This is a genomic window from uncultured Treponema sp. (genome assembly GCF_945873775.1).
GTDB lineage: Bacteria > Spirochaetota > Spirochaetia > Treponematales > Treponemataceae > Treponema_D.
Map to the genome: position 1 here is coordinate 1 of NZ_CAMCEC010000004.1, position 57,671 is coordinate 57,671.

50 protein-coding genes and 2 tRNA genes (1 of these 52 running past the window's edge) are annotated in these 57,671 nt (G+C 40.0%); 45 read left to right on the forward strand and 7 right to left on the reverse strand.

Annotated elements, in window-relative coordinates; translation table 11 throughout:
• Nucleotides 1–123: 123 nt before the first annotated feature.
• The 14 genes from Q0N70_RS03055 to Q0N70_RS03120 all read left to right on the forward strand — a co-directional run bounded on the left by Q0N70_RS03055 (nt 124) and on the right by Q0N70_RS03120 (nt 13,291).
• Complete coding sequence (locus Q0N70_RS03055; RefSeq protein WP_294013723.1) at nt 124–876, forward strand: hypothetical protein; 753 nt, start codon at nt 124–126, stop codon at nt 874–876.
• Entirely contained in the window at nt 877–1,482 is a 606-nt protein-coding gene (locus tag Q0N70_RS03060; RefSeq protein WP_294013725.1) for a penicillin-binding protein activator LpoB, read from the forward strand.
• Nucleotides 1,483–1,547: 65 nt separating this feature from the next.
• A complete protein-coding gene (locus Q0N70_RS03065) occupies nt 1,548–2,954 on the forward strand; it encodes a hypothetical protein (RefSeq protein WP_294013728.1) in 1,407 nt (468 codons plus the stop codon).
• Nucleotides 2,942–3,976, forward strand: a complete 1,035-nt coding sequence (locus Q0N70_RS03070; protein ID WP_294013731.1) for an LPP20 family lipoprotein — start codon at nt 2,942–2,944, stop codon at nt 3,974–3,976. Before Q0N70_RS03065 ends, Q0N70_RS03070 begins: the two co-directional genes overlap by 13 nt.
• A gap of 47 nt (nt 3,977–4,023) precedes the next feature.
• Nucleotides 4,024–4,096: transfer RNA gene (locus Q0N70_RS03075), tRNA-Asn, on the forward strand.
• Nucleotides 4,097–4,335: 239 nt separating this feature from the next.
• Complete coding sequence (gene htpG, locus Q0N70_RS03080) at nt 4,336–6,306, forward strand: molecular chaperone HtpG (protein WP_294013735.1); 1,971 nt, start codon at nt 4,336–4,338, stop codon at nt 6,304–6,306.
• Between the two features lie 99 nt (nt 6,307–6,405).
• On the forward strand, nt 6,406–7,137 hold the full coding sequence (locus tag Q0N70_RS03085; protein ID WP_277299806.1) for a GTP pyrophosphokinase family protein: 732 nt from the start codon (nt 6,406–6,408) through the stop codon (nt 7,135–7,137).
• 196 nt (nt 7,138–7,333) lie between these two features.
• The gene (locus Q0N70_RS03090; protein ID WP_013700694.1) at nt 7,334–7,708 is read left to right on the forward strand and encodes a metal-dependent transcriptional regulator; all 375 of its coding nucleotides are present in this window, start codon (nt 7,334–7,336) and stop codon (nt 7,706–7,708) included.
• A gap of 1 nt (nt 7,709) precedes the next feature.
• Nucleotides 7,710–9,149, forward strand: coding sequence for an argininosuccinate lyase (gene argH / locus Q0N70_RS03095; protein WP_294013746.1), 1,440 nt, complete (start codon nt 7,710–7,712; stop codon nt 9,147–9,149).
• Between the two features lie 22 nt (nt 9,150–9,171).
• Nucleotides 9,172–9,942, forward strand: a complete 771-nt coding sequence (locus Q0N70_RS03100; protein WP_277299804.1) for an amino acid ABC transporter substrate-binding protein — start codon at nt 9,172–9,174, stop codon at nt 9,940–9,942.
• Nucleotides 9,943–10,010: 68 nt separating this feature from the next.
• The gene (locus tag Q0N70_RS03105) at nt 10,011–10,685 is read left to right on the forward strand and encodes an amino acid ABC transporter permease (RefSeq protein WP_277299803.1); all 675 of its coding nucleotides are present in this window, start codon (nt 10,011–10,013) and stop codon (nt 10,683–10,685) included.
• On the forward strand, nt 10,669–11,427 hold the full coding sequence (locus Q0N70_RS03110; protein ID WP_277299802.1) for an amino acid ABC transporter ATP-binding protein: 759 nt from the start codon (nt 10,669–10,671) through the stop codon (nt 11,425–11,427). The genes Q0N70_RS03105 and Q0N70_RS03110 overlap by 17 nt, the downstream gene beginning before the upstream one ends.
• A gap of 69 nt (nt 11,428–11,496) precedes the next feature.
• Nucleotides 11,497–11,570: transfer RNA gene (locus Q0N70_RS03115), tRNA-Asp, on the forward strand.
• A gap of 71 nt (nt 11,571–11,641) precedes the next feature.
• Complete coding sequence (locus tag Q0N70_RS03120; protein WP_294013750.1) at nt 11,642–13,291, forward strand: putative manganese-dependent inorganic diphosphatase; 1,650 nt, start codon at nt 11,642–11,644, stop codon at nt 13,289–13,291.
• A 6-nt stretch (nt 13,292–13,297) separates the two neighbouring features.
• On the opposite strand, the gene Q0N70_RS03125 is transcribed toward Q0N70_RS03120, so the two are convergent.
• A complete protein-coding gene (locus Q0N70_RS03125; RefSeq protein WP_294013753.1) occupies nt 13,298–13,651 on the reverse strand; it encodes an Hpt domain-containing protein in 354 nt (117 codons plus the stop codon).
• 296 nt (nt 13,652–13,947) lie between these two features.
• Here Q0N70_RS03125 and Q0N70_RS03130 point away from each other — a divergent pair, with 296 nt between their 5' ends.
• From Q0N70_RS03130 to Q0N70_RS03145, 4 genes are read left to right on the forward strand one after another with little or no spacing between them, the layout of a single operon-like run.
• Complete coding sequence (locus tag Q0N70_RS03130; protein WP_276751288.1) at nt 13,948–14,910, forward strand: ATP-binding cassette domain-containing protein; 963 nt, start codon at nt 13,948–13,950, stop codon at nt 14,908–14,910.
• Between the two features lie 16 nt (nt 14,911–14,926).
• Complete coding sequence (locus tag Q0N70_RS03135) at nt 14,927–15,622, forward strand: ABC-2 transporter permease (RefSeq protein ID WP_294013761.1); 696 nt, start codon at nt 14,927–14,929, stop codon at nt 15,620–15,622.
• Nucleotides 15,623–15,625: 3 nt separating this feature from the next.
• The gene (locus Q0N70_RS03140; protein WP_294013764.1) at nt 15,626–17,692 is read left to right on the forward strand and encodes a Gldg family protein; all 2,067 of its coding nucleotides are present in this window, start codon (nt 15,626–15,628) and stop codon (nt 17,690–17,692) included.
• 17 nt (nt 17,693–17,709) lie between these two features.
• The gene (locus Q0N70_RS03145) at nt 17,710–18,252 is read left to right on the forward strand and encodes a DUF4340 domain-containing protein (protein WP_013700704.1); all 543 of its coding nucleotides are present in this window, start codon (nt 17,710–17,712) and stop codon (nt 18,250–18,252) included.
• 7 nt (nt 18,253–18,259) lie between these two features.
• Here the strand turns inward: Q0N70_RS03145 and Q0N70_RS03150 are convergent, their stop codons facing one another.
• The gene (locus Q0N70_RS03150; protein ID WP_294013768.1) at nt 18,260–19,027 is read right to left on the reverse strand and encodes a pseudouridine synthase; all 768 of its coding nucleotides are present in this window, start codon (nt 19,025–19,027) and stop codon (nt 18,260–18,262) included.
• Nucleotides 19,028–19,470: 443 nt separating this feature from the next.
• On the opposite strand from Q0N70_RS03150, the gene polA reads away from it, so the two are divergent.
• From polA to Q0N70_RS03250, 20 genes are all read left to right on the forward strand, one after another.
• Nucleotides 19,471–22,260: a DNA polymerase I gene (gene polA / locus Q0N70_RS03155; RefSeq protein ID WP_294013771.1), complete on the forward strand. Its 2,790-nt coding sequence runs from the start codon at nt 19,471–19,473 to the stop codon at nt 22,258–22,260.
• Entirely contained in the window at nt 22,260–22,856 is a 597-nt protein-coding gene (gene coaE, locus Q0N70_RS03160; protein WP_013700707.1) for a dephospho-CoA kinase, read from the forward strand. Before polA ends, coaE begins: the two co-directional genes overlap by 1 nt.
• 113 nt (nt 22,857–22,969) lie before the next feature.
• Nucleotides 22,970–23,908 (forward strand): SPOR domain-containing protein, encoded by a 939-nt coding sequence (locus tag Q0N70_RS03165; RefSeq protein WP_013700708.1) that lies wholly within the window; start codon nt 22,970–22,972, stop codon nt 23,906–23,908.
• A gap of 5 nt (nt 23,909–23,913) precedes the next feature.
• Nucleotides 23,914–24,396, forward strand: coding sequence for a Cys-tRNA(Pro) deacylase (ybaK, locus tag Q0N70_RS03170; RefSeq protein WP_013700709.1), 483 nt, complete (start codon nt 23,914–23,916; stop codon nt 24,394–24,396).
• Between the two features lie 99 nt (nt 24,397–24,495).
• Nucleotides 24,496–25,845 carry an electron transport complex subunit RsxC gene (rsxC, locus tag Q0N70_RS03175; protein WP_013700710.1) on the forward strand — a complete coding sequence of 450 codons (1,350 nt, stop codon included), beginning with the start codon at nt 24,496–24,498 and terminating at the stop codon, nt 25,843–25,845.
• Nucleotides 25,842–26,873, forward strand: coding sequence for an RnfABCDGE type electron transport complex subunit D (locus Q0N70_RS03180; protein WP_294013783.1), 1,032 nt, complete (start codon nt 25,842–25,844; stop codon nt 26,871–26,873). The genes rsxC and Q0N70_RS03180 overlap by 4 nt, the downstream gene beginning before the upstream one ends.
• The gene (locus tag Q0N70_RS03185; RefSeq protein ID WP_013700712.1) at nt 26,870–27,472 is read left to right on the forward strand and encodes an FMN-binding protein; all 603 of its coding nucleotides are present in this window, start codon (nt 26,870–26,872) and stop codon (nt 27,470–27,472) included. The genes Q0N70_RS03180 and Q0N70_RS03185 overlap by 4 nt, the downstream gene beginning before the upstream one ends.
• A 1-nt stretch (nt 27,473) precedes the next feature.
• Nucleotides 27,474–28,091 (forward strand): electron transport complex subunit RsxE, encoded by a 618-nt coding sequence (gene rsxE / locus Q0N70_RS03190; RefSeq protein WP_294013788.1) that lies wholly within the window; start codon nt 27,474–27,476, stop codon nt 28,089–28,091.
• Nucleotides 28,088–28,666, forward strand: a complete 579-nt coding sequence (locus Q0N70_RS03195; RefSeq protein ID WP_294013792.1) for an RnfABCDGE type electron transport complex subunit A — start codon at nt 28,088–28,090, stop codon at nt 28,664–28,666. The genes rsxE and Q0N70_RS03195 overlap by 4 nt, the downstream gene beginning before the upstream one ends.
• A gap of 17 nt (nt 28,667–28,683) precedes the next feature.
• Complete coding sequence (locus Q0N70_RS03200; RefSeq protein WP_294013795.1) at nt 28,684–29,505, forward strand: RnfABCDGE type electron transport complex subunit B; 822 nt, start codon at nt 28,684–28,686, stop codon at nt 29,503–29,505.
• 27 nt (nt 29,506–29,532) lie between these two features.
• A complete protein-coding gene (locus tag Q0N70_RS03205; protein ID WP_013700716.1) occupies nt 29,533–29,697 on the forward strand; it encodes a hypothetical protein in 165 nt (54 codons plus the stop codon).
• Nucleotides 29,694–31,187: a Na+/H+ antiporter NhaC family protein gene (locus Q0N70_RS03210; RefSeq protein WP_294013802.1), complete on the forward strand. Its 1,494-nt coding sequence runs from the start codon at nt 29,694–29,696 to the stop codon at nt 31,185–31,187. Before Q0N70_RS03205 ends, Q0N70_RS03210 begins: the two co-directional genes overlap by 4 nt.
• 167 nt (nt 31,188–31,354) lie before the next feature.
• Nucleotides 31,355–32,650: a uracil-xanthine permease family protein gene (locus Q0N70_RS03215; RefSeq protein WP_294013805.1), complete on the forward strand. Its 1,296-nt coding sequence runs from the start codon at nt 31,355–31,357 to the stop codon at nt 32,648–32,650.
• 3 nt (nt 32,651–32,653) lie between these two features.
• A complete protein-coding gene (upp, locus tag Q0N70_RS03220; protein WP_294013808.1) occupies nt 32,654–33,289 on the forward strand; it encodes a uracil phosphoribosyltransferase in 636 nt (211 codons plus the stop codon).
• A 99-nt stretch (nt 33,290–33,388) separates the two neighbouring features.
• On the forward strand, nt 33,389–35,206 hold the full coding sequence (locus tag Q0N70_RS03225; protein WP_294013811.1) for an alanine--tRNA ligase: 1,818 nt from the start codon (nt 33,389–33,391) through the stop codon (nt 35,204–35,206).
• A gap of 63 nt (nt 35,207–35,269) precedes the next feature.
• Entirely contained in the window at nt 35,270–36,349 is a 1,080-nt protein-coding gene (locus Q0N70_RS03230) for a SurA N-terminal domain-containing protein (RefSeq protein WP_294013813.1), read from the forward strand.
• A gap of 9 nt (nt 36,350–36,358) precedes the next feature.
• Nucleotides 36,359–36,844 (forward strand): transcription antitermination factor NusB, encoded by a 486-nt coding sequence (gene nusB / locus Q0N70_RS03235; protein WP_294013815.1) that lies wholly within the window; start codon nt 36,359–36,361, stop codon nt 36,842–36,844.
• Nucleotides 36,841–38,703, forward strand: coding sequence for a hypothetical protein (locus Q0N70_RS03240; RefSeq protein ID WP_294013817.1), 1,863 nt, complete (start codon nt 36,841–36,843; stop codon nt 38,701–38,703). The genes nusB and Q0N70_RS03240 overlap by 4 nt, the downstream gene beginning before the upstream one ends.
• A 134-nt stretch (nt 38,704–38,837) precedes the next feature.
• Entirely contained in the window at nt 38,838–39,110 is a 273-nt protein-coding gene (locus Q0N70_RS03245; protein WP_013700724.1) for a co-chaperone GroES, read from the forward strand.
• A 389-nt stretch (nt 39,111–39,499) separates the two neighbouring features.
• Entirely contained in the window at nt 39,500–40,351 is an 852-nt protein-coding gene (locus Q0N70_RS03250) for an RNA polymerase sigma factor RpoD/SigA (protein ID WP_294013819.1), read from the forward strand.
• Here Q0N70_RS03250 and recG read toward each other — a convergent pair.
• Genes recG through dnaE form a run of 3 tightly spaced genes read right to left on the reverse strand, consistent with a single transcriptional unit; the run spans nt 40,332 to nt 46,764 of the window.
• Nucleotides 40,332–42,518 (reverse strand): ATP-dependent DNA helicase RecG, encoded by a 2,187-nt coding sequence (gene recG / locus Q0N70_RS03255; RefSeq protein ID WP_294013821.1) that lies wholly within the window; start codon nt 42,516–42,518, stop codon nt 40,332–40,334. The genes Q0N70_RS03250 and recG overlap by 20 nt on opposite strands.
• Nucleotides 42,519–43,100 carry a YggT family protein gene (locus Q0N70_RS03260; protein WP_294013823.1) on the reverse strand — a complete coding sequence of 194 codons (582 nt, stop codon included), beginning with the start codon at nt 43,098–43,100 and terminating at the stop codon, nt 42,519–42,521.
• A gap of 22 nt (nt 43,101–43,122) precedes the next feature.
• Nucleotides 43,123–46,764 (reverse strand): DNA polymerase III subunit alpha, encoded by a 3,642-nt coding sequence (gene dnaE / locus Q0N70_RS03265; RefSeq protein ID WP_294013825.1) that lies wholly within the window; start codon nt 46,762–46,764, stop codon nt 43,123–43,125.
• Between the two features lie 171 nt (nt 46,765–46,935).
• On the opposite strand from dnaE, the gene Q0N70_RS03270 reads away from it, so the two are divergent.
• The 6 genes from Q0N70_RS03270 to Q0N70_RS03295 all read left to right on the forward strand — a co-directional run bounded on the left by Q0N70_RS03270 (nt 46,936) and on the right by Q0N70_RS03295 (nt 55,194).
• Nucleotides 46,936–48,099: a formylglycine-generating enzyme family protein gene (locus tag Q0N70_RS03270; protein ID WP_294013827.1), complete on the forward strand. Its 1,164-nt coding sequence runs from the start codon at nt 46,936–46,938 to the stop codon at nt 48,097–48,099.
• Between the two features lie 29 nt (nt 48,100–48,128).
• Complete coding sequence (locus Q0N70_RS03275; protein ID WP_294013830.1) at nt 48,129–50,075, forward strand: S-layer homology domain-containing protein; 1,947 nt, start codon at nt 48,129–48,131, stop codon at nt 50,073–50,075.
• A gap of 318 nt (nt 50,076–50,393) precedes the next feature.
• Nucleotides 50,394–52,100 (forward strand): Mur ligase family protein, encoded by a 1,707-nt coding sequence (locus tag Q0N70_RS03280; protein ID WP_294013832.1) that lies wholly within the window; start codon nt 50,394–50,396, stop codon nt 52,098–52,100.
• Nucleotides 52,097–53,227: a D-alanine--D-alanine ligase family protein gene (locus Q0N70_RS03285; RefSeq protein WP_294013834.1), complete on the forward strand. Its 1,131-nt coding sequence runs from the start codon at nt 52,097–52,099 to the stop codon at nt 53,225–53,227. Before Q0N70_RS03280 ends, Q0N70_RS03285 begins: the two co-directional genes overlap by 4 nt.
• 24 nt (nt 53,228–53,251) lie before the next feature.
• Entirely contained in the window at nt 53,252–54,853 is a 1,602-nt protein-coding gene (gene murD / locus Q0N70_RS03290; RefSeq protein ID WP_294013836.1) for a UDP-N-acetylmuramoyl-L-alanine--D-glutamate ligase, read from the forward strand.
• Between the two features lie 206 nt (nt 54,854–55,059).
• Entirely contained in the window at nt 55,060–55,194 is a 135-nt protein-coding gene (locus Q0N70_RS03295; RefSeq protein WP_294013839.1) for a hypothetical protein, read from the forward strand.
• A gap of 60 nt (nt 55,195–55,254) precedes the next feature.
• Here the strand turns inward: Q0N70_RS03295 and Q0N70_RS03300 are convergent, their stop codons facing one another.
• Nucleotides 55,255–56,100, reverse strand: a complete 846-nt coding sequence (locus tag Q0N70_RS03300) for a phosphoribosylaminoimidazolesuccinocarboxamide synthase (protein ID WP_294013842.1) — start codon at nt 56,098–56,100, stop codon at nt 55,255–55,257.
• A gap of 67 nt (nt 56,101–56,167) precedes the next feature.
• On the reverse strand, nt 56,168–56,812 hold the full coding sequence (locus tag Q0N70_RS03305) for a formate/nitrite transporter family protein (protein ID WP_294013845.1): 645 nt from the start codon (nt 56,810–56,812) through the stop codon (nt 56,168–56,170).
• Nucleotides 56,813–56,987: 175 nt separating this feature from the next.
• Here Q0N70_RS03305 and Q0N70_RS03310 point away from each other — a divergent pair, with 175 nt between their 5' ends.
• A protein-coding gene (locus tag Q0N70_RS03310; protein ID WP_294013848.1) for a 4-alpha-glucanotransferase crosses the window boundary here: on the forward strand, nt 56,988–57,671 show its 5' end (the start). The gene runs 1,335 nt beyond the window's last position; only the first 684 of its 2,019 coding nucleotides appear in the window; its start codon is at nt 56,988–56,990; its stop codon lies off the right edge, out of view.

The following is a 57,671-nucleotide window of genomic DNA, read 5'->3' on the forward strand; positions in this document are numbered from 1 at the left end:
AAGTTGCTCTGTTCAAATCGTTTTATTCAATTTTCAATAAAAAATAATTTCTATAATTTAATGCTTTTTTAATTGACATTATTTCAATGTTTATAGTATTGTTTTTGAATCGGAGGTTTTAAATTGAAACACTTAGTTAAATGTGTAGCTGTTGCTTTTTCAGTAATAGCACTTGCTTCATGCGGAACAACAAAAGAAACTGTAAAGGTTGTAACAGGAGCTTATGAGCGTTTGGACTGGCAGGGAAGAGCTACTGGAGCAGAAGTACCGAATTGGGTTGTTGCTGTAGGCGACAATAACAAAAGACAGATTGTAAAAGAACTTGATCTTGATGGCTATATGGTTTGGACTTTCAACTCAAACGGACCGGATTTGGATTTTCTCCAGAACTGGACAGACAAAGTTGACCTTCAGAGCAATGTTGCACAGTCTATCAGCACTTCAATTGGACGCGCTACAGAAGCTTCTTTGAAAGCAGAACAGAGCATTGATGCAACAAAAAGCGACAAGGCTCTCAAAGATGTTACAACAGTTCTTTCAAATGTACGTGTAAACGGACTTGAGAAAATTGCTTCATATTGGATTAAGAGCCGCTTCTCTGAATCTGCAAAGCCAAAGGCTGATTCTGATTACAAGACAATGTATACTTACTATTCAGTATGGGCTTTGAAGAGCGATTTGTATCAGAGACAGATTAACGCAGCAATGCAGGATCTTCCTGAAAACACAGCACAGGATCCACTTCTTATGAAACTTATCACAAGATCAATCGAAAAGACTATTCTTAACGAAGATGCAGATGCAAATGTCAGTGCTATATCTTATGATGCAGAAACAGATACTGTAACTTATGAAGAGCCTGGAGCTGAATTCTAAATGAAGAAGTTTGCTTTTTTGTTTGCAGCTGTTTTCAGTGGTCTTATGATGGTTTCATGCGGAAGCACAAAAGTTTCCCGCGTTGATGCTGATGAGGTCATTGACTTGGACGGCTACTGGAACGAAAGCGATGTCCGCATCGTTTGTGATTCTCTTATTGAAGAATGTATAAGTTCTCCTAGAATTGCAAAGTTTGAAGGACAGCAAGGACACGCTCCAGTTGTTATAATTGATTCTATACGCAATCAGAGCAGCGAGCATATTGACACTTCAATTGTTGAAAAGAAATTTCAGACAGCAATAATTAATTCTGGTGTTATGGAATTTGTTTCTAGCAGCACAGAAAGACAGGCTCTTAGAGAGGAAAAGGCTGATCAGGCTGATCATTCAACTTACGATACTGCGAAGGAAATGGATCAGGAAACTGGAGCTGACTTCATGCTTAAAGGTTCTGTTAAGACTATTGTTCAGTCTGCTGGCGACAAAACTGTAAGAACTTACTATGTTTATGCAGAGTTGCATGACATTAAAACAAATAAAATTGTTTGGATGGCAGAAAACGACAGCATAAAGAAAGTTATTAAACGTCAGAAAGCAAAGCTCTAATTTGCACAACAGGCATCTTCAGAAGTTTCTGGAGATGCCATTTACTTTAGGTCGGAGAAGTTTTCATGAAAAAGCTCTCGCTTCTTTCTTTGCTTTTTGTATTTTTTTTTCTAGTTGGATGCGCTTCTACAAAAGTTGACTTGGAGGCTGAAAAATATTTTTCTGAAGGAAATTATTCAGCATCTGCATCCGTTATTCAAAAATCAATAAATAAAAAAAATCCGCCGATAGACAAAGCTCTTGACGTGGCGATTCTAAATCATTATTCAAGAAATTATTTGCAGTCTTCAAAAGATTTTAATCAGACTGACCGTCAGATTGAAGATGCCTATACAAAAAGCATTTCAAAATCTACTGGCGCCGCTTCCTTAAATGAAAATATTTCTGATTACACTGGAAATATTTATGAATATCTTTTGCTAAATGCATTTAATTCTTTGAACTATTACAACCTGGGCGAATTTGACGAAGCTCTTGTTGAAATCAGAAAAATTGAAAATAAACAAAAAGAATATATTTCAAAATATGGCGAGCTCGCTTTGCAGGATTTGGAAGTAGACACAGAAGCTCTTGCAGATTCCGCAAAGACAATGAATATAAATATGCGTGAAGTTTATAGGCAGACTCCGCGGAAACCTACGGAAGCTGATGTCTATAAAGATTCTGCATTTGCGCATTATCTTGCGGCGTTGATGTATATTCAAGATAAAAGCGGAACTCCGGAACTTCATGTCCGCGAATATGAGGCGATAAACCGTGGCGTAAAATGCGCTTCTTTGCGAGATGACTTGAAAATTCCATCTGGAATGGGAAGGTTGGATTTCGTTTCGTTAGCTGGAAAAATCATTTGCCGGAAAGAAGGAACTGTTTATTTTCCAAGTTTTGCGGCGAATGGAACTCCGATTTTTTTAACTTCTGTAACGATTGGAGACATTACGATTCCGGCTTTTAGACTGAAATATGTTTACCCTTATGTTGAAGCAGATAAAAACGGCAATCTTATAAAGCCTAGCGATTCAATTTCTTCTATAAAAGTTACGCTTTCTGACGGAAGCACTGCGCGCCTCAACCTTATTGAATGGTTTGATGAAGCTGTTCAAAAAGATGTTGCTTTAAGAGCACGCAAGGATTTTACAAGAAGCATATTCCGCAGTACAACAAAAAAAGCTGCCGCTGTAACTTCTGCCGCTGTTGCCATAAGAGCTACTCCTGAAAAGTTCCGGTCAATTACAGAAATTGCGGTTACTAAGGCTCTTGATGCTGTGGATTTAGCTGAAACTGCTGATATTCGTCAGTGCCGTTATTTTCCGAGCTTTGCGGCTGGCGGAGGTTTTACTTTAAAGCCTGGAATTTATTCAGCGAAAGTTGAATATTTTGATACAAATGAAAATCTTGTCGGAACAGAAACTTTTGAAAATTTGGAAGTAAAAGCTGGTCGTCCGACTATTGTGGAGTCAATATGCGTAAAATAGCTAATTTTTTTGCATTGCTTATTTGTGGAATTTCAGTTTGTTTTGCTGCCCATGTAAAAGAACCTGCCTGGGTAAGCGTTCCGAAGAAAGTTTACGATCCTGAAAAATATCTTTCTTATGTTGGAAAGGCAAAAGATAAATCTCAGGCGGAGCTTCTTGCGGTTGAAGGAATTGCTTCTGTTTTTGAGCAGGATGTCGCTTCTGCTTCTGTGTCTTCTTCAAGAATGGAACAGGCGAGCAATGAAGGAAAAGTCGCAATTGCAAAGTCTCAGAATTTCAATTCAAAGATAATGCGAAAAGTTGACGTTGATTCTCTTATTGGCATTGAAATCAAGGAATATTGGACTGATGCTGATAAAAATATTTACGTTCTTGCGGTTCTTGACAAGCCGAAAACTTCGCTCCTTTATTCTAATATGATTGAAAAAAATAATGTGGAAATCAAAAAGCTTTTGAATGCTAAAACTGATGATGAGTTTTCTTTTGAAAATTATGCGCGGATTGATTTTGCTCGTGAAATTTCTGTTTTAAATGAAAAATATCTTTCACGTCTTTCTGTTATTGATTTTGACAAGGCTTCTGAATTGGAAAAGCAGACTGTGAGCGCATCTGATATAAATGCAATGTTGCTTCAGATTGCAAAGCAAATTCCTGTTTATGTTTATTTTCAGAATGATTCTGACGGCAGAGTTCGTTCCGCTTATGCAAAAATGCTGAATTCGTTTGGCTTTAGAACTTCGCAGGAAAGAAATGAACGTTATTCATTTACGGGAAGCATGAGTTTTGAACAGAATATTCCAAAAGATAAAAGTTCCGTTCAGTGCAGATACACTTTTAAGGCTGATTTGAAGGATTCTGCATTTGCGCAAAATCTTTTTACACTTTCATTTGATGGAAGAAATTCAAGCAATTCTTATTCTGATGCCCAGAACCGTGCTTTGCGCGCTATTGAAGCTCGTGCCGCAGGAAATTCTACAGAAGAATTTAGAAAATTTTTGCAGAATATTGTAGTTCATTATTGACAAAAAATTACATTTTCTGTACTATATTTATACATTCGTAACTGAATGCTCCCTTAGCTCAGTCGGTAGAGCAATGGACTGTTAATCCATGTGTCGCTGGTTCAAGCCCAGCAGGGGGCGCATATAAGGCAGCTGATTCGGCTGCCTTTTTTGTTTATAGATTGTCGTATCAAGTATGACAATGACAGAAAATCAAGTCTTACAATGACATTTTAAAATCGCAGTTAAAATTTGTTTTTTTCTTGAATTTTTATTATATTTATTGGCAATCAAAAAATTTTAAAATGTAGAACTTTTTTTCGCTCAATTTCTTGCTTTTAATTGAAGATTTTCAGCTTAAAAAGTTTTGGAGTAAAATCATGGCAAAGTATCAGTTTCAGACGGAAGTTAATCAGCTTTTAAAACTTATCATTCATTCAATGTATTCAAACAAGGATATTTTTTTACGTGAAATTGTTTCGAATGCTTCGGATGCTTTGGACAAATTGAAATATCTTACAGTTTCTGATGATAAATATAAGGATGTTGCTTTTAATCCGCGTATAGATATTTCGTTCAATGAGGAAAAAAAGATTCTTTCAGTTCAGGATTCTGGAATTGGAATGGACGAAGAGGATCTTACAAATAATTTGGGAACAATCGCGCGTTCTGGAACAAAAGCTTTTATCGATATGCTTTCTAAAAATGGAAGCGGCTCTTCAGATTTGATTGGTCAGTTTGGCGTTGGCTTTTACAGCGCATTTATGGCGGCAAGCAAAATTGATGTTTACACAAGAAAAGCTGCTGGCGACGGAAAAGTTCTGCACTGGTCAAGCGATGGAACAAATTCCTATGAAATTGAAGAACTCACAGAAAAATCCGAAGCCTATTGCCAGTACGGATTTGACAAGGCTGAAACTGTAGGTTCTGTTATTGAAATTCATTTGAATGATGATTCTAAAGATTATGCTTCAAGATGGAAAATTGACGAGCTCATAAAAAAATATTCAAATCATATTGCTTTCCCGATTTATCTTCATTATGTTCAGACAAAGTATAACAAGGACGGAAAGGCTGAAGGAACTGAAAATAAAGTTGAACAAGTGAATTCTGCCAGCGCGCTTTGGAAGCGGAACAAGAGCGAGCTTAAAAAAGAAGATTACAATGACTTTTATAAGACAATCAGCCATGACGGAACAGATCCGCTTATGTATGTTCATACTCATGCAGAAGGAACTCAGGAATACACGACTTTGTTTTATGTTCCTCGCACGGCTCCGTTTGATATGTATCAGGCTGACTACAAAAGCGGCGTTAAGCTTTATGTAAAGCGCGTTTTTATAACTGATGATGACCGTGAACTTTTGCCGTCTTACTTGCGTTTTATCCGCGGCGTTATTGATTCTGAAGATTTGCCTTTGAATGTGAGCCGTGAAATTCTTCAGCAAAACAGAATTCTTGAAACTATAAAAACTCAGTCTGTAAAGAAGCTTTTAAGCGAATTTAAAAAGCTTGGCGATGAGGCAAAAAAACTTGAGTCAAAAACGGAACTTTCCGATGCTGAAAAAGAAACTGTTGAAAAATGGCACGATTTTGTAAAATCATACAATCGTCCTTTAAAAGAAGGGCTTTATTCTGATTTTGCAAACCGCGATGAAATTGCAGAGATAATCCGCTTTAAGTCAACTGCAGATGAAGGCAATGGCGAAAACAAATGGACAAGTTTTGCCGATTATGTTCAACGCATGAAAACTGATCAAAAGGCAATTTACTATATCAGTGGAAGCGATGAAAAAAATTTGCGTTCTTCTCCGTTGCTTGAGGCTTACAAAAAGAAAGGGTTTGAAGTTCTTATCATGGCGGATGACATAGACGACATTGTTATTCCTGCATACGGAAAATATAAAGACTTTGAACTGAAAGCAGTAAACCGCGCCGGAAGCGATGAAGAGCTTGGCGTTGACAAAGAAGAAGCTAAGAAAAAAGAGGAAGCGTTCAAGCCTGTTCAGGAAAAAATAAAAAAAGCACTTGAAGGCCGTGTAAAGGATGTTGTTCTTTCAAAGCGTCTTTCTGACAGTCCGAGCTGCATTGTTGTGGACGAAAATGATCCGAGCCTTCAGATGGAACGCATGATGAAAGCGATGGGACAAGGCGGCGGAGATTTTGTAAAGCCGATTCTTGAAATAAATGCAGACCACGCAATTGTAAAAAAACTGGAAGGTCCTGTTTCAGAAGAGTTTGTAAAAAATGTAAGTGAAGTTCTTCTTGATCAGGCGCTTCTTGTAAGCGGCGCGGAATTAAAAGATCCTGCTGATTTTGTAAAATCACTGAATTCTTTGCTCGCTGAATAAAATTTTGTGCAGAAAGCTTTCCGATTTTTCTGGAAGGCTTTTTGCTTTTTTTATGAGAAATCATTTGTAACGATAATTGCGCATTTTTATTTTTTAGATATGGAAAAAATTGAAACTCCTGATGAGTATTTAGTGGAACATGACAACGATCATTTGCAGGGAAAAGAACTTGCAAAAATTTCATCATTGAACGAAATCAATTCGATGAATCCAAACGACTTTATAAAGATGGCTTTTGAATTTCAGAAGCTTATGATGATTTATGAAAGCGCGATAAAGCAAGTCGTTACAAAACTTGAAATTTTAAACAAAGAATATAAAGTTACGGGCAGAAGAAATCCGATTGAAACAATAAAATCCAGAATAAAATCACCTGAAAGCATTGCCGAAAAACTTGAAAAGCGGAAGTTGCCGTTTACATTTGAATCTATGACAGAAAATCTTACGGATGTCGCTGGCGTTCGTGTAATCTGCCCTTACATTTCGGACATTTACACAATAAAGGACATTCTTTTAAAGCAGCCGGACATAAAACTTTTGAAGGAAAAAGATTACATAAAAGAGCCCAAGGAATCCGGCTACAGAAGCTTGCACATTGTTGTTGAAATAATTGTTTATCTTTCGAACACGGAGCACAGAGTTCCAGTTGAAATTCAGCTTAGGACAATTGCCATGGATTTTTGGGCGAGCCTTGAACATGAACTTAGATACAAAACTGAATCCCATATTCCAGCCGGAATCCGCCGTGAGCTTTTGAGATGCGCGGAAACAATCGCAATGACCGACCGTGAAATGGAAGAAATTGCAATTGAACTTCAGGCGTTGGACTGATTTATTCGCTGTTTCTTTTGAATGCTTGGCATTACTAGAAAACTTTTTTTTTCTATAGTATGATATGTTTGTCTTAGAAATTTCCTTTTGGCGATTTTTAGATGAAATATCTTATATCAACTGCGCATCTTCATTTGATTGCGGATGTGCTTAAAAAGTCAAGATTTTTTTTGTTGGCTTTTTATGGGAGATTCAATTGTCGGAATTACACGAGTCTGGTGAAGATTATCTTGAGGCAATTCTTAGATTAAAAGAAGAAAATGGAGTTGCAAGATCCGTTGATGTTGCAAAACGTCTTGGTGTTTCCAAGCCTAGTGTAAGCCGGGCGATGAGCATTTTGGGCGAAAATGGATATATTACAACTGGCCACATCGGTTCTCTTGAGCTTACTGAAAAAGGTCAAAAAAAAGCCGAGTCCGTTTATGCGCGCCATGTTCTTCTCACAGATTTCCTTGTAAAAATTACTGGCGTTGACAAAGCTCATGCTGAAGAAAATGCGTGCAGAATTGAGCATGACATTGATGAAGATATAAAAGACGGAATTCAAAAGTGGATGGAGCAAAATAAATAAAATGTCAGACATAAATGAAAAAAATCACGGCACATTGACTGGCGACAACCATGCTGCTCTTTGGAGCGGAAGATTTGCAGAAGGACCAGATGCCGCTGCGGTTGAGTTTGAGACTTCTATCCGTGTTGATGAAAGAATGGCTCTTGATGACATTCACGGTTCGATTGCACATGCGCAAATGCTTGACGAGCAGAAAATAATTTCAAAATCAGAAAGCTCTGAAATTGTAAAAGGCTTAAAATCGATTGAAAAGGATTTGCTTTCCGGCGAGTTGAAAATTGACTATAGTGCTGAAGACATTCATTCATTTGTCGAAGCAGTTCTTACAGACCGCATCGGTGAGCCTGGAAAAAAACTTCACACAGGACGCAGCCGAAATGACCAGATTGCACTGGACGAGCGTCTTTATTTGCGCCGCATGATTCCTTGCATTCAAAATGAAATTTTAACTCTTATAAAGGCACTTTCAGAAATCGCTTCTAAAAATAAAAAATCTTTGCTGACTGGTTATACTCACATGCAGCATGCTCAGCCGGGAACTTTGGCTCAGCATCTTTTGGCGTGGGCTTCTATGCTAGTGCGCGACTGGGAGCGTCTTGAAGATTCACTTAAGCGCATTGAAAAGTCTCCGCTTGGATCTGGAGCTTTGCAGGGAAGCACATTGCCTCTTGACCGTGAGCTTGTTGCAAAAAAACTTGGATTTTCTGGTGTTACTGAAAATTCATTGGACACAGTTTCTGACAGAGATTACTGCATAGAATTTACTTCGGATTTTGCGCTGCTTCAAAGCCACTTGAGCCGGATGTGCGAAGAAATTGTTTTGTGGTCAACAACAGAATTTTCATTTGTTGAGCTAAGCGAAAAATGGTCAACTGGCTCTTCAATTATGCCGCAGAAAAAAAATCCAGACTTTGCTGAATTAATCCGCGGAAGAACAGGAAAAGTTTACGGAGATTTGATAAATCTTCTTACAATGGTAAAAGGGCTTCCGCTTGCTTATGACCGGGATTTGCAGGAAGACAAAGAGCCTTTGTTTGATGCTTTTGACACTGTTGAAGCGAACTTAAAAGTTTTTACGGCAATGGTTTCTTCTGCAAAATGGAATCTTGAAAAAATGGCGGCGAGCTGTGAAGGCGGTTTTGCAAATGCCACGGATTTGGCTGAATATCTTGTGCGCAAAGGACTTCCGTTTAGAACTGCGCATGGAGTTTCGGCAAAAGCTGTCCGCATGGCAATTGATGCGGGGCTTTCAAAAATTGAATATTTGTGCGTGGAAGAATTTAAAAAATGCTCGCCTTTAATTGAAGATGACGTTTATGAAATTCTTTCGCCTGAAGCCTGCGTGGAAAACAGAAAGACAATCGGTGCGCCTTCTTCTGAATCAACTTCAGTTCAAATAAAAGCTTTGCTTGCGTTCTGTAAAAAAAGCTTAAAAAAATAATTTTATAAAAGGAGTTTTCAAAATGAAAAAAATTGTTGCAGTTATTTGCGGACTTATGGTTTGCCTTTCAATGGCGAGCGCAAAAAAGAAATCGTCTGGAAAATTTGTTCTTGGCCTTGATGATTCGTTTCCGCCTCTTGGATTCCGCAATGAAAATAATGAAATTGTAGGCTATGATATTGACCTTGCGCGCGAAGTTGCTTCACGTCTTGGGCTTGAACTTGTTTGCCAGCCGATTGACTGGTCTACAAAAGAAATGGAGCTTAACACTGGAAAAATCGACTGCATTTGGAACGGACTTACTTTGACAGAAGAAAGAAAACGCGCTATGGCTTGCTCTGAGCCTTATCTTGCAAATGCCCAGGTTGTTGTTGTCCGCAATAATGGTGAAGTAAAATCGCTTGCAGATTTGAAGGGAAAAAAAGTCGGTGTTCAGGCTGGCTCTTCTGCACAGGAAGCGATTGACGGTGCGCCGGATTTCAAAAAAAGCCTAAAGGAAATTGTTGAGTTCAAGGAAAATGTTACGGCACTTAATGACCTTGAAGTTGGAAATCTTGACGGCGTTGTAATGGATTTAGTTGTTGCGGGATATAGCATTACGCAGGGAAAAAAGCCGCTTGTTATTCTTGATGAAACTCTTGCTCCGGAAGAATATGGAATTGCATTCAGCAGAAAAAATAAATCTCTCCGCGACAAAGTTCAGAAAACACTTTTAGAAATGCAGGCTGACGGAACTGTTGCAAAAATCTCAACAAAGTGGTTCGGCTCTGATATTTCTACAATTGGAAAATAATTGTATTTTATAAAATGCTTTTGCGTCTGGAAAAATTTCCGGGCGCATTTTTCTAAACTAAACTTTAAATGATTGAATTTTTATCTGAATATTTTCTAAGAATCAAAATCGGAAAACTTCTTGTTGTAATGCTTCAAAGCACTTGCGTTAGTTTGGAAGTTTTTTTTCTTACTCTGATTTTTTCTGTTCCGCTTGCGCTTTTTATTTGCTTTGGAAGAATGTCGGCTGTAAAAATTGTGGCTGGAGTTACAAATCTTTTTCTGCTGATAATCCGCGGAACTCCTCTCATGCTTCAGCTTATTTTTGTTTACTTTGCGCCCCAGATGATTTTTGGAATTGGCTTTGACAGATTTACAGCTGCAATTGTAGCGATGGTTATAAATTACGCGGCGTATTTTGCAGAAATTTACCGTGGAGGAATTCAGTCTATTCCGTTTGGCCAGTACGAGGCTGCGAAAGTTCTGGGCTTTACAAAAAATCAGACTTTTTTTCGCATTATAATTCCGCAGGTTGTAAAGCGAATAATTCCGCCGATGGGAAACGAAGTTATCACTCTTGTAAAAGACACTGCGCTTGTTCAGGTTTTGGGCGTGGCGGAACTTTTTCATGTTGCTCAGACTCAGAGCGGTCGGCTTGTTAGCGTTATGCCGCTTTTTATTGCAGGCGTTTTTTATTTTATAATGAACTGGGCTGTTTCTAAAGCATTTGACTTTACGGAGAAAAAACTTGACTACTACAAATAGTGAAATTATAAAAGTTGAAAATCTGAAAAAAAATTTTAGCGGACTAGAAGTTTTAAAGGGCGTTTCATTTTCTTTGCACAAGGGCGAAGTTCTTGGAATAATCGGTCCGAGCGGAAGCGGAAAGTCCACATTGCTTCGTTGTGTCTGTCAGCTTGAAAAAATTACGGACGGTTCAATTTCTATTTGCGGACAAAACATGGTTACGGACGGCGTTTATGTCGATAAAAAAACTTTGAGAAAAATCGGCTTGAACGTTGGACTTGTGTTTCAGAATTTCAATCTTTTTCCACATTTTTCAGTTTTAAAGAATATTACTGAGGCGCAGAGAGTTGTCCTTGGAAAAGAAAAGTCCGAAGCGGAAGAAACTGCGATTTCACTTTTGAAAAAAATGAATCTTGAGCAGAAAGCGTCGTGTTATCCTTGCGAACTTTCTGGCGGACAGCAGCAGCGTGTTTCTATTGCGCGCGCATTGGCACTTAAGCCTGAAGTTTTGTTTTTTGACGAGCCTACATCTGCTTTAGATCCTGAGCTTACTGGAGAAATTCTTGCTGTAATCCGTGAACTTGCCGAGGAAAAAATGACAATGGTTGTTGTTACTCATGAAATGTCTTTTGCCCGGGACACAAGCGACACAATTATTTTTATGGACGGCGGAGTTATTGTTGAGCAGGGAAAAGAAGTCATTGAAAATCCAAGGGAAGAACGCACAAAGCTTTTCTTGAAGCGTTTTAATGAAAAATAAGTTTTTTGTGTTTTTAAGAAAAGCTATTGACAATATAAAGTGCTTTTTGATATGATATTATCACCTTTTGGGGTGTTAGCGAAGCTGGTTATCGCGCTGGCCTGTCACGCCGGAGACCACGAGTTCGAGTCTCGTACATCCCGAAGTCAAGCATCTGTTTTTATACAGGTGCTTTTTTTTTGCCTTGGTGCTATCATATTGTTGAGAGGAATTTATGACAAATAAAGTTTACATAATCGGACACAGAAATCCCGATACTGATTCAGTTGTTGCGGCTGCTGCTTATGCAAGGCTCAAGCATCTTCTTGGAAAAAAAGAATACGTTGCTGCCCGCGCTGGAAAATTAGCTCCGCAGACAGAATATATTTTCAAGAGATTTAAAGTTGAGCCGCCTGAATATATTCCGGATTTGATTCCTAAAACTGAATATTACATGAGCGGAGAATATTCTTCTGTAGATCAGGATGTTCCGCTTTGGAATGCTGTGGACAAAATGATAAGCACAAATTCTTCTGTTCTTCCGATTGTCAATGTGGACGGAACTTATCAAGGACTTTTGAATTACAATGCGTTTGCCTTGAATTCATTTAAAATTCTAAGTCCGAAAAAAGATGACATTTTTTTAACAAGCATAAAGCTTATAGAAAAAACTTTGGGCGCAGTTCCGATTGTGGAATTTAACGCTGACGATTATTTTAAATGTTCTTTGATGGTTGGCGATGACGATGCTGATTCTTTTAAGAGCCTTCTTTCTGAGCACAAAAGTGAAAACATTGTTGTTATTACAGGCGACCGTGAAGATATTCAGAAAATGTCAATTGAAGCAAAAGTGCGCGCGGTAATTGTTACCAAAGATTACGTTATAAAAAAAGAGCTTAGAGAACTTGCCCGCGAAAATAAAGTTTCAATTATTTCCGGCCATGACAGCACTGTTGCAACCGCGATGCTTGTAGAATATTCATCTCCTGTAAGTTCTATGGCTGACACGAAAATTCTTCCAGTGAAAGCAAGCGATACAGTGCAAAAAATCCGCGCCCAGCTTGCGCAAAGTCCCACCAGATGCTTGCCTGTTGTTGACGATGATTTTAAAGTTATCGGAATAATCAGTGAAAGCGATTTGCTGCACGAAGCGAATATTCAAGTTATTTTGGTTGATCACAATGAGCCGCAGCAGGCAGTTGAGGGAATTGAAAATTATATAATTCAGGAAATTATTGACCACCACAAAATAAATACGTTTGCAACCCGGATTCCAATTAATTTTATAAACAAGGCTGTCGGCTCAACAAGCACGATTATTGCGAATCTTTACCGCGAAAACAGAATTTCAATTCCGAAAGACATGGCTTCAATTCTTTTATGCGGAATTCTTAGCGACACTTTGATTCTTCAGTCTGCGACGACAACCGAATATGATGTTCTTACCGCTGAATATTTGAGCAACATTACCGAGCTTGACATAAAAACTTTGGGAAACGACATTATAAAAAGTGGAAGCCACATAGACGGACGTTCCGCGGAAGAAGTTGTGCATCAGGATATGAAAGAATATTCTGAAAACAAATTCAAATATTCTGTGAGCCAGATAGAAGTTGACAGCACTCGTGAAATTGTTGAGCGCAAAAAAGAATTCCTTGATTGCCTTGAACAGGAACGAAAGTCGAAAGGAGCTTTATTCAGCGCGCTTCTTGTAACGGACATAACAAAATTGAGCTCGATAATGTTTTTGGCAAGCGATCCAAAATTTGAAGCCGTCATAAATTTCCCGAAACGTGATGAGCATATTTATTATATGAAAGATATTGTTTCGAGAAAAAAACAGCTGATTCCTTTGCTTTCTGAATTGACTGCAAAAGTGAATTAAAATTTTCTACAGATATTTTTTTATTGTTTCTACGATTTTATTCTGAACCGGAAGAATTTCCTGAAGCTTTGCTTTTGCTTCTGGAATTTTTCCTTGGCGCAGAAAGTCTGTAATTTCAGTGTAAGATTTGTAAAGCGGAGTTACAGAAAGATTTCCTGCGTTTCCTTTTAATGTGTGCGACTTGGAAATTGCATTGCTAAGATTTCCACTTGCGATGTCTTGCTCAATTCCGCTGTTCTGTTCAATTGAATCTGGAAATTTTTTCAGCATCATTTCCAAAAGCTGGCTGTTGCCCATAAACCGTTCGAGAGCAGAATCCATGTCGGCGCCAAGATTTTTCATCTCGTTTATCAAATCCACAAAATCCCTCTAAGAAAAAAATTATTTTACTAGATTAAGTTTCAAGTTTTTGTAAAAGTAATTGCTAAACTGTCATTCTCATGCTATGACACGAGAATCTTTGTAAATTTAGATTATCGGGTCAATCCCGATAATGACATTTAGAGTTTATCAAAACAATGAAAATTTGTATCTGACATAATTATATATCAATTTTTTATTATTTCAAATTTATTTTTTGCTTGAATTTCCGGCTGAATATAACCTTGTGAAGTTTAGTTTGTTTTATTATATTAGTAAAAATTAATGAGGTTGATATGATTGAAGTTGAAAATGTGTCCAAGCTATTCGGAAATTTCCGGGCGGTAGACGGCATAAGTTTTTCTATTCAGACTGGAGAAATTGTGGGACTGCTTGGTCCGAACGGCGCTGGAAAAACAACAACGATGCGAATGATTTCCGGTTTTCTTGAGCCTGATTCTGGAACTGTGAAAATTGACGGGCTTGATGTCTTGAAAAATCCGGTTGAAACAAAAAGAAAAATTGGATATATGCCGGAAAGTGCGCCGATGTATTCCGACATGATTGTTGCTGATTATTTAAAATATATTGCTGAAATTGAAAATCAGAATCCTGCGGAAAAATGCCGGGAACTTGCCGAAGTCTGTGGACTGAAAGAAGTCATGCACAAAAATATTGGAGAGCTTAGCCGCGGAAACAGGCAGCGCGTTGGTCTTGCCCATGCTCTTATGGGAAATCCTGAAATTCTTATTCTTGATGAGCCGACAAGCGGACTTGATCCAAACCAAGTTTTGGAAGTGCGCAGTTTGATTAAGCAGATTGGAAAAACTCATACTGTAATTATTTCAACGCATATTCTTAGCGAAGTTGAAATGCTTTGCGGAAGAGTTATTATTATTTCCGGCGGAAAAAAAGTTGCCGACAGTCCGACAGAAGAACTTCGTGAGCATTTTGGAAATTCGTCTGAAGTCCAGATTTGTGTTTCCGGGGCTTCCACAGAAGAGGCTGAAAAAATATTCCGTGGAATAAATGGCGTTTCAAAAATTCATTCAAGTTTAAATGATGGGAAAATTGAATTTAGAATTTCAGTTGAAAAAAACATTGAAGTTAGACCAGAACTTGCAAAGGCTTGCGTGCAGAACGGCTTGGAGCTTTTTGAAATGCAGCAGAAAAAGAACAGTCTTGAAGATGTGTTTAGAAGTTTAACTTCTGCACATGATTCTGAAAATGGAGTGTATGATAAAAATGAAGAAAAATAAATCTTGGATAGTCATTATGAAACGGGAACTCTGCTCGTATTTTACAAGTCCTGTTGCTTACATTGTTGGCGCGTTGTTTCTTTTGTTCAGCGGATTTTTATTTTTTTCCACATTCTTTTTGGTGAATCGTCCTGAACTTAGAAATTTTTTTGAGTTGCTTCCTATATTGTTCAGTTTTTTTATTCCGGCTATGACGATGCGAATTTTCAGCGAGGAAAAAAAGAGCGGAACAATGGAAACTTTGGTTACGCTGCCTGTTACAAATTTCGACATTGTTGCAGGAAAATATCTTGCAACTTTTGTTTCTAGCATTGCGCTTTTGATTCCGACTTTTTTTTATGTTGCAGCTTGCGCAATTTTTGCATCTTCGCGGATTGATTTTGGTCCTATTGTCGGCGGATATTTAGGAGCAGTGCTTTTGGCTTCGGCTTTTTGTGCGATTGGAATTTTCGCTTCGTCTGTTACAAAAAATCAGATTATCGCATTTTTTCTTGCGTTTGCAATTTGTATTTTCCTTACGATGATTACAGTTTTTTCTGTTTTGCTTCCGGGAATTTTCGTTGGATTCGCTTCGTTCATTTCTTCCACGAGCCACTTTATGTCAATTTCGAGAGGCATAATTGATTCGCGCGATATTTTGTATTTTGTTTCTTTGACAGCAGTTTTTGTTTCTCTGACAGTCTGCGTAATTTCAAATCAAAGGAAAGGTTGAAAAATGAAAAAGGAAAATAAATTTATTTCATGGATAAAAAATCCTTCCGCGGACATCTGGCTTTTTATAGTTGCCGTTGTTCTTTTAAATCTTGTTGCTTCCCGCGCTTTTTTTAGAATCGACTTGACTGAATCCAAATCATATTCGCTTTCATCTTCGAGCAAGGAAATTGTAAAAAATCTTGAAGAGCCGCTGAACGTAAAAATTTTCTTTTCTGCAAATCTTCCGTCGCCTTATTCGAATGTTGAGCAGTACGTAAAAGATATTTTAGCTGAATACGGAAATTCCGCGAACAAAAATTTCAGCTGCGAATTTTTTGACATGGAAGATTACGACAACCAGAGAATTGCAAGATGCTACGGACTGAATCAAATTCAAATCCGCGAGCTAAAGAATAATGAAGTCGGCTTGAAAAATGCGTTCATGGGAATTGTTCTTTCTTATGCGGACCAGATAGAAAAAATTGACGGCATTTCTTCAAGCGATGGATTGGAATATAAAATTACTTCCGCCATTGGAAAAATTATTTCCAGCACAAATATTCTTGCGGGACTTTCTGACAATGTAAAGCTTTCGCTTTACAAATCTGAATCGCTTGAGCAGTTTAATATTGCTGACTTTGAAAAAATTGACGATGAAGTTGGCAAGGCTTTTTCTGCGGCGAACAAAAAATTTAAAGGCCGGCTTGATTTTAAATCTGAAAATCCTGACTCTGAAACTTCTCTTGCGCTCGGAAAAAAATATGGAATCCAGTCAGTGTCTTGGAAAAATTCGGATGGCGAAATTGAATACGGAACAATCGGGCTTGTTGTTGAGTACGGCCAAAAAGTTCAAGTTGTTCCGCTTAGACTTACGAATGCAATTTTTCAGTATGTTGTTTCTGGGCTTGACGACTTGGAAGAAAATATTGAAGAGTGCGTGAAAACTGTTGTTTCAAAAACTGATGTGATTGCTTATGTTACGGGGCACGGCGAGCATTCCCTTGAGGACAAAAACGATTCAATGTATTTGAAAACCCTTCTTGCTGACACTTATGATTTGCAGGAAGTAAATCTTCTGGAAAATGAAATTCCGATTTCTGCGCAGTCGCTTATTGTAAACGGTCCGAAAGAAAAATTTTCAGATGTGGAGCTTTATAAAATTGATCAGTTTGTTTTGCGCGGCGGAAACGCAATTTTCTTTGTTGATTCAATTGACGAGATTATGCCTTATGGCGAAATGGCTTATTACAGCCAGCCTGAATATGTTCCTGTTGAAAACGGACTTGAAAAACTTTTTGACAGCTACGGAATAAAAGTCGGCAGTGAATATGTTATGGACGAAAAATGTTTTTCCCAGCTAACCCAGCAGTATGGAAAACTTGACTTTTACTATACGCCTCTGATTCAGAAAAATTGCCTTGACCAGAAAAATCTTATATCAAAAAATCTTGGCAATATTTTCTTTCCGCAGACTTTTGAAATTGATATTTCTGGCGCAAAAGAAAACAAAGATGCAAAAGTTTCTGTCATTGCAAAAACTTCTGAAAAATCCTGGACTGTTCCTGTCGCAGAAAATTTTGTTTTAAGTCCTATGTCAATTTTCCCTCCGAAAGAAGAAGATAAGTTCAGTTCTAAAAATGTTGCAGTTTTACTTGAAGGAAAATTTAAAAGCGCGTTTGAAAAATCTCCTCTTGAAAGTGATTCTGAAAATGTCTTGGCTGCAAAAAATCATTTGGACTCAAGCATTCAAAGTTCCAAAATATTTATTGCTTCTACATCTTGCATTGCAACCGCAAAGTTTGGTCTGCTTCAGGAAGATTCACAAACTCCAAATTCATATTTTGTCCGCAATGCAGTTGACTACATGAACGGCAAAGAAGATTTTTGCTCAATGCGCACAAAGAACCTTTCGCTTAACACGCTCAAAATGTCTTCTGGAAAATTTGCGCTTGCAGTGAAATATTTTAATCAGGTTGGGCTTGCAGTTCTTGTAGCCTTGGGCGGACTTTGCGTGTTTGTTCTGCGCCGCCAGCACCGTGAAAAAATTCGAATGGCTTACGACCCGGAAGATCCACGGCAAAAACAATAATTTAAATGGAGCTAGGAATGAAAAATATTTACACAAGAAAAATAGTTCTTCTTTCATCGATTGCAGTTCTGCTCGTGATTTACATTCTGCAGATTTCTTTTTTGGGCAGATCGAAAGTAAAGACCGTTTACACAAATGAAGAAATTGATTCTGTTGAAATAACAAAAAACGGCGGACACATTCTTTCTCTTAAAAAAGAAAATGAAAAATGGCTTGTTGAAAATTTTCCTGCCATGGAAAACCGCGCGAACAGAATTGTGAATTCAGTTAACGAAATAAAAATTCTTTCAACAGTGTCTTATGATTTAAGCGACTTGGAACGCTACGGCTTGACTGATGAGAATGCTGTAAAAGTTGTGGCTTCTTCCGGCGGAAAAATTTTGCGCACTTTGTATGTGGGCAAAGACTCTGTTGCAGGAAGCCAGTGCTACGTGCGCCTCGATGACGAAAAGAAAATTTATCTTGCGCAAGGTTCATTGAAGTCAACTTTTGAAGTTTCCGTTGACGAAATAAAAGAAAAGCCCAAGACGGAAAATTCGCAAGAGGCAGAAGCTGAATAAAATCTTATCACTTGAACAGCAGGGAAAGTTCTTCACTTGAAAGTTCTCTGCTGTCTCCCGGCGCAAGCTTTTCATCCAGCGCAAGGCTTCCGATTGAAATTCTTTTTAAGAAGATAACTTTGTTTCCTTGTGCGCTGAACATCCGCTTTACTTGATGAAATTTTCCTTCTGTTATTGTGAGGCGGCAGGAGTTTGCGCTGTTCCATTCCAAAATTGCCGGCCTTGAAATAAATTCCCTTTCATTTTTTTCAGGCGGAATAAAAAATCCTTCGCTGAATTTTTTTTCAAGGAATTTTCTTTGCTCTTCTGGTTCACTTTTTTCAAGCTCAACGTAGTAAGTTTTTTTTACATGGAAAAGCGGATTTGCAAGGCTGTGCGAAAAGTCCCCGTTCGTTGTAAAAATCAAAAGACCTTCCGTGTCTGTGTCCAGCCGTCCAACCGTGTGAATTTTTTGCAGCGAATTTTCTTTTGCATAGTAAAAATATTTTTGCGGAATAAAACTGTAGACCGTTTTGTAAAGCCCGTCGTCTTTTGTGGAGCAGATAGTTTTCGCCTTTTTGTTCATCATAAGATAGATGTCCGGCGCAAGATTTTTTCTGATTCCGTCTATGGAAATTTCATCCGCCGCCAAGTTCAGTCTGAATCCGCTTTCAAGAACTCTTGTGCCGTTTACGCATACATTGTGCTTCTGCAAAAGCCTGCGCACTCTTCTGTGCGTGCTGATTCCACGCCGGATAAAAACCGTGTCCAGCCGTTCCTTAAAAAGTCCGTCCATTTGCAAAAGTATATATGTGCGCTCCCAAAAAATCAATTTTGTTTTTTTATGAAAAAAATGTTTTCCGTTTATGAAATTTCTGCATTGTATGGCAAAACACATTTTCTGCGAATGAAATAATTTCACGCTTCGCCCAGTGTGTTTTCTGTCCGTGCGGAAAATTTCACGAGCCGCCCAACGCATTTTTTACTTGTGAAATTTCTGCATTGTACGGCAAAAGGCATTTTCTGCAAATGAAATTATTTCATGGCTTGCCCAGCACGTTTTTTTAGAATGAAATTATTTCACAAGTTGGAAAAATCCGTTTTTTGGAAATGCAGGAATTTCATTCACTGCCCAAGCCGTTTTCGTGTTAAGAAATGTATATTTTTACAATCTGTGTGGCAATTTAAAGCTGCGCCGCCTCTCTTTTTTTTAGTTTCAAGCTGTGGTAAAATCATTTCATGGCAGAAGAAAAAACTGAAGATAAGACTGTATATATTCTTGATTCCTATGGCTTGATTTACAGGGCGTACTTTGCGCTTTTGAATCATCCTCTTACAAATCCTGGCGGAGACAATATAAGCGCGCTGGTTATTTTCTTTAAAAATTTGAAGGCGCTTATTTCAAAATACAATCCGTGCTATCTTGCTGCGGCGTTTGATTCGCGTGTCAAGACATTCCGGCATGAGCTTTATGCGGAGTACAAGGCCAACCGTGCCAAGACTCCAGAAGATTTGCACGCTCAGGTTCCTTGGATAGAAGAAATTCTTGAGGCGTTGGAAATTCCTGTTTTGCGCTACGATGGATTTGAAGCTGATGATATTATTGCGACTGTTGCCCAAAAATGCGCGCAGGAAAACCGGCCGTGTAGAATTCTTAGTGGAGACAAGGATTTGCTTCAGCTTGTTACGGACTCTTGCTTGGAAATGCAGCCGGACAGAGCCAATGGCGGCTGGGAAGTTATTGGCGCGCAGGAGGTTCTTGAAAAGTGGGGAATTCCGCCTGAAAAAATTCTTGACTACCTTTCGCTTGTGGGTGATGCTTCTGACAATGTTCCGGGCGTGAAGGGTGTGGGCGACAAGACTGCGATAAAACTTTTGACCCAGTACGGAACTCTCGATGAAATTTATGCTCATGCTTCTGAAATAAAAGGTGCACTTGGAGAAAAAATCAGGAACGACAAGGACAACGCTTATTTTTCAAAGCAGCTTATAACGTTAAGATACGATGTTCCTGTTGAAATTGATTTTGAATCTTTCTGCACAAAAAATATAAATTTTAAGTCAGGCGCGGAAGTTCTTGAAAAATACGGAGCTTATGCGATTGCAAAAAGTTTTGCTTCGGAAACAGCGGCGGAAATTCATTCAGAAGAAAAATCAGCTTTACAAGAAGAGCCCGAAGAAAAAAAAGTTCTGCCTGTAAAGCAAAATGAAGGCGACTACAAGCCTTGCACAAATCTTGACGAGCTGAAAAATTTTGCGCAGAGCGTTTTGGATTCCGCGGAAAAAGTTGTGGCGTTTGACACAGAAACCGACAGCCTGAATACGCACGAGGCGAATCTTGTTGGCTTTAGTCTGAGTGTTGAAAAAGGAAAGGGAATTTATGTTCCTGTTGTTTTGAGCGGCGGAATGTTTGCTCCAGAGACGATTTCTAAAAAAGATTGCCTTTCTATTCTTGAAAAGCTTTTTGCGGAAAAAGAACTTACGCTTGTAATGCACAATGGAAAATTCGACCTTGAAGTTCTTGCCGCAAACGGAATGAGCCCAAAAACTGAATGTAAAATTTTTGATACGATGATTGCCGCATGGCTTTTGAATCCTGCCGCTTCTGGAAAATCTCCGTACAGCCTTGAATTTCTTGCGGAAACAAAACTCGGGCTTAAAGGAATTGAGTTCAAGGACATTGTTCAGAAGAACCAGACTTTTGCGGATGTTCCTTTGGAGAAGGCTTTTAAATACGGCGCGGAAGATTCTGATTTTACATTGCAGCTTTACTATCTTTTAAAAGATGAAATAAAAAAATCAAATCTTGAAAAGCTTTTTTATGAAATGGAAATGAAAGTTCTTCCGATTCTTGTTTCCATGGAAATTCAGGGAATCCATCTGGATAAGAAAAAACTGAATGAGTATAAAGATGAGCTTGCAGTTTTGATTTCAGAAAAGGAAAAAGAAATTTACAAAGAGGCCGGCTGCGAATTTAACATTGCCTCTCCAAAGCAGCTTCAAGAAATTTTATTTGAAAAACGAAATCTTCCTCATGGTAAAAAAACGAAGACTGGCTACAGCACAGATACAGCCGTTCTTGAAGAGCTTGTGTTTTCTACAAATGATCCTCTTCCAAAAATGATTCTTGATTACCGTTCGTACACAAAACTTCAAAGCACTTATGTTGAAGCATTGCCTTTGCTGGCGGACAAGAACGGCAGAATCCATACTTCGTTTTTGCAGACGGGAACTGCCACAGGTCGTCTTTCAAGCCGCGATCCAAATTTGCAGAACATTCCGGTGCGCGACGAGTCTGGAAGAAGAATTCGTTCTGCGTTTACAGCTGTGCCTGGAACAGTTCTTATTTCCGCGGATTATTCTCAAATTGAACTTGTTGTTCTTGCGCATTTGAGTGGCGATAAAAATCTTTGCTCTGCGTTTATAAATGGAATCGATGTCCATAAATCTACAGCCGCATTGATTTACGGAATTTCCCCAGAGCAAGTAAAGCCTGAGCAACGACGTTTTGCAAAGACTGTAAACTTCGGTGTGATGTACGGAATGAGCGCGTTTCGTCTTGCAAATGAACTGAACATAAGCCGGACTGAAGCAAAGAATTTCATTGACCAATATTTTTCAACGTATTCCGATGTTAAAAAATTTCTTGATGAAACAAAACGCATGGCAAGAGAAAACGGCTATGTTGAAACGATTACCGGGCGCAGACGTTATATCCCGGAAATAAAAAGCTCAAGCAAAATTGTGCTTCAGGGAGCTGAAAGAATTGCGATAAATACTCCGATTCAGGGAAGCGCGGCTGATATTGTAAAAACTGCGATGATAAAAGTTCAGGCTGCATTGGAAAAATCCGGCACGGGCGCAAAGATGCTTTTGCAGGTTCACGATGAATTGATTTTTGAATGCCCGGAAGACAATGCGGGAAATGCAATTTCAATTATTCAGCGCGAAATGGAAAATGCCTTTCAGCTGAAAATTCCATTGCGTGTGAGTGTTGAGCGCGGAAAAAACTGGGGAGAATTCCACTGATGGTTTTGTGTGTTACAGGACCGATGGCGGCAGGAAAAAATGCGGCAAGTTCAATTCTTGAAAGCATGGGATTTGCTTCGATTGATGCGGACTTGATTGGCCATGACGCAGTTGAAATTTGCAAGGGAAAAATTCTTGAGGAATTTTCTTCTTTGGCGCAGAAAAATAAAATTCAGCTTTTAAATCCAGATGGAAAAATCAACAGAAAAAATCTTGGGCAGCTTATATTTAAAGATAAAATGCTTGTGAAAAAACAGGAGAACATTGTATTTCCGTATATAAATTCAGTTTTGGAAAAATTCATAGATGCCAATTCTGAAAAAAATATTGCGGTCAATGCGACTGTTTTGTACAAAGTGAATGCAATGAAAAAAATTGATAAAATTCTTTTTATTGACAGTCCGGCTCTTGTTAGATTTTTGCGCGCTAAAAAAAGAGACAGAATGAAATCGCTTCAGATTATTGAAAGATTTTTTTCTCAAAGATTTTTGTTCAGCCAATATAAAAAAACTGGAATTGAAATTTTCAGAATCATAAACTGCGGAAATCTTTCTTCGCTTCAAAAAAAAATTGAGCGCGTAGTTTTTAAGAATTAATAGGCTTTTTAAACTTTAATTTTCCTCTAAATATCTTTTTTTTAATGCCGATATTCTTTGTATGGAATACCGGCTTTTTGTTTTATTTTTGAAAGCTGGCAGGGGATAAGATTATGGAACAGAAAAGAACTATTTGGATTGTACTTGCGGCTGGAATTTTTTTGTCAGTTGTGCTTGGTGCCGCTGTAATTCTTTATGCGTCTGAAGCTAAAAAAAATACAACTGCTCTCTATCAGCGTTCTGCTGGCTCGGTTTGGATGTCTCCAGAAACTGCACAGCAAAAACACGCGGAATCATTTTCAAATGGAATTGATTTTCCGAGCGAGCCTCCTGTTGAAGAAAAAAACATAAATCCTGCGGAAGTAAATAATTCTTCTGTAACTTCAAATATTGAATCTCCTGCGGAAGGAAAAACTTCTATTGAAAATACTGACTCAAGAATTGCGCAGACAGACAACGTTACTGTTATTTCTACAGGAAACACAAGCGTTTATAATGTTGGAGACACATCGACTACAACAATTGATTTGAACGCATTGAAAAACACAGCTTCCGCATCTAGCAATGTTACAGCTCAGAACAAGGCTGCTGAAACTGCAATCAGAGAAACAAATGCCGTTCACCGCAATGTTGAAAAAGATTCTCCTGTAGTTGAAAAGAAAATTTCTTCACCAAAGGCTTCTGCGTCTAGCAATAAAAATTCAATTTCTTCAAAAAGCTCTGCGCAAGTTTCTTCAGCTCCAAAAAAATCAACACAGTCTTCTGCTTCAAAAACTGCGCCGGCAAAAAAAGTTTCCGACAGATTCTGGGTTCAGGCTGGCTCTTACACAACGACAAAAAATGCTGACGAAGCCAGAGGAATTCTTGAGTCGAATAAAATTCCATGCGAAGTCTTTACATTTACAGATGCAAAAGGCGTGCTTCATTACCGCGTAAGAGTCGGACCTTATACAACAAAAAGTGAAGCAGAATATTGGAAGCAAAGAATCGATACAATTTCTTTGTTTGCAAAAAATGGAACTTACGTTACAAATACTAGCGCGGCAAAATAACTAAAATGAAAAAAACAAATGCAATGCGCATTTTAGACAGTTTGGAAATTCCTTATGAAACAAAAGAGTACGACGATGACGGAGAGCATTTGCTTCATAAGGGAGCTGCCTTGGAGCTTTCTGAAAAACTTGGAATAAATCCTGAATGCGTTTTTAAAACGATAGTCATGCGCACGGATTCAAAAGAGACTGTTGTTTTTTGCCAGAGCGCGGTTTATGAAATCAACTTGAAAAAGGCCAGAGCTGCTTGTGGCGCAAAAGAAGTTCATCCTGCTAAGCCTGAGGAACTTTTGTCGCTTACAGGATATATCCGAGGCGGCTGTTCTCCAATTGGAATGAAACGGAAATACAGAACTTTTATTGATGAAACAGTTTCGCTTTATGAAAAGGTTTATGTCAGCGCAGGAATCCGCGGACTTCAGCTTGTGATTTCTCCTTCTGATTTGATAAAAGCCAGCGATGCTCAGCCTGTTGATTTAATTCTTTAACTTGAATTTTTGCCGGATATATTTTCAGCGGATTTCAAAATAGGAATTCGTTGTTTGAAATTATCGACTTTTTGCGATTTCTATAGTAAAATTATTTCCATGAAAACACACACTTTTAAAGGCGGAATCTTTCCGTTGGAAATGAAGGAGCTTACAAATAAATGCCCTATAAAAGAGGCGTTTCCTTCTTCAAAAACGGTTACGATTCCAATCACCATGGGCGGCGCACCAAACACTCCGCTCGTAAAAGTTGGAGATTCTGTTGCAAAAGGACAGAAAATAGCTTCGGGTGAAAAATTCATGTCAGTGCCCGTCCATTCTTCTATTTCAGGAAAAGTAAAGAAGATTCAGAATTTTACCGTTACTGGCGGAATGACTGCGCCTTGCATTGTTATCGAGTCTGACGGTTCGGACAATGTTGAATTCCTGGAGCCGCTAGATCCGTTTACCTGTGGAAAAGAAAAAGTTCTTGAGCGGATAAAAGATGCTGGAATTGTCGGAATGGGCGGCGCGTCTTTTCCTGCGCATGTAAAATTAAATCCTCCAGAAGATAAAGAAATAGATTACGTTCTTGTCAATGCCGCTGAATGTGAGCCTTATCTTACTTGCGATGAACGCACAATGATTGAAACTCCGGAAAAACTTATAGACGGGCTTGCGATTATTTTGAATCTTGTTGGCGCGGCTGGAATAATTGCGCTTGAAGACAACAAGGCTTATATAAAACCTTCCCTTGAAAAAATTATAGTTGAAAAAGGCTATGCGGATGATATTCGCGTGATGCTTGTCAAAACAAAATATCCGCAGGGTTCTGAAAAATTTATAGTTTCGTCTTGCCTTGGCGTTGAAATTCCTTCGGGAAAACTTCCTGCCGATGCTGGCGTGATTATTTCAAATGTTGGAACTGTCTGCGCGATAAGCGATGCTTTTAGGCTTGGAAAACCTTTGATTGAACGCAGCCTTACAATTTCAGGCGGCGCAGTAGAAAATCCATGCAATTTAAGAGTTCCAGTCGGAACAATGATTTCAGATTTGTCTCCTGAATTTTTTTCTTTAAAAGAAAATTCAGCTGTGAAAATTATTTCCGGCGGTCCGATGATGGGCTTTACGATGCCTGATATGAATTTTCCAGTTGCAAAGGGAACAAGCGGAATTACTTTCCTTACAAAAGATGAAACTTATCTTGTTGATGAAGAGCAGTGCATTGGCTGCGGAATGTGTGTGTCTGTCTGCGCAATGCATTTAAGCCCGGTTCTTATGGTTCGTGAGCTTAAGGCTGAAAATATTTCAAATGCTAAAAAACTTGGTCTTATGGACTGCATTGAATGCGGTTGCTGTGCTTATGCTTGTCCGGCGAATGTTAGGCTTGTTCAGCGTTTCAGAATTGGAAAGTCTATTGTAAGAGAACAGATTGCGGCGGCAAAAGCAAAGGAGGCTGTAAAAAAATGAACTCTGAAAATAAAATGTTTCTTTCTTCTAGCCCGCATTTTACAGCTGGGCTTTCAACTCAAAAAATAATGCTTGCAGTTTTGATTTCTCTGCTTCCTGAATGTATTTATGGCGTTATTGTTTTTGGACTTCCTGCTTTGGCGACAATTCTTGTTTCTGTTGCTTCGTGCTTTGTTTTTGAATTTTTGTTTCAGAAAATCACTCGTCAAAAAATTGTTGTTTCAAATTTGTCTTGCTGTTTAACAGGCGTCTTGCTTGCTCTTGTAATTCCGTCTACAACGCCTTTGTGGATGACAGTTCTTGGCGCGTTGGTTGCGATTGTTATTGCAAAGGGACTTTTTGGAGGAATCGGAAGCAACGTTTTTAATCCGGCGCTTACTGGACGTGCTTTTATGTTTATAAGTTTTCCAGTTGCTTTGGGCGCGTCTTGGTTTAATCCGGCGACCGATGCAATTTCAAGCGCAACAGTTTTGAGTCAAGTTAAGGCAGGCTCTTTTGTTGCTGACAGTTCAGTTTATCTTCAATATTTTTTTGGAAACCGAGCCGGCTGCATTGGCGAAACTTCAATTCTTTTGATTTTGCTTTCGTTTGCATTTCTTGCTTTTACAAAAATAATCGACTGGAGAGCACCAATTGCAATGGTTGGAACTGTTGCTGTCTGCACATTTGTTTCCGGCGGAGATGTTCTTTTTGCGCTTTTGAGCGGAGGACTTTTGTTTGGAGCAACTTTTATGGTTACTGACTATTCAACTGCTCCTGTTACAAAAAAAGGCCGTCTTGTTTTTGGCTTTGGCTGCGGACTTATAACTTTCCTGATAAGAAAATTCGGCGGATACCCAGAAGGTGTAATGTTCAGCATTTTGATTATGAATGCAGTAGCTCCGTTCTTGAATAATCTTTCAGCAAGAAAATATGGCTACGGAAAAAAAGGAAACAGAAAGCCTGCTCCTAAAAAAATAATTCAGGATTTTGATGTTTCAAATACAGTTCCTTTAGAACAGAAAAAAAATGCGGAGGCTGAAAAATGAGCCAGAAAAATTCAGTCTTGGAAATGCTTGGACTTGGAATTGTCCTTGCGATTTATGCAATGGCGGCTTGCACAGTTCTTGCTGTTGTAAATAATTTTACTTACGGACGGATTGCGCAGAATAAACTTAACAAAGCGAATGCCGCAATGAAAGCTGTTGTAAAAGACGCAGATTCTTTTGAGGCTGTTGATTCATTTCCTGCAGCATCAAATTCTTCTATTACAATACAAAATATTTTTATCGCAAAACAGGGTGGAAACGTGATTGGCGGAGTTGCCCAAGTTACAGGTCCAACTTATGACAAAGGCACAATCATGGTTGGAATGAAATCCGACGGAACTGTTACAGGCTTGCAGTTTTTGGAGCTTACTGATTCTCCAGGATTCGGCTTGAAGGCAAATGATCCGACTTTTACTCTTGCCAGCGGAAAAACGTTTTACGGACAATTTGAAGGAAAAAATGCCAAAGACGGGTTTGTTGCTGGTCAGACTTTTGACTCTATTTCCGGGGCGACAATAACTAGCGTTGGCATTGGCAATCTTATTTCCGCAGGAACAGAATGCCTTTTAAAAGTTCTTGATGGACAGGAGTTTAATTAATATGAACAAGCAGCTTCAAATTTTTACAAACGGTTTCTTAAAGGAAAATCCGCTTTTGGTTTTAAATATCGGCTTGTGTTCTTCGCTTGGAGTTACAACAAGTATTTTTAACGGACTTGGAATGGGAATGAGCATGACATTTGTTCTTCTTATGAGCGAGCTTGTAATCAGCGTTTTTAGAAAATGCATTCCCAATGCAATCCGCCTTCCAATTTTTATAATTATTATTGCGGCGTTTACAACTATTGTTCAGTTTGTGCTTCAGGCTTATGTTGAATCTTTGTATGATGCGCTTGGAGTTTTTCTTCCGCTGATTGTTGTAAACTGCATTATCATGGGACGCGTTGAATCTTTCGCTTCAAAAAACAATGTCGGAAATTCTATTCTTGATGCGCTCGGAATGGGAATTGGCTACACTTGCGTTCTCGTTGTGATTTCGCTTGTGCGTGAATTTTTTGGCGGCGGAACTTTGATGGCTGGAACTTCTGTAAAGCTTGAGCTTATTCCTGAAGCGTACAGAATTGGAATTTTAAACAGCGCGCCGGGCGGCTTCATTGTTTTTGGACTTCTTGGTGCGGCAGTTCAGGCTTTAAAAAATAAAAAGGAGGCTGCAAAATGACTGATATGATTCAGCTTTTTATAAAGTCAGCAATTGTTGACAATGTTGTTTTTATTCAGTATTTGGCAATCTGTCCTTTTATTGGAATGACTGCTGAAACTGGCAAGGCTTCTGGAATGGGACTTGCTACAACTTTTGTTATCATTCTTGCAACTGTTGTTACTTGGCCTTTGTATAAATTTGTGATGATTCCGCTTGGATTGGAATTTTTGCAGACATTGTTTTTCATTCTTGTAATTGCATCTCTTGTTCAGCTTGTTGAATTTTATCTGAAAAAATCCGCGCCTGGACTTTATTCTTCAATGGGCGTTTATCTTGCGCTGATTACAACAAACTGCGCGGTTCTTGGCGTTACAATAAACTGCATAAGCAAAGACTACAATTATATTCAGAGCATTGTTTATGCTTTTGGAACAGCCTGCGGATTTCTTTTGAGCATGGTGATTATGTCGGGCGTAAGAAGTAGAATCAAAATTGCAAGAATTCCTGAAGCTTTTAAGGGAACTCCAATTCTTTATGTTGCCGCCGGACTTTTGAGCCTTGCATTCTTAGGCTTTAAAGGTCTTATAAAATAATTCAGCGGAGGAACTTTATGAATACGATTATTTTTACAGTTGTTATTGCTCTGCTGATTGGTTTTGTTCTTGGCACTCTGTTAGGGCTTTTTAAAAAAATATTTTCAGTTGAAGTTGATCCAAAAGTTTCCCATGTAAGAGAAGCTCTTCCTGGCGCTAACTGCGGAGGCTGCGGATATGCCGGCTGCGATTCTTTTGCTGTGGCTGTTGTAAAAGGCGAAGCTCCTGCAAATGGATGCGTTGCAGGCGGACCGTCAGTTTCAGCGGCGTTAAATAAAATTTTAGGCTTGACAGGCGATGAATCTGATGCTGTAAAAAAGGCTGCAGTTCTTGCTTGCCACGGAACAAATGAATGCGCTGGAACAAAAGGAATTTACAACGGCGTTCAGACTTGCAAAGCTGCCCAGCTTTCTGTGAATGGAACAAAGCTTTGCGCTTTTGGCTGCATTGGTCTTGGCGACTGCGTTTCATCTTGTCCGTTCGGCGCATTGTCAATGGGAGACGACGGGCTTCCTCATGTTGATTATTCAAAATGTGTTGGCTGCGGAAAATGTGCAAAGGCTTGTCCGAAAAAACTTTTCAGCATTACAAACATTGAATTAAAAGGTCCTGTCGCGCTTTGTTCTTGCCATAACGACAATAAGCCTCAGATTAGAAAAGACTGTTCTGCCGGATGCTTTAAATGCGGAATTTGCGCAAAAAAATGTCCTGAGCAGTGCATTGATCTTTCTTCTGGAATTCCTGCGGTTGATTATTCAAAATGTACAAGCTGCGGAACTTGTGTTTCCTCTTGCCCTGACAAAGTTTTGAAATTCATGCAGGAACTTACTGCTGTATAAAATTTGTTTTATAGATAGGAGGTTTCTATGACAAATGTTCAGGTCATAAAAGAACTGACAAATTTAAAAACTTATTGTTCTGCAACTTCTTTGGATGTAGTTGAGTATGCAATAAAAGTTTTTCAGAAACTTGAAAGCTGCGGAATTTCAGAGCCGCTGGAAACTGAATTTAAGAAAGAGGAAGAAAAATGATAGGAACATTTTGGTCTTTAGTTCCGCCGGTCGTAGCAATTTGTCTGGCGCTTATAACAAAGGAAGTTTATTCTTCTTTATTTATCGGAATTTTAATTGGCGGTCTTTTTTATTCAGGATTCAGTTTTGCAGGAACAATAAATCATGTTTTTAAAGACGGGTTCGTAGGCTCTCTGTCTGATTCTTACAACGTAGGAATTTTGATTTTCCTTGTTATTCTTGGAATAATGGTTGCGCTCATGAACAAGGCTGGTGGTTCTGCGGCTTTTGGTGAATGGGCAAAAAAACGCATAAAGTCAAAAAAGAATGCGCAGATTGCAACTATTTTTCTTGGAATAATTGTTTTCATTGATGACTATTTTAACTGCCTCACAGTTGGAAGCGTAATGCGCCCGATTACAGACAGATATAAAGTTTCAAAAGAAAAACTTGCTTATCTTATTGATTCAACTGCGGCTCCAGTTTGCATTATTGCGCCTATCAGTTCTTGGGCTGCGGCTGTAACAGGATTTGTTGAAGGCGAAGACGGATTTCAGCTTTTTATAAAAGCGATTCCTTATAATTTTTACGCGCTTCTTACAATTTTTGCTCTTTTTGCAATTGTTATTTCCGGAGTTGATTTTGGTCCTATGAAAGGCTTTGAAGCTTTGTCATCTTCATCTTCTTCCAATGAACTTGAAGAGGAAAAACTTCCAACTGCAAAAGGAAAAGTTCTGGATCTTGTGTTCCCTATAATTTCGCTCATCGTTTTCTGCGTAATTGGAATGATTTATACAGGCGGATTTTTTGCTTCAGGCGAAGACCACCGCGGATTTGTTGCGGCTTTTTCTGGCTGTGATGCTTCTGTCGGACTTATGTACGGTTCTTTTGGCGCGCTGATTTTAACTTTGATTGTTTTTGTTTTGCGCCGTGTTTTGAGTTTTAAAGACTGCATGTCTTGTATTCCAGACGGATTTAAAGCCATGGTTCCTGCGATTTTGATTTTGACGCTCGCCTGGACTTTGAAATCTATGACAGACAGTCTTGGCTCAAAAGAATTTGTTTCATCATTTGTTCAGACTTATGCTTCTGGAATGCTGAATTTTCTTCCTGCGATTGTATTCGTAATTGGCGCGTTCCTTGCATTTGCAACTGGAACTTCCTGGGGAACTTTTGGAATTCTTATTCCTATTGTAGTCGCCGTGTTTAACGGAAGTGATTACAACCTTATGATTATTTCAATTTCAGCGTGCATGGCAGGAGCTGTTTGCGGAGACCACTGTTCGCCGATTTCTGATACAACTATAATGGCAAGCGCTGGCGCGGAATGTGTTCACGTGAACCATGTTAATTCGCAGCTTCCTTATGCGCTTTCTGTTGCAAGCGTTTCTTTTATTTGCTATCTGATTGCCGGTCTTGTAAAAAATCCAATTCTTCCTATTTTGTTCGGAATGATTGTAATTGCAGGATTTTTGTTTTTTCTTAAAAAACATCAGAAAGCAGAAGCTTAAACTTAGGAGTGTAACAAAAACTTTGACTGAAATAGCGTCAAAGTTTTTGTTCACAAGTTTGCGTTGCAAACTTCTTGTTGATTGCATATTCTCATTTCATTGCGAATATGCTTAAAAAGCCAAATCGAAAGTTTATACTTTCTCATTGACTTTTTATTGGAGTAAAAATGTCTAATGATAATTTAAATGCGGTTTATGATGCGCGCACTTTGGGAAAGCCTAGAATGCTTGCGCTTGGTGTGCAGCACATGTTTGCAATGTTCGGCGCAACGGTTCTTGTTCCGCAGCTTACGGGGCTTAGCGTTTCTTCTACGCTTTTGTTTGCCGGAATCGGAACTCTTATATTTCACTTTTTTACAAAAGGAAAAGTTCCGGCTTTCTTAGGCTCGTCTTTTGCGTTTCTTGCCGGCTACATGACAATCGCCCCGAATGGTGAAAAACATCTTTTGCCTTATGCATGTCTTGGCGTTGCTTGTTCTGCGGCTTTGTATTTTCTGCTTGCTGTTCTTGTAAAAGTTTTCGGTGTAAAAAAAGTAATGCGCTTCTTTCCGCCGGTTGTTACAGGTCCGATTATAATTTCGATTGGACTTACGCTTTCACAGTCGGCAGTAGACAATTGTTCAAGAAACTGGCTTGTCGCTTTTTCTGCGGTTCTTGTAATTGTTGCCTGCGTTATCTGGGGAAGGAGAATGATAAAAATTATTCCGATTCTTCTTGCGGCTGTCGTTTCTTATGTCTTTGCAGGAATTCTTGGCGAAGTTGATTTCACATCTGTAAAAAACGCGGCTTGGATTGGACTTCCAGTTATTAAAGAAAACACTGTTTTTGCAATTTTTGAAAATCCCGACACTTCATTAATTATAACTTCCATAGTTACGATTGTTCCGATTGCGATTGCAACCATGATGGAGCACATCGGAGACATTGCCGCCATTTCATCAACTGTGAACAGAAATTATTTTGAAAATCCCGGACTTCACAGAACACTTTTGGGAGACGGACTTGCAACTCTTGTAGCTTCACTTTTCGGCGCGCCTGCGAACACGACTTACGGCGAAAACACTGGCGTTCTCACTTTGTCAAGAGTTTACGATCCGCGTGTAATCAGAATTGCGGCAGTGATTGCGATTTTGTTTTCGTTCTCTCCAAAATTTGCGGCGTTAATAAGCGCGATGCCAGCTGCAACTTGCGGCGGAATTTCAATTGTTCTATATGGAATGATTTCCGCAGTCGGCGTAAGAAATATTGTTGAAAGCCAAGTTGATTTCAAGGATTCACGCAACGTAATTATTGCGGCTCTGATTCTCGTTCTTTCAATCGGAATAAAATATAGTTCCGCTGGAGCTGTAAACATTCACATCGGCGGACTGACTCTCGGACTTTCTGGCTTGGCGACAGGAGCTTTGGTTGGAATCATTTTGAATATGCTTTTGCCTGAAAAAAAGGCTTCGGAAAAAGAGTAATTTATGGAAAATAAAAATGTAGTTTTTTTAAATCATCCGTTGATTCAGCATAAAATTTCGATGCTCCGTGATGAAAAAACTGGAACAAATGAATTCAGAAAACTTGTTGAAGAAATTGCAGTTTTGATGGGATACGAAGCTTTGCGGGATCTTCCAGTTGAAGATGTTGAAGTAAAAACTCCGATTGAAGTTTGCAAAACGCCGATGCTTTCTGGAAAAAAACTTGTTGTTGTTCCGATTCTTCGCGCCGGACTTGGAATGATGAACGGAATGCTGACTCTTGTTCCTTCCGCAAAAGTCGGGCACATTGGTTTGAGCCGCAATGAAAAAACTCATCAGGCTGAAGAATATTATTGCAAAATGCCGGATTCTCTTGATCAGCGTCAGATTGTAATTGTTGATCCTATGCTTGCTACTGGAGGCTCTGCTGTTTCCGCAGTTGATTTTATAAAAAAGCGCGGCGGAAAAAACATAAAATTTATGTGCATAATTGCAGCTCCAGAAGGCGTTGACGTTCTGACAAAAGCTCATCCTGATGTAAAACTTTACATTGGCCACCTTGACCGCTGCCTGAATGAAAACGCATATATTTGCCCTGGTCTTGGAGATGCTGGCGATAGAATTTTTGGAACAAACTGATTCCTTATAAAAAAGCGTAAAATTCATGCTTCGTTGATTTTTGGCGGAGCATGAATCCACAATTGACTATTTAAGTATTTAGTTTTACTATAGATTGCTATGACTGCAAACGAGTTACGTTCAAAATATATTGAATTTTTTAAATCAAAGAACCATGTTGAAATTTCAGGCCAGTCTTTAATTCCTGAAAACGATCCTTCTGTACTTTTTACAACCGCCGGAATGCATCCGCTTGTTCCGTATCTTTTGGGAGAAAAACATCCGGCCGGAACACGCCTTACAGATTACCAGAAATGCATCCGCACAGGTGATATTGATGAAGTCGGCGATCCAAGCCATCTTACTTGCTTTGAAATGCTTGGAAACTGGTCTTTGGGCGATTATTTCAAGAAAGAATCAATCGGATTTTCTTACGAATTCCTTACAAGTCCAAAATGGCTCGGTCTTGATCCTAGAAAAATTTCTGTAACAGTTTTTGCCGGTGATGACAATGCTCCGCGCGATGAAGAGGCTGCTACTTACTGGAAAGAAAACGGAATGCCGGAAGACAAAATCGCATATCTTCCTGCAAGCGACAACTGGTGGGCTGCAGGTCCAACCGGTCCATGCGGTCCTGACACAGAAATTTTCTACTGGGTTGGCGAAGGACTTCCGCCGGCTGGCTCAAATAAAGGCACAGACAGCGAAAACTGGATGGAAATCTGGAACAATGTTTTTATGCAGTACAACCGCGTTGATGAAAAAACTCTTGTGCCGCTTCCAAAGAAAAATGTTGATACAGGAATGGGACTTGAGCGCACAAACTGCATCCTGCAGGGAAAAACTTCGGTTTATCTCACAGAAGTTTTCCAGCCAATAATTGCGAAAATAGAGGAACTTTCTTCCTATAAATACGGCACAGATGCAGAAAAAGACAGAAGCGTCCGGATTATCGCCGACCATTCACGTTCAGCGGTTTTTATTCTCGGTGACCAGAAAGGCGTTTCCCCTTCAAATGTCGGTGCGGGCTACGTTCTCCGCCGTCTGATCCGCCGTGCAGTCCGCCACGGAATGAAGCTTGGAATCGAAAAGAATTTTCTTGCGGAAATCGCGCAGGCAGTAATTGAGAATTTCAAGTGCGCATATCCGGAGCTTGAGCAGAACAAGGAAAAGATTTTCACGGAACTTTCCGCGGAAGAAAACAAATTCCGCGACACGTTGCGCAAGGGCGAGGCTGAATTCCAGAAGCTTCTTCCGAACCTGATGAAAAATCCAAAGAAGGAAATTTCAGGAAAAATCGCATTCAGGCTTTACGATACATTCGGATTCCCGCTTGAGCTTACTCAGGAGCTTGGAGCCGAAAACGGGTTCACCGTCGATGTCGAGGGATTCAAGGAGGCCGAGCGCAAGCATCAGGAGGCTTCAAAAACTCAGGATGCCGGAGCTGCAAAGGGCGGACTTGCCGAACAGTCGGACACAACAACAAAATACCACACGGCGACTCACTTGCTTCAGCAGGCGCTTGTCAATGTTCTTGGAGATAAGGTTGCGCAGAAAGGCTCGAACATCACGAATGAGCGTATGCGCTTTGACTTCACGTTTGACCGCCCGATGACAAAAGAGGAAATCCAGAAAGTTGAGGACATTGTGAACGAGCAGATAAAAAAAGATTTGCCGGTTACAATGGAAGTCATGCCGCTTGAAAAGGCGAAGGCGGAAGGCGCGCGCGCACTGTTCACGAACAAATACGGCGAGGATGTAAAAGTCTACACAATCGGCGAAAAGGACAATTGGTTCAGCAAGGAAGTCTGTGGCGGACCGCACGTCCAGCACACGGCGCAGATCGGCGAATTCAAAATCCAGAAGGAGCAGTCATCTTCCGCAGGAGTGCGCAGAATCAGAGCCGTAATTTCCGGCGGTCTTCCGTTGGAAAAATAATTGCGTAACCTAACTGAATAATAACTGTTTATTAATAAATGAATTATATAAGGATGAATTTTCATGAAAAAAATTTCTATTGGACTATTGATTTTTTTTGCTGCATTCGGAGCTTTTGCCCAAAGTGATTTGCAGCCTCTTGCAGTTGTAAAACTTAATAAATCAGAAACAATTACTGTAAAGCAGCTCAAGACACGCGCAAGTTTTATTCAAAAGCAGTACGGAATGGAATCTCTTCCTATTGAGCAAAAACAGGCTCTTTTGGAAAATCTTATCGCTGAAAAATTGATTACTCAGGCGGCGGCAAAAGAAGGTCTTTCCGTTACAGACAGCCAGGTTGATGACGCTTTCTTGAATACTTTTAGCCAGCAGCTTGGAACTCGTGTTTCAGAAGCTCAGCTTGAAGACTTGATAAAAAAGCAGACTGGAAAATCCCTGGATGAATATATAAAAGAATACAGCGGAATGTCAAAGTCTGAATACAAGGCTTACTTGAAAAATCAGCTTATCATTCAGCAGTATGTATTTTCAAAAAAACAGTCTGAAATTCAGGCGGTAGCAGCAACTGATGAAGAGATCCGCAATGCTTATGAAATGAACAAGTCAACTTTTGTTTGGAACGACATGATGAAACTTTTCCTTGTTATGGTTCCAAAGGGAAGCAATGATATGGCGGCTCGTGCTTTGGCAACAGACTTGAGAAACAAGTACAAAGGCGATTCTAAAAAATCCGAAGAGATTAAAAATTCAAACGAAAATGGAACTAATTACAGAGCTGGCGACATTACAGTTGCAAAAACAGCTCAGCAAGCGCAGCAGCTTGGCTGGTCAATCGACAAGCTTAATGAGCTCTTTGGAAAATCAGCTGGCTATCTTTCTGAAGTTACAGAAACTGCTTCTGACTTCCAGTTTTACGCTGTCCTAAAAAAATATGATGCAAAAATGCTTTCAATCAGCGATGTTGTTCAGCCGGAAACAACTGTAACTGTTTACGATTATCTAAAGCGCAACATTACTTCTCAAAAACAGAGCCAGTATTTTACAGAAGCTGCCCAGGAAATTTCAAAGTCGCTTGATATTCCTTCAAATGTTGAGCGCAAAAAAACTGGCGACGCTCTAAAAAAGCTCCTTAATTGGCAATAGGAGTTTGTTGTGTCCAGAAGAAATGGTCGTATTTTTGCAGTTCAGGCTTTGTATTCCTATGATGTCGGCAAGGCGTCCCTTGATGATTTGCTAAAGCTTGAATGGCTGAAAGAAGATTCTGAAAATAATTCAAATGGAAAATTTGTTCTGCCCGAAACTGTAACAGAAAATTCTGAAACTGAAGATTTTTCCCAGTCGCGGGCGGAATCTTATGATTTTGCACGTTTGCTGATTTCAGGAACAATAAATCATATTCAGGAAATTGATGAAAAAATAAAGGCGCATTTGACTGCAAACTGGAATTTTGACCGCTTGAACAGAGTTACACTTTCTATTTTGCGTATCAGTGTTTTTGCCTTGCTTTATCAAAAAGAACTTAAGCCTACAATAATTATTGATGAAGCCATTGCAATTTCAAAAGAATTTGGAACAGACGATTCTTTTAAATTTATAAATGCAATCCTTGATACAATCAGCAAAGAAGAGGTAGCGTGAGCAAAAAATCAATCTGCGTTGCGGCTTTTTGCTGCTTGGCTGCAGTTTTAATTTGTTCGTGCTCTTCTCATTCTGAAGGTTCATCTTTTACTTCCGCACTGGATTCTGTTGATGCTGCTGTTTCTCAGAATTCTGCGGAAGATGCTTTAAAAGCACTAAAAAAACTTGAAAAAAAAGCCTATGCTTCCTACGAATATCTTGGAATTGCAAAACGTTATTTTTTTCTTGGCGAAACAAAATCCGCAGAACGTGTTTTAAAAAAAAGTCTTAAAAAAAATCAAAAAAATCCAGAGCTTTCCGCTGTGTATGCGAATTTTCTTTTGCGGGAAAATCGTCTTGAAGAAGCGTTTCAAATTTCACTTTGCTTAAAAGATTCCAGATATTCTTCGATTTATGCGGAATGTGTTTTAAGAAAGGCTTTGCTTGCTGTAGAAAATGGCGAGCCTGTTTTAAAATCAGCATTCAATTCTGTTTCATCAAAAAAGAAAAATAAATCTGCGGAAATAAAAACTTCGGAAGAAATAAAAGAAATTTTTTGCAATCCGGCTTTTATTTCTGTGTACAAAAACGCTTTTGACGGTTCAGATGAAAGCATTTGGATTTTTAATGCCGCTTCAATTTTTATGCGCAGCGGTGAATTTAAAAATGCTGTTGCTTTGTATCCAAAGAAAATTTCGAGCGGCAAGGAAAGTCTTTTTTGGGGCTGTGTTTTTTTTGATTCAGGACTTTACGCTGAAAGCATTGCGGCTTTGGAAGCTAGTTCAAAACTTGCTTCGTTTGCGGAAAAAACTGATTTGACTGCAAAGATTGAAATTCTTTCGCTTGAATCGGACGGATTTTATATTGAAGGCGAGGAAAATTCTTCTGAAGAAATTCGGCAGAAACTTATTCAGAATTTCAGCGAAATTCCGCCGCGGATATACATGAACAGTGCGATGTTTGCCAAACGGAACGGGAACTTTGAAACCGAGCAAAAACTTCTTGATTTTCTTTCTGTTAATTTCCCTGATTATTTGCCTGGGCTTGCGGCTCTTGGAGAATTTTCACTTGATCAGATAAAAAATCAGCATGAAGATTTTCTTTCGCAAAAAATTAGAAACGCCGGATTAAAAACTTTGAGCATGGAAAAAAAAGACAAAGTTCCGGTTGTGCCTTTTGATTCCGTTCTTGAAAAACTTGATACCCTTATTGCATCCCAAAATTCAGAAGCCTTGGTTTTAAAGGACGCGCTTGTTGCTCAAAAAAGCAAACTTGACAAAACTGAAAAGCCTGTTTCTGATATTTGGCTGATGCTTGAAAAAAATGTTTCCGCGGAAAATATTTATCCTGAATCTGTTTTAAAGCACTGCGTTTTTTCTCTTCTAAACGAAAATTCCGAGCCGGATGCAGAAGCTCTTTTTGATTCTTATTATAAGTCGAAGTATGATTTTTTGCCTGAAGATTCTCCGGAAAATCTTGAGCTTTGGGAATGTGAACTTTGCGCCTGGTTCGCCTGTAAAAAGGAAAATTTTAAATCTGGAATTTCTCTTTATAATTTTATCGCTGAAAATTATGGAAACCGAATCGCCGCATTGAATTCATCTTCAAAAAATTCTTCAATTATAAATGCGTTTGTCAATCTTGGCGTTTTGTATGCTAGCGTTGACCGCCTGCCAGAAGCTTTGGATTCGCTTAACACGGCTTCTGCAAAATCATCTGAAGGAAAAGAAAAGGCTGAAATTTTGTTTAGAATTGCGCAGCTTGAATGGAAGCAGGGAAATTTATATGGAGCTTCAAGGGCTTTAAAATATGCGCTTTCGTTGGATTCTGAAAATAACAAGGTGCGTTTGCTTCAGAAAAAAATTCAAGCGGAAAAATGAAACTTATTTTCTATAGAATTTGACTTTAAGGAAAAAAATTTGTATTTTTATAGTGTAAAAAAAAGAGCGTGCCTAATTTATGTTGTACGCTCAAAATTTTAAAAAATTTTCAAATATAGATTTGGAGGATTTAAATGAAAGTAAAACCATTGGCAGACAGAGTTTTGGTAAAGCAGGTTGCCGCAGAAACAAAAACAGCTGGCGGACTTATTATTCCAGACACAGCGCAGGAAAAAACTCAGCAGGCTGTTGTTGAGGCTGTTGGACCTGGAACTGAAAAGGAAAAAATCACTGTAAAGCCTGGTGAAAAAATTTTGTATGATAAGTATGCTGGAACAGGAATTAAGATTGACGGCGAAGACTATCTTATTCTTAAAAACTGCGACATTATTGCTGTTGTAGAGTAATTTTTTGTTTTTAGTGGGGCATTTTGACTCACTTTGAATCAACACTTTATGGGCTGTGTCATTTTGATGCAGCCTTATTTGTTTTTAAAGGCTTTTAAAATCTAAAAAACTGCATTCAAATCAGCTTTTTTACTGTTGAAACGTAAAAAGTTGCTTACCCTTAATTTCGAGTTTTATAATTTAATGTCATTATCGGGCTTGACCCGATAATCTATTGAAAATTTTCAACAGATTCCAGTGTCGTAGCACGGGAATGACACTTAAACTACTGTCATTATCAAAACTCGATATTTGGGCTGTTTATTTTATTTTTTTTCTTGCTTTTTTGTATGACTTGGCACGTTTTATGCTATTTATTAAGTAAATAAAAGCATACTGGAGGCAAAAAAATGGCTAATGTTTCAGCAAAAGATTTAGACGTTGTGAGGATTCATCTTAATGAAATAACGAAGATTCCTCTTCTTACGAATGACGAAGAAACTCAGCTTGCAACAAAAGCCGCTGCTGGGGACAAAGCTGCAAGAGACAAACTTTTGACTTCCAATATGCGCTTTGTTATAAAAATTGCTTCACAGTATTTGAACAAAGGTCTTGAATACGAAGACTTGATAAGTGAAGGCTATCTTGGACTTATGAAGGCGCTTGATCATTTTGATGTAAGCAAAGGTTATCATTTTATATCTTATGCTGTTTGGTGGATTCGCCAGAGCATAATGAAAGCGATTGTTGATTTTGGCCGCCCGATTCGCCTGCCTGTAAATAAAGATGCTGAGCTTACTGAAATAAAAAGAGCGTGCCACAGTGTGAATCCGCATGGAAAAAAATCCGAGGAAGAAGAGCTTGAAGAAGTTGCGCTTAAACTTGGAATGACAAAGCACCACATAAGAGAAATGCTTAATATTTCGCAGGAAATGATAAGCTTGGATTCTCCTGTTGGCGGCGATTCTGATACTGCTCTTGTTGATACAGTTTCTGCCGGAACTTTTACACCTGAAGATGCGGCAATTGATGCTTCCTTGAAAACTGAAATTGACAAGGCTCTTGCGGGCTTGGATAAAAAGTCTATTGAAGTTCTTAATATGCGCTACGGTCTTAATGGTCAAGGCGAACGAACATTAAAAGAAGTCGGCGAGAAAATGAATCTTTCAAGAGAGCGTGTCCGCCAGATTGAAAAACATGCGATTGCAAAAATCCGTGCAAACAAAATCTGCGATATTTCTCTTAAGGATTACGTTGCTTAAGCTGGCATAAAGCGTCGTAACGTGTGGTCTTGAGAATTTCTTTATCACGGCTTAAGTCGGCTATGTTCAATGCAAAATATCCTGACTGGGCTGTTCCAAAAACTTCTCCAGGACCGCGCAGCTTTAAATCTTCTTCTGCAATAAAAAATCCGTCGTTGCTTTGATGCAGTGCCTTTAATCGTGATATTCCAGTTTCGGTGATGTTTTTGCTGTAAGTTAAAAAACAGTATGACTGAAATTTTCCACGCCCGACTCTTCCGCGCAGCTGATGAAGCTCCGCAAGTCCAAAACGTTCGGCGTGCTCAATTGCAATGCAGGTTGCGTTTGGAACATCGACTCCGACTTCAACAACTGTTGTTGCAACGAGAACTTGAATGTTTCCGCTTGAAAAATTTTTTAGTATTTCAGCTTGCTGCTCATCGTCAGTTCTTCCGTGGATAAGCGCGCATTTAAAATTCGGATAAACTTCCTTTGAAAGAAAATCAAACATTTCTTCTGCGGACTTTAAAGAGGCTTTGTCTGTTTGTTCTGCCTGCGGATTTTCTGCGATTCTTGGATAAACAAAATATGCCTGATGGCCTGCATTCAGTTCTTTTCTTATGGCTTCGTAAACATTGCGTTCGTTTCCAAAAACTGTAAGATAAGTTTTTACAGGAAGCCTTCCCTTGGGCATTGTTTTTATCACGCTTGTGTCAAGGTCGCCGAATGCAGTCAGCGCCAATGTCTGCGGAATCGGTGTTGCGCTCATCATTAAAAGATCCGGAGAATGCGCCATGTGCTTGAATGAGATTCTTCCCTTTGAAATAATCGATTCTCTTTGCGTTACTCCAAATTTATGCTGCTCATCTATTACCGCAAGCTGAAGATTTTTATACTGTGTGTTTCTGCTGAAAAGCGCATGAGTTCCAATTACAATGTCAATGTTTCCGTCTCTAAGAGCATTTAAAAGAGGCTGCCTGCCAGAAGCTTTTAAATTTCCTGTGAGAAACGCTGTTTTTATTCCGGCTGGCTCTAAAAGTTTTGCGGCGTTTTCTGCGTGCTGGCGAGCAAGAAGTTCTGTGGGAGCAAGAATAGCGCATTGTCCGCCGTAGTCAATTGTCCGTGCGCAGACAAAAAAAGATACAAGGGTTTTTCCAGAGCCGACATCTCCTTGCAAAAGCCGCTGCATGGAAAACGGAGGCTTTGAAAGTTTTTGCGGAGCATTCAGCATTGTGTTGCATTCCGTTTGGCTTTTATCAATGTCGCGGTTCATTTCTAAAATTGAATTCATCTGATCCAACGTAAGCTCAAAATTCAGGCTGCTGAAAATTTGCTTTTGACGCGGCGAAAGGCTTTTCTGGAATTCATTTTTTATCTGCTCAAGTCCTGTTTCTGAATCTGGCGTGGAAAAGTACGGATATGCTTCTGGAACAAAATCCTGCAAAGGCAAAGTTCCGCGGTGCATAAGAGCGCGTTCGAGCATTTTGTATTCAAAAAGATAAAGCTCTTCGTAAATTAAAGTTTTTCTAGCTTCCTGCGCCTGATTCAAATTTTGCGGCTGATGAACAAAAAGAATTGCTTCGCTTTTATTTAAAAGATTCCGCTCTTTTATGATTTGCTCTGGAATTTCATTGCTTATATTTTTTGCGTATTGCCTTAAAGCCTGCGCTACAGTTTTTCTGTAGACTTTTTGCGTGAGCCCTTCTGTAAGCGGATAAATTGGAATTACCGCGCTGTCTGGAACTGGAATGTTTTCAAAATCCTCTAAGTTTCCGTCGAACGAAATTCTTGTCGCTTCAAAAGATGAAGACTGAAGCTCGTTGTATTTTGTTTCAAATTTTCCAGTTACGGCGATTATGCTTCCTTCTGGCAGTGATTTTGCAAGAAAGTCCCGGTTGAATGCAACAAGCCAGGCATTTGCGCTTCCGTCGCTTATTGCGATTTTCAAGGTTTTCATTTTGCCGTAGCCAAACCACTGGTGAGCCGTCACTTTGCAGATTGTGTGGACTTTTGGAAAATTTGCGTAATCCCTTAGCTGAATCCGCTTAGTTCTGTCTTCGTAGTCGCGTGGAAAAACAGAAAGCAAATCGGCTACTGTGAAAATATTTAGGCTGGCGAATTTTTTTGCCGCTGCCGGACCTACACCAGAAAGTGTTTCTACAGCGGCTCCAAGTTCAGAAAGAATCATTTATAAAATTATCGACAAAATAAGTGCTAAAAGAATTCTTAATGCAAACTGCAAAAATAAAAGGGCGATTATTGAAATTATCAAGGCGGCTTTGTAAGTTATGCGTCTGCCCATTGCGAATGTTCTTGCGATTCTGTAGACAATCGGTGAAATTGAGCTGTCAATTTGGTTCGCCATGAATCCGCTTGTGTTGTAAGAATCTCTGTTTATCATTATCAAAATAAGTCTTATTGCAAAAAGGATTATCAAAAAGAAAATGAGCGATGACAGAATTGAAAAGAAAATCCCAAGAATCATTGCCAGAATCATCTGGAGGTTTATGTAGCCTCCGTTTGCAAGGCTTGAAAAAAGCTGGGAGCCTGCGCCTAAAATGCACAAAGCGAGAGCGGGGCTAAAGTCAAAGCTTCCGAACCTAAGCCATTTTATTCCGCGGAAAAGATTCATGTACGGATCGCATATTTGCGCCAGAATGTCCGCCGGTTTGCTGTATGAATAATTTGGAATCCAAGTGATTATTATTCGCAAAAGACATAAAAGAGAATATAGCGATAAAAATGCTGAAATTATTCTTAAGATAAACATGGCGTAAAAACCTCCTGTGCCATTATTCAGTCCAGACTTCCTGAACTCCGGAAATATCTTTTATGTTGTCTATGTATTCCTTTGTGTTTGGAACAGTCAGCTGAGTGTTCGCTTTTACGACATAAGTTTTTCCGTCTATTTCTATATGAAAATATACTAACAAAGTTCCCGTTCCGCCAAACAAAATGTCCCTAAGCGGCGCGATTTCTTTTACGGAAGAAAAGCCTTGTTCAAGCTGAATGTGAACACTTGAAATTGCCTTTTGCTGCAAAGTTGCAATGTCTTCAATTGATTCTACAAGAAAACTTGGAACTTCTCTTGAGCCGTCAACTTTGCCTTTGAACGCGTAAACTTTTTCGGCTTCAATTTGGCTTGAATATTTTTCCCAAACAGCAGGAAAGAATGTTACATCAATAAATCCTTTGTAGTCGGCAAGTTTTGCAAATGCCATCTGCTTGCCTTTTTTTGTCATTATGATTTTTAAATCCTGAAGCATTCCGATTGCAACATAAGTTTTGCCGGAATTTCTTGACTGCCAAGATGACCTTCCGCTTGATTCCAGCGATGCTTTTTCTGCCTTGTCGATTTTTGCCCAGCGTCCGATATTTTCGCTGTTGCAGGTTGCGCAAGTTTCTATTGCGGTTTTGTAATCGTCCAGCGGATGCCCCGAAACAAAGCAGCCTATTAGTTCCTTTTCCATGTTAAGACGCTCCATTTTTGGAAGGTCTTCACATTCTTCAAACTTAAAGTCTTCAAATTCTTTTATTCCGGCGTCTTCAAAAAGGCTTGCCTGACCGTATTCCTTGGAAGCGTTCTTTTTGTCTTCGTATTCAATTACGCGCTCAAGGTTCATGGTAAGAGTTGCGCGGTTTTGTCCCAAGTTGTCAAATGCACCGGTTTTTATAAGGACTTCTATCGCTTTTTTGTTTACGTCTTTGTTGCTCAATCGTTCAATAAAATCCACAAAAGATTTGTAAGGTCCGTTTTGCTCGCGTTCTTCAACAATAGCTCTTGCGGCTCCTTCGCCCATTCCTTTTATTCCTTTAAGACCGAAAACAATATGACCGTCAATAACATCAAAAATTGAGTCGGAGCGGTTTACGTCCGGCGGATCAACTTGAATTCCCATTTTGCGGGCTTCTTCAATGTATTCAGGAAGCGTATCTGTGGAAGTGATTTCGTTGGTAAGGTTTGCCGCCATGAATTCAGCTTTCTTGTGGGTTTTAAGCCAGCCGGTTCTGTATGCAAGAACTGTGTAGGCCGCCGCATGGGACTTGTTAAATCCGTAGCCAGCGAACGGCACCATTATGTCAAAAATTTCATCAGCGTGCTCTTTTGTGTAGCCTTGCTTTATTGCGCCTTCTTCAAATTCAACTTTTTTGCCCATGAGGACTTCAAGCTTCTTTTTTCCCATGGCACGCCTAAGCATATCCGCGCCGCCAAGAGAAAAGCCCGCAATCTTCTGCGCAACCTGCATAACCTGTTCCTGATAAACCATAACGCCGTAAGTTTCCTTTAGGATTCCTTCAAGGCACGGATCTGGGTAGTGAACGGTTTCTGGCTTCCATTTGCCTTCAATGTACTGCGGAATATAATCAAGCGGACCAGGACGGTAAAGCGCGTTCAAGGCGACAAGTTCTTCCACGCATCTTGGCTGGCACTGGCGCAATATTTTCTGCATTCCCGGAGATTCAAACTGGAAAATTGCAACAGAGTCTCCGCGGCAGAACAAGTCGAATGTCTCGGAGTCGGTTTCACTTACGTTTTCTGTCTTGAATTCCGGCTCGTCTGGCTTTTTATGCTTGTTGATTATGTTTTCGGCATAGCGGATTAGAGAAAGTGTTTTAAGCCCAAGGTAGTCGAACTTTACAAGTCCGCACGGCTCAATTATGTCCATTGTATACTGAACCGCAACTTCGCCTGTCTTTGGATCTTTGAAAACCGGCGCCCAGTCTGGAAGGGCAGTAAGTCCGATTACCATTCCAGAAGCGTGAAGACCAGTGTTTCTGATTAAGCCTTCAAGTTTTTTGCAAAGAGCAATCCAGCGGTCAAAAGTTTTTTTATCCAGCCCGATTGTCGTTTCTGGATTTTCGCTGATTGGAATAAGCTGTCCGCCGTCTGGAAATTTGTCTGTAGGCGGCTCAAGCGCGTTTTTCAGTTTTGCCTTTGGATTGTCTGGAATGCAGGCTTTTACTTTTGTAACAATTGAAAGCGGAATGTTCAGGATTCGTCCGACATCGGCAAGACAGTTCTTGGGCTTTAAAGTTCCGAACGTTACAATGTGGCCAACCTGCGGCTCTCCGTAAGTTTCTCTTGTATGCTGAATGATGTTCTGCCTAAAATCGAAGTCCATGTCTATATCAAAATCCGGCATGGAAACGCGCTCTGGATTTAAGAAACGCTCGAAAATCAGCTTGAACCTGAACGGATCAATGTCTGTTATAGTCATGCAGTACGCAACTAGAGAGCCTGCGCCTGAACCGCGCCCCGGACCAATTGGAATGCCGTGTTCTTTTGCCCAGTTTATGAATTCCCAAACAATCAGGAAGTAGCCCGAAAATCCCATCTTAAAGATAATTCCAAGCTCGTATTCGCACCGCCGCCTTATTGCCTGCGTGATTTCCGGGTAGCGCACTCTAAGGCCTTTTTCTACAAGACAGCGCACGTAGTCGTCCTGATTTTCCGTGTAGTCTTCGTGCTTTTGAAATTCGATTGGAAGTGAAAACCGCGGAAGGCAGCCTTTTAATTCCGGCGTTGTGTACTGATGAATTGTAAGGTTGCACATATTGGCGATTTTTATTGTGTTCGCCATAGCTTCCGGGTAGTTCGGAAAAAGAATTGACATTTCCTGTTCTGTCTTTAAGTACCATTCTTTTCTTCCGCCGCCCATTGTCTGATGAGGCTCGTCCAAAAGCTTCTTGAATCCAATGCACCTTAAAGCGTCTTGAGCTTCCGCATCGTCCTTGTTGCAGTAATGGACATCGTTTGTAAGAACAAGCGGAATGTCCAAGTCTTTGGAAAGTTTTATGAGCTTGACTGCGACTTCTTTTTGCTCGTCAAGTCCGTGGTCTTGAATTTCAATGTAGTAGCGGTCCGGCCCGAAAAGTTCCTTGTATTCTTTTGCGACCCGGTATGCGTCTTCGTCCCTTCCATTTAAAAGCAGCTGCGGAAGTTCTCCTTGAATGCACGCGCTTAGGCAGATAAGTCCTTCATGGTACTTTTTTAGAAGCTCAAAGTCTATTCTTGGTTTTCCGTAGTAAAGTCCTTCCGTGTATGCGATTGAAGAAAGCCATGACATATTTTTGTAGCCGGTTTGGTTTTCGCACAAAAGAATAAGATGAAAGTAGTGGCTGTTTTTTCCATTGCGCCCGAACGGAACATCGTTGTGCTCTGTGTGGTTTCCCCAGGCAACATAAAATTCTTCGCCTACAATCGGGTTGATTCCGTTTACGTGGCAGAGCTTTTCAAAGTTGAGCGAGCCGAACATATTTCCGTGGTCAGTAAGAGCCAGTGCCGGCATATTAAGCTCTTTTGCCCTTGCAACAAGCGTGTCAATTTTGCTTGCGCCGTCCAAAATTGAATAGTCTGAATGGACGTGAAGATGAACAAAATTGCTAACCGGAGTTCCTTCCGGGGCGTCAGGAAATTTATGATAGTCAGCCAAGCCAAGCTCCTTGCAGTTTTTTTAGATGACCTTATTCTAATAGAAAAAGCCTCTTTTTGCTAGGCAGATTCCCTTGTCTAGCCTTTTGTCATTATCCAGCTTGACTGGATAATCCCCTGCAATCTTTCTTTTCATTGTGCATTTCGTTTTTAGGTGATAAAATAGCGCATTATGAAAGCAACAATAAAACAATTAAAACTTTTTGCCGTGTTTGCGGCTATGTCGCTTATGTTTGCAGAAAACGGATATTCACAAAACACTGGTTCTGATTTTGTGAGAATTTCGGCTGTTACCCTTGAAAGGGCTTTCTATATGTGCGACCACGAGGTAACGCAAAAGGAATATCAGGACATAATGGGAACAAACCCAAGCAAATTCAAAAACAACCCGGACAAAGGCGAGGTTCAGGAAAACCGCCCTGTAGAGCGTGTAAGCTGGTTTGACGCGATTGAATACTGCAACAAGCGTTCCATAAAAGAAGGACTCACACCATGCTACAGAGCCAATGACAGTACAGACACGAGCAAGTGGGGAATAGAGCCTACAGCGGACACAAGCAAATGGGGCATAAAGCCCACAATGACAATCAGAAAAGAAGGTTACATTTTTAACCAATCGACGTGGTTTGAAGTTGAATGCGACTGGAACGCGAACGGCTATCGCCTGCCAACGAATCTGGAATGGGAATATGCCGCAAGCGCAGGAAATTCTTTAGGCAAAGATGTTTACAGCGGAACGGACGATGAGTCAAAACTTGATGATTACGCCTGGTACATTCGCAACAGCCGCAACAAGACGCACGAAGTAAAAAAGAAGAAGCCTAATGCTTTTGGACTTTATGACATGAGCGGCAACGTAGAGGAATGGTGCTGGGAAAACGAGGGTGATTATGTCAGCGGTTTGCACGGCGGTTACTGGGGCGTTAAAAATGGAAGATACTGGCATGTTGGGAATGGGAAGGATGGTATTATAACTTGGAAGAGCACGAATCCTAGCTGGACAGTTCCTGAACAGTTTTATGTTCTCGACAAAGACTATTGCTTGCCATATAAATACGCAACCGCCTGCTTTGGATTCCGTGTAGTGCGCACAGACACAACAAGCACAGTTCCCCAAGAGCATAAAAAGCAGGTAGCAAATCAAAAAGAAGCAGAGAGTAAAACTCAAGAGGAATATCAAGAAAGAAGAGTACAATCCAGAAGATCTATGGAAGAAGCAACATTGGATATGGCAAAAAAATTTCTTTTAGATGGCATTCCTCCGAAAAAAGTTGCAAAGATAATGGGGCTTGAACTTTCTCAAGTTAAAGAACTTCAAAAATCTATTAAAAAATAGCTGATTTACTCTGTTCTAAGGAGATTTACATGAAAAAGACTTTGAAAATTGCAACGCTTTCAACTTTGATTATGGGCTTTTTTGCAAGCGTTGCTTCAGCAAAAGATATTTCTACATATATAAATGAAGCAGTTAAAGAAGTTACAGAAAATCAAATCTACAGCGAAAAGCAGGCTGATTCCTTATGGTGGAAGACGAACGAGCGTGAAATGGTTTTGACTCCTATCGAGGAATACGATGACCTTGGCGATAGCTTCTATGAATCAAAACTGTGGAAAGATGACTCCCTTTATATCACAAGGTTGCTTGTTGATTATCCTTCAGCTACTGCCAGCTATTTGCATCAGATATATAATGGGAGATATGACTGCCTTAGAAATGTCAGAGAGGTTTGGCTTAGTCCCCAAGTTGACGCCTGGGCTTTCATAGATGAGTTGCAGGATGAGTTTGTTGAAGAGGAATATCGGGCAGGAACTAAAGGCGACTTTATAAAATACAAAGATAGATTATGGTTTGACAGCGGCATGATGAACGGCTCTTGCACTATTTATGTGCCTGAAAGCGAATTGCCAAAAGGTCTTTTAAGCTACAGTTCAAAGCCTTTGTCGCCTGTATATTTTGTGAAAGTTTATTCTGGAGATGTGTACGAGGCGTTCAAAAAAGGGGACTCTGCCGCAAGAGAATGGTGTCCGGGGCACGTCTATACTGGAAAAGCATATACTGCAAGCCGCATGAAGCAGCACATGACTTGCCAACAGCCAAACGAGTGGTATTATTCTTGCAAATGGTGCGGAAAGTGCGAGTACAATCCAAAGCACACTTTCTCGGACGGTGTGCCTAAGTCTCCTGTCCACGACTTTGCAAGGTTTGACATTTCCGACAAGAACTTTGCAGGCACAAACAAGCAGGGAGAAAAAGTCTACTATATTTCATGCAGATGGTGCGGCATTAACAAGCGCGATTCTGACTTGTCTGATTTTACATACGAGTATTTCCGTTATAACACAGGCCACAAGGATTCCCCGGAAGTTAGAGCGGCATACAATATGTACATGGAGCAGAAGAAGGACAGCTGGAAAAAAGGCGGCACAAACTACGAAATGGCTTTGGATGTTTCAACAAAAGTCAATTTAAATCCGTGGTCTTTTGCAGTTTCAAAAAGCAAGGACGTAAAAGCAAAGATAAGCGAAAATGCTCAAGACGGAGTTTACTGGGCGGCACGAAACGGATTGGTGGACGAATCTGTTCTAGGCGATGACTTTACAAAGCCTCTTACACGATTGCAGGCCAGCGCAATTGCGGTAACTCTTGCGGAAAAACTTTCGGGCAAGTCAGTTTCATCTGCAAAATCAAAGACATATTCCGACACAAAAAATAAATACGCTCTAAAAGCGGCTGGGGCTGGAATTTACGGCGGAGCTTCGGACGGGAAATTTAATCTGGATGGCATAGTTGACCGCCAGCAGCTTGCAACTTTCTTTTATCAGGCTTTGATGTACGCAAAAAAGAATAAAAATGTCCGCTACACGCCTTATGAGTCAAAGCTCGCTCGGTATTCAGACAATGCAGAGATTGCAGACTGGGCAAAAGAAGCGGCGGCTTTTATGGACGCTCTTGGTCTTGTTGAAGGCTCAAGCAACACAAAATTTTCACCAGAAGAAACATTGACTATTGAGCAGGCTTTGGCAATAGCAAACAACAGCCTTGACGCGCCGAATATCGGCTGGTATCAGAGCGGTCCGTCAAATACTGACAAGCTCGGATTCTCTAATTCTACAAATGACTTTCAGGCACAAAACTGTGGTGTCCCAACTTTGCTTGAATACCGAAATTATGAACGCTTTTGGCGGCCTGTTGCTATGCCAGAAGTTCCGGCCGCAGCTTCAATATTGGAAAGATTTGCAATACTCGACCCATACACAAACGATCGGCTTTATGTGAAGAAAATCAACTTTTTTGCAGTAAAGGCGGATTAGTTTGCAAGCATAATGAGAGTATGTGTATCATTCTAATGATGTGGTGTGCGCCATTAGAATGACGCAGAGTGTATCAGCATAATGAATTTGTGTGATAAAATGGAATGTACAGAAATCCTGCATGGATTCCCTTGTCAAGCAAGGGAATGACAAATAACAGTCTATCATTGCCATGCCAGACTAGCTTTTTGTCATTGCCGGAGTTGCCCTTTGTCATTGCCTTGCTTGCCTTTTGTCATTATCTAGCTTGACTAGATAATCCCCTGCAATCTTTCTTTTCATTGTGCATTTCTTTTTAAAGTGGTAGAATGGCGCATTATGAAAAAGAATTTGTGCGCGCTTTTGAAGTCGCTTGGCTCGGAAGATACTGATTATAAGATTGTGGCGGAAGACGGAATTTCTTCCCCAAAGAATACAGATATTTGCATAGAAGGTCTTGCTTTTGACAGCCGGGATGTAAAAGAAAACTATTTGTTTTTTGCTTTGCCCGGAACTCATACAACTGGCAACAAGTTTATAGCACAGGCTGTTTCTTGCGGGGCTGGCGCAGTTGTTTTTCAGGATGAAATCACGCAGGAAGAGCAGTCGCAAATCAAGGCGGCTTTGGCATCCTCTTCAAAAAATGTTGTGTTTGTAAAAGTTCCTTCTGCCCGGTTTGCAATGTCGCCTGTAAGCTCGTGCTTTTATGACAATCCTTCTTCAAAACTTGTTGTCTACGGAGTTACAGGAACGGAAGGTAAGTCTTCCACAGTTTCGTTTATATGGCAGTTCTTGCGCCTGAACGGAATCATGGCGGGCTTTATTTCCACAGTTCAGTATTCGCTTGGAGGAGACGCCATAGATAATCCGCAGCACCAGACAACCCCGGAATCTCCTATTGTTCAGCGCGAGCTTTACGAGATGGTTTGCAACGGATGCACTCACGCTGTTGTAGAATCTTCCAGCCACGGCTTGAGTAAAAAACTAAACAGGCTTGGCGATGTTCTTTTTGACTGTGCTGTTTTTATGAATGTTACGCTTGAGCATCTGGAATTCCACGGGACTTACGAGCAGTACAAAAGCGATAAAGCAAATTTGTTCCGCGCATTGGATTTGCATAATCACGAAAAAACAATTGCCGGTGTTGCAACAAAAGTTCCTGCGTTTGGCGTTGTGAACTTGGAAGATCCTGCGGCATCTTATTTTGCTTCCTGCACCAAGCACAAAACTATAGGATTCACTACGGAAGGAAAGGCAGGCAAGCAGGCTGCTTTGGGGCTTTCATCTCCTCCGCTTCCAGAAATTCCAAAAGACATGCCGTACTTTTCGTGTAGAAATATAGCTTCGGCAAGATTCGGGCTTGCGTTTAGCATTCACCGTTTTGAAACCCACGATTCACTCAACAACGAAAATTCTGTTGTCCATGTAAAGGCTTCTGTTCCGGGAGCATTCAATGCGTACAATATAACCGCCGCGATTTTGGCTGTGCACGGAACAACCGGCATTTCAATAGAAAAACTTGCTTTGTGCGCGCAAAAACTTACAAGCGTAAAAGGCCGCATGACTGTAATTGATGAAGGTCAGCCTTTTGAAGTGATTGTGGACTATGCCCATACGCCTTCGAGTTTTGAGACAATTTTTCCGCCTGTAAAAAACCGCTCCATGGGCAAGATGATTTGCGTGTTCGGCTCTGGCGGTGAACGCGACACAACAAAGCGTCCTCTTCAAGGTGAAATTGCCGCCCGCTTCTGCGACACTGTTATTCTTACAGATGAAGATCCGCGCAAGGAAGACAGAATGGCGATTATTGAACAGATTGCTTTGGGCGCAAGAAAAGAAGGCAAAAAAGACAACTTGGATTTGTTCCTTGTTCCAGACCGTCCGCAGGCAATCAGAAAAGCGTTCAGCATGGCAAAGGAAAACGACATTGTGCTTCTTCTTGGAAAAAGCCATGAAAATTCTATAATTTACGCCGACAATGCTATAAAGTACGATGAAATTTCAGAAGCAAAGAAAGCTTTAAAAGAAATGAGGTTTGCAAAATGAATGTAGTTTTAATATACGGTGGAAAATCCGGCGAGCATGAAATTTCACTTTTGTCATGCGCATCTGTAATCAGAAATATCAGCGCAAAGCACAACGTTTCTCTCATTTCAATTTCCAAAGGCGGAAAATGGTATCTTGAGGACAATTCAGTTTTTGAGGAAGTAAGAAACAACCCGGAAGCCGCTCTTTGTGTGCATGAAGATGAAAGCCGCGAAGTAAAAGTTTCGTTCGGGCGCGGAAAAGACAATGTGTTTTTTGCCTGCGGAAATTATATTCCGTGCGATGTTGTGTTTCCTGTTCTGCATGGAACTTACGGCGAGGACGGAACTGTTCAGGGCGTGTTTGAAATGGCTGGCGTTCCTTTTGTTGGCTGCGGTGTTTTGGCTTCAAGCGTGGCAATGGACAAGGAAACTACAAAAATTCTTTTAAAGAACGCAGGAATTCCTGTTGTTCCGTATATGTGCCTTTCAAGAAGCCAGATAAATTCAAGTTCTCTTTACGACAAGCTGATTGAAGAGGCGGTTGAAAAACTTGAATTTCCGCTTTTTGTAAAGCCGTGCGCCGCAGGTTCAAGTGACGGAGCAAGCCTTGCCCGGAATAAAAAAGAGCTTTCGTTTGCGCTCATGGAAGCATTCAGCTGGGATAACAAAGTTCTTATTGAAAAGGCGATTGACGCGCGTGAAGTTGAATGCTCTGTAACAGGAAACTCTGTAACGGCGACTTCGGAAACTGACTGCACGCTTTTAAAGGCTTACGGTCCTGGTGAAATCGTTCCAAAGCATGATTTTTATGACTACGATGCAAAATACAATGATCCGGATGGTGCAGAACTAAAAATTCCCGCTCTTCTTTCAGATGACAAGCTTGAGTTTATAAGGGAAACTGCAAAAAAAGCGTATTCTGCAATAAACGCATCTGGCTTGAGCCGCGTGGATTTTTTTGTAGACCGCAAGACTGGCGAAATTTACCTGAACGAAATAAATACAATTCCTGGCTTTACAAAAATCAGTATGTTCCCAAAGATGTGCGCTGCGGACGGCTTGGAATATTCTGAACTTATTGATTATCTTCTTGAAGAAGGAATTGAAAGTTTCAAGGCAAAACAGAGCCTTTGCACTTCAAGATAAAAAAGTAAAATTGGGAGGAGAAAAATGCCGCATATTTATCCGCATGGATGTTATTTTAATTCGCTTGATGAAATAAAGGGCAAAAAAATTACCATAATGGGGCTTGGTCTTAACGGCGGCGGGGAAGCTTGCGTCCGCTTTTTTTTAAGGCATGGAGCTTTTGTTACCGTTACCGACATGAAGACTGCTGAACAGCTTGCGCCCACACTTGAATCTCTTGCAAAAGACAGGTTTCTTGACAAGTCCAGGCTTCGCTTTGTATTAGGCGGACATAATATTGAAGATTTTTCCAATGCAGACTGCGTTATAAAAAATCCCGGCGTAAAAATTGAAGGCAATAAATTTCTTGCAGCTGCAAAATCAATTGAAACGGACATCAGCATTTTTTTGCGCTTTACAAAAGCTCCTATAATTGCAGTTACAGGAAGCAAGGGAAAATCCAGCACAGTTAGCGCGCTTTCCTACGGACTGAATCAGGCTGGCTTTAAGTGCTTCTTAGGCGGAAACATTACTGTAAGCCCGCTTTCGTTTCTTGAAAAAACAGACGGAACTACTCCTGTTGTGCTTGAACTTTCTAGCTGGCAGCTTGCGGATTTGCGCGGAAGAAAACTTTTAAAGCCAAAAATTTCTATAATCACAAAGATTGTTCCAGACCACCAGAACTGGTACGGCGACATGGACAGCTACGTGGAAGACAAAAAACTGATTTTTGTTGACCAAGATAAAAACGATTTTACAATCCTTGACTTTGATGAAGACAACTACCTTAAAGAAACTGCTTGTCCAAAAAGAGGCTGCCGTTGCTGGGGCGATTTATTTGCAAGCGAGACAAAAGCCAAAGTTCTTAGATACAGCAAGGCTCTTTTGCCAAAAGGTGTTTTTGGAGCTTACTTGGAAAAAAGCGGTTCTTCCTATAAAGGCGTTGCTCGTGTTCCTTCAGAATTTGTAAAGCCTAGCTTAAAGGAAAAGATTGTTCTTGAAGAAGTTGTAATGGAAAGTCTGCAAGTTCCGGGCGAGCACATGAGAGCAAACGTTTTGAATGCCAGTCTTGCAATGTATCTTATGGGAGTTGCTCCGGCTCAAATTTGCACCGTGATGGGACAGTGGAAAGGAATTCCTCACCGCCTTGAAAAGTTCTACGACTGGAAAAGCCCTTCCGACGGACGCAAGGTTATCTTTTACAATGACAGCTGCTCAACAGTTCCAGAAGCGTGCGCGGCGGCAAGCCAGTCATTTGATCAGCGTGTTGTTCTTATTGCTGGCGGAACAGATAAAGGTCTGGACTTTCTTCCGCTTGCAAGATGCCTTGATCCTGAAAACAACACAAAGTTTCCGCCTTACGAAATCTATTTGCTTTCCGGCAGTGGAACAGACAAACTTGTTTCCATGCTTGATGAGCGCGGTGTAAAATATGAAGGCCCGTTCGATTCTTTGCAGATTCTTCTTGATGTTCTTAAAACCTGCCTTATGTCTGAAAACGCAAGCCGAAACTATGGCGAAGTTTTTTCGGACACCTGGCTGCCAGTAGTCTTTTCTCCGGGCGCAACTTCATTTGGAATGTTCTTAAACGAATTTGACCGCGGCGACAAGTTTAAATCCCTTGTAAAGTCAATATTTCAGGAATAAAACTATTAAAAACTGGAGGAATACTTTCTAAGAGGCTAAGTAATATTTCCTAAGAGCCGTAGAGATACTTTCTAAGACCCTTAGGAATACTCACTCAGGGGCTTAGGAATATTCACTTAGGGCTTTAGGAATACTCACTTCAGGTCTTAGGAAGTATTCCTTCAGAATTAGATAAAGCATGTCTGGTTAAGGAGAGGAGTACAATATTGACTAAAACAAAAGAGAATGATGTCATCGACCAGTTACTGGACAGAATTGATTTCCATGGGATGACAGCAGAAGAGTTGGCAGGAGAAAACGGTCTGCTTAAGAAACTAGCAAGCCGTTTTTTAGGATTTTGATAAATCCAAAATAAAAAATCCCGCGCTTAATGCGGGATTTACATTTATTCTGCTCGAAAATTATTTATGACAAATCTTTTCTTCACATTCCTTGTAGATTGCGCTTGTCTTAGCAACAACGTCTGCAGGAATTTCCTTGATGTTCGGGTCGCCTGCAAGGTTGTTTTCCTTCAGCCAGTCGCGGATAAACTGCTTGTCGTAAGAAGCTGGGCTTCCGCCAACCTTGTATTTGCTTAAATCCCAGAAGCGGCTTGAATCTGGAGTTAAAACTTCATCTCCAAGAACAAGCTCGCCGTTTTCGTCCAAGCCGAATTCAAATTTTGTATCAGCGATTATAATTCCGTTCTTGTATGCGTGCTCGTAGCATTTCTTGTAGATTGCAAGGGCAGCTTTTTCAATCTTTGTTCCAAGCTCTTCGCCTAAGTCTTTTTTCATGTAATCCAAAGTTACGTTTATGTCGTGTCCTTCCGCCGCTTTTGTGGAAGGAGTTACAATCGGCTCGTCAAGTTTTTCTGCCTGCTGGTATTCTTTTTCAAACTTGTGGCCAAGGAACGGCTCGCCTTTTTTGTAGGCTTCGTACATTGAACCGAACATATATCCGCGTACAATCACTTCGTAAGGAATCATCTTAAGTTTTTTTACAAGAATTGTTCTTCCTTCAAATTCAGGCTTCTGGAATTCAGCCGGCATATCTTTTAAATTTGAAGAAATCATGTGGTTTTTTACAATGTCTTTTGTGTAGTCAAACCAGAAATTCGCAAGAGCGTTCAAAACCTTGCCTTTGTCTGTAATCATAGTTGGAAGAATCACATCAAATGCGCTGATTCGGTCTGTTGTAACAATGACCATTCTTCCATCTTCCAAATCGTAAACTTCTCGGACTTTTCCGCTAGCATATTTTTTCATGTCGAACCTCTTGGCTTTATTCTATAGAATGCTTTTATTATAAATCTTTTGTTGATTTGAATTCAAGTTAGTTTGAGTTTTGCAAAAATCCTTTCTTTACGAGCGGAACTAGCATTCCTCCAAACGCGTTTCCTATTGTCATTATAATCAGGCAGAAAAAGTTGTGCGCTGTCCAAGTGCGGGAAACTGAAAAATAAAACATATCGGCGATGCTGTGTTCAAATCCGCTTAGAATGAACGCCATTACAGGAAGAAAAATTGCCAGAACTTTTCCAACTGGATTTTCAATTGTCTTGAATCCGTCCGCGGCAATGAACATGAGGATTCCGCAGAAAAAAGACAAAACAAGAAGGCTTAAAGGCGTGTCTGCTGATTTTACCGCGCACATTGCGGCTGCCTTTTGTGCCATTGAGCTTGTTCTTGTGCAAAGAATGAGGAAAGCGAAAACAAATGTTCCTGCAAAGTTTCCAAGCCAGATTAGCGCGACTTCTGCAATATACGAAGGCTTTTTTTCAACAATGTAGCCGACTTTTCCAGTGTAAAGATAAAATCCGAAGTTCAGGATTATAAAAAGTCCAGTTCCGAATAAAAATGCGCCTGAGATTTTGCTTTCGCACGAAAGAAATGCTGTTGCGCCGATTCCGATTGCGATTCCAGTCATAAATGAGCGCAAGATGATATTAAGCAGTTTTGATTTTATTGAATTTTCCATGCGCCGATTCTACTTTTTTTTGTGATTTTTGTCTTTAGCGGAATATAATAAAATTCTTTTCTTGCGTAAAATAAATTGTAAATTTTTTATTGTATGATATACTTAGATAGTTTCAAATGTTTTCGTCTGTAAGGATGATTTGTTTTTGCCAGAATTATTGAAATAGGTTTAAATTATGAAAAAAAGAACCGGTGTTGTAGTTCCGCTTTCGGCGTTGTATACAAAAGACTGCGCTGCCTGCGGAGATTTTCTTGCGTTGAAAAATCTTGCTGACTTCTGTGAAAAGGCGGGATTTTCTGTTGTTCAGCTTCTTCCTGTAAATGATACGGGAACTCAGTCTTCGCCTTATTCGGGGCTTTCTGCGTTTGCGCTTCATCCGCTTTTTATAAGAATTAATGCGCTGCCGGAATTTGAAGCGGCTCTAAAGGGAAGCAAGCAGTTTGCTTCGGCGTACAAGAATTTTGAAAAGAATTTTACATACAAGCGGCGGTTTGACTATGACGCTGTTGTAAATGAAAAAAATCAGCTCTTGCATCTTTTGTACAATTATATAGAAAAAACTTCTGCAAAATCAGAAAACGAATCTATGCAGAAACTTCCGGCGCAAATGGAAAAGTTTATCCGCGCAAACAACTGGATTATTCCTTATGCGGTTTTCAAAAATATAAAAGACGAAAATATGCAGGCTTCCTGGAAAAGCTGGGATGAGCAGGTGCGCAATATAAGCCGCGAAAAAATCATGCTCAAATGGAACAATAAGGCAAAAAAATCCAGCCACAATTTTTTTGTCTGGTGCCAGATGCGGGCAAGCGAGCAGTTTAAAGAAAGCGCGGAATATCTTCGCTCAAAAGGAATAATT

Bases quoted from the DNA above. Each gene is read 5' to 3' on its own strand.
- Q0N70_RS03060 (WP_294013725.1), top strand. From the start codon at position 877: ATGAAGAAGTTTGCTTTTTTGTTTGCAGCTGTTTTCAGTGGTCTTATG.
- Q0N70_RS03065 (WP_294013728.1), top strand. From the start codon at position 1,548: ATGAAAAAGCTCTCGCTTCTTTCTTTGCTTTTTGTATTTTTTTTTCTA.
- Q0N70_RS03070 (WP_294013731.1), top strand. From the start codon at position 2,942: ATGCGTAAAATAGCTAATTTTTTTGCATTGCTTATTTGTGGAATTTCA.
- htpG (WP_294013735.1), top strand. From the start codon at position 4,336: ATGGCAAAGTATCAGTTTCAGACGGAAGTTAATCAGCTTTTAAAACTT.
- Q0N70_RS03085 (WP_277299806.1), top strand. From the start codon at position 6,406: ATGGAAAAAATTGAAACTCCTGATGAGTATTTAGTGGAACATGACAAC.
- argH (WP_294013746.1), top strand. From the start codon at position 7,710: ATGTCAGACATAAATGAAAAAAATCACGGCACATTGACTGGCGACAAC.
- Q0N70_RS03100 (WP_277299804.1), top strand. From the start codon at position 9,172: ATGAAAAAAATTGTTGCAGTTATTTGCGGACTTATGGTTTGCCTTTCA.
- Q0N70_RS03105 (WP_277299803.1), top strand. From the start codon at position 10,011: ATGATTGAATTTTTATCTGAATATTTTCTAAGAATCAAAATCGGAAAA.
- Q0N70_RS03120 (WP_294013750.1), top strand. From the start codon at position 11,642: ATGACAAATAAAGTTTACATAATCGGACACAGAAATCCCGATACTGAT.
- Q0N70_RS03130 (WP_276751288.1), top strand. From the start codon at position 13,948: ATGATTGAAGTTGAAAATGTGTCCAAGCTATTCGGAAATTTCCGGGCG.
- Q0N70_RS03135 (WP_294013761.1), top strand. From the start codon at position 14,927: ATGAAACGGGAACTCTGCTCGTATTTTACAAGTCCTGTTGCTTACATT.
- Q0N70_RS03140 (WP_294013764.1), top strand. From the start codon at position 15,626: ATGAAAAAGGAAAATAAATTTATTTCATGGATAAAAAATCCTTCCGCG.
- Q0N70_RS03145 (WP_013700704.1), top strand. From the start codon at position 17,710: ATGAAAAATATTTACACAAGAAAAATAGTTCTTCTTTCATCGATTGCA.
- Q0N70_RS03150 (WP_294013768.1), bottom strand. From the start codon at position 19,027: ATGGACGGACTTTTTAAGGAACGGCTGGACACGGTTTTTATCCGGCGT.
- polA (WP_294013771.1), top strand. From the start codon at position 19,471: ATGGCAGAAGAAAAAACTGAAGATAAGACTGTATATATTCTTGATTCC.
- coaE (WP_013700707.1), top strand. From the start codon at position 22,260: ATGGTTTTGTGTGTTACAGGACCGATGGCGGCAGGAAAAAATGCGGCA.
- Q0N70_RS03165 (WP_013700708.1), top strand. From the start codon at position 22,970: ATGGAACAGAAAAGAACTATTTGGATTGTACTTGCGGCTGGAATTTTT.
- ybaK (WP_013700709.1), top strand. From the start codon at position 23,914: ATGAAAAAAACAAATGCAATGCGCATTTTAGACAGTTTGGAAATTCCT.
- rsxC (WP_013700710.1), top strand. From the start codon at position 24,496: ATGAAAACACACACTTTTAAAGGCGGAATCTTTCCGTTGGAAATGAAG.
- Q0N70_RS03180 (WP_294013783.1), top strand. From the start codon at position 25,842: ATGAACTCTGAAAATAAAATGTTTCTTTCTTCTAGCCCGCATTTTACA.
- Q0N70_RS03185 (WP_013700712.1), top strand. From the start codon at position 26,870: ATGAGCCAGAAAAATTCAGTCTTGGAAATGCTTGGACTTGGAATTGTC.
- rsxE (WP_294013788.1), top strand. From the start codon at position 27,474: ATGAACAAGCAGCTTCAAATTTTTACAAACGGTTTCTTAAAGGAAAAT.
- Q0N70_RS03195 (WP_294013792.1), top strand. From the start codon at position 28,088: ATGACTGATATGATTCAGCTTTTTATAAAGTCAGCAATTGTTGACAAT.
- Q0N70_RS03200 (WP_294013795.1), top strand. From the start codon at position 28,684: ATGAATACGATTATTTTTACAGTTGTTATTGCTCTGCTGATTGGTTTT.
- Q0N70_RS03205 (WP_013700716.1), top strand. From the start codon at position 29,533: ATGACAAATGTTCAGGTCATAAAAGAACTGACAAATTTAAAAACTTAT.
- Q0N70_RS03210 (WP_294013802.1), top strand. From the start codon at position 29,694: ATGATAGGAACATTTTGGTCTTTAGTTCCGCCGGTCGTAGCAATTTGT.
- Q0N70_RS03215 (WP_294013805.1), top strand. From the start codon at position 31,355: ATGTCTAATGATAATTTAAATGCGGTTTATGATGCGCGCACTTTGGGA.
- upp (WP_294013808.1), top strand. From the start codon at position 32,654: ATGGAAAATAAAAATGTAGTTTTTTTAAATCATCCGTTGATTCAGCAT.
- Q0N70_RS03225 (WP_294013811.1), top strand. From the start codon at position 33,389: ATGACTGCAAACGAGTTACGTTCAAAATATATTGAATTTTTTAAATCA.
- Q0N70_RS03230 (WP_294013813.1), top strand. From the start codon at position 35,270: ATGAAAAAAATTTCTATTGGACTATTGATTTTTTTTGCTGCATTCGGA.
- Q0N70_RS03245 (WP_013700724.1), top strand. From the start codon at position 38,838: ATGAAAGTAAAACCATTGGCAGACAGAGTTTTGGTAAAGCAGGTTGCC.
- Q0N70_RS03250 (WP_294013819.1), top strand. From the start codon at position 39,500: ATGGCTAATGTTTCAGCAAAAGATTTAGACGTTGTGAGGATTCATCTT.
- recG (WP_294013821.1), bottom strand. From the start codon at position 42,518: ATGATTCTTTCTGAACTTGGAGCCGCTGTAGAAACACTTTCTGGTGTA.
- Q0N70_RS03260 (WP_294013823.1), bottom strand. From the start codon at position 43,100: ATGTTTATCTTAAGAATAATTTCAGCATTTTTATCGCTATATTCTCTT.
- Q0N70_RS03270 (WP_294013827.1), top strand. From the start codon at position 46,936: ATGAAAGCAACAATAAAACAATTAAAACTTTTTGCCGTGTTTGCGGCT.
- Q0N70_RS03275 (WP_294013830.1), top strand. From the start codon at position 48,129: ATGAAAAAGACTTTGAAAATTGCAACGCTTTCAACTTTGATTATGGGC.
- Q0N70_RS03280 (WP_294013832.1), top strand. From the start codon at position 50,394: ATGAAAAAGAATTTGTGCGCGCTTTTGAAGTCGCTTGGCTCGGAAGAT.
- Q0N70_RS03285 (WP_294013834.1), top strand. From the start codon at position 52,097: ATGAATGTAGTTTTAATATACGGTGGAAAATCCGGCGAGCATGAAATT.
- murD (WP_294013836.1), top strand. From the start codon at position 53,252: ATGCCGCATATTTATCCGCATGGATGTTATTTTAATTCGCTTGATGAA.
- Q0N70_RS03300 (WP_294013842.1), bottom strand. From the start codon at position 56,100: ATGAAAAAATATGCTAGCGGAAAAGTCCGAGAAGTTTACGATTTGGAA.
- Q0N70_RS03305 (WP_294013845.1), bottom strand. From the start codon at position 56,812: ATGGAAAATTCAATAAAATCAAAACTGCTTAATATCATCTTGCGCTCA.